Source organism: Nocardia nepalensis, assembly GCF_048910785.1.
GTDB lineage: Bacteria > Actinomycetota > Actinomycetes > Mycobacteriales > Mycobacteriaceae > Nocardia > Nocardia nepalensis.
In genome coordinates this window covers 338,358-394,084 of record NZ_JBKBET010000003.1, presented here as the reverse complement: position 1 = coordinate 394,084, position 55,727 = coordinate 338,358, and the positions used below count along the sequence as shown (strand labels likewise).

General features: G+C 66.8%; 56 protein-coding genes and 1 tRNA gene (1 of these 57 only partly in view). 23 read left to right on the top strand and 34 right to left on the bottom strand.

Features of this window, described 5'->3' with window-relative positions; all coding sequences use genetic code 11:
• A protein-coding gene (lysX, locus tag ACHQ4I_RS02370) for a bifunctional lysylphosphatidylglycerol synthetase/lysine--tRNA ligase LysX (protein ID WP_420769969.1) crosses the window boundary here: on the bottom strand, positions 1 to 3,060 show its 5' portion. 321 nt of this gene lie to the left of the window's left edge; only the first 3,060 of its 3,381 coding nucleotides appear in the window; the start codon lies at positions 3,058 to 3,060; its stop codon lies beyond the left edge, outside the window.
• Between the two features lie 144 nt (positions 3,061 to 3,204).
• On the opposite strand from lysX, the gene ACHQ4I_RS02365 reads away from it, so the two are divergent.
• Entirely contained in the window at positions 3,205 to 3,426 is a 222-nt protein-coding gene (locus tag ACHQ4I_RS02365; RefSeq protein WP_397040006.1) for an RNA-binding S4 domain-containing protein, read from the top strand.
• 13 nt (positions 3,427 to 3,439) lie between these two features.
• On the opposite strand, the gene rraA is transcribed toward ACHQ4I_RS02365, so the two are convergent.
• From rraA to ACHQ4I_RS02320, 9 genes are all read right to left on the bottom strand, one after another.
• Positions 3,440 to 3,928: a ribonuclease E activity regulator RraA gene (gene rraA, locus ACHQ4I_RS02360; protein WP_420769968.1), complete on the bottom strand. Its 489-nt coding sequence runs from the start codon at positions 3,926 to 3,928 to the stop codon at positions 3,440 to 3,442.
• Between the two features lie 102 nt (positions 3,929 to 4,030).
• Positions 4,031 to 4,396, bottom strand: a complete 366-nt coding sequence (locus ACHQ4I_RS02355; protein ID WP_420769967.1) for a DUF5313 family protein — start codon at positions 4,394 to 4,396, stop codon at positions 4,031 to 4,033.
• Between the two features lie 62 nt (positions 4,397 to 4,458).
• Complete coding sequence (locus ACHQ4I_RS02350; protein ID WP_420769966.1) at positions 4,459 to 4,839, bottom strand: DUF5313 family protein; 381 nt, start codon at positions 4,837 to 4,839, stop codon at positions 4,459 to 4,461.
• A gap of 44 nt (positions 4,840 to 4,883) precedes the next feature.
• Positions 4,884 to 5,342 (bottom strand): SRPBCC family protein, encoded by a 459-nt coding sequence (locus ACHQ4I_RS02345; protein WP_420769965.1) that lies wholly within the window; start codon positions 5,340 to 5,342, stop codon positions 4,884 to 4,886.
• A gap of 58 nt (positions 5,343 to 5,400) precedes the next feature.
• A complete protein-coding gene (locus ACHQ4I_RS02340) occupies positions 5,401 to 6,339 on the bottom strand; it encodes a copper resistance D family protein (RefSeq protein WP_420769964.1) in 939 nt (312 codons plus the stop codon).
• A 13-nt stretch (positions 6,340 to 6,352) separates the two neighbouring features.
• Positions 6,353 to 6,892, bottom strand: a complete 540-nt coding sequence (locus ACHQ4I_RS02335; protein WP_420770173.1) for a copper resistance CopC family protein — start codon at positions 6,890 to 6,892, stop codon at positions 6,353 to 6,355.
• A gap of 50 nt (positions 6,893 to 6,942) precedes the next feature.
• Complete coding sequence (locus ACHQ4I_RS02330; RefSeq protein ID WP_420769963.1) at positions 6,943 to 7,602, bottom strand: YcnI family copper-binding membrane protein; 660 nt, start codon at positions 7,600 to 7,602, stop codon at positions 6,943 to 6,945.
• Between the two features lie 41 nt (positions 7,603 to 7,643).
• On the bottom strand, positions 7,644 to 8,243 hold the full coding sequence (locus ACHQ4I_RS02325) for a hypothetical protein (protein ID WP_420769962.1): 600 nt from the start codon (positions 8,241 to 8,243) through the stop codon (positions 7,644 to 7,646).
• Positions 8,244 to 8,250: 7 nt separating this feature from the next.
• A complete protein-coding gene (locus ACHQ4I_RS02320) occupies positions 8,251 to 8,901 on the bottom strand; it encodes a DUF6474 family protein (RefSeq protein ID WP_420769961.1) in 651 nt (216 codons plus the stop codon).
• A 329-nt stretch (positions 8,902 to 9,230) separates the two neighbouring features.
• Here ACHQ4I_RS02320 and ACHQ4I_RS02315 point away from each other — a divergent pair, with 329 nt between their 5' ends.
• From ACHQ4I_RS02315 to ACHQ4I_RS02305, 3 genes are all read left to right on the top strand, one after another.
• A complete protein-coding gene (locus ACHQ4I_RS02315) occupies positions 9,231 to 10,910 on the top strand; it encodes a TM0106 family RecB-like putative nuclease (protein WP_420770172.1) in 1,680 nt (559 codons plus the stop codon).
• Positions 10,907 to 12,859, top strand: a complete 1,953-nt coding sequence (gene htpG / locus ACHQ4I_RS02310; RefSeq protein WP_420769960.1) for a molecular chaperone HtpG — start codon at positions 10,907 to 10,909, stop codon at positions 12,857 to 12,859. The genes ACHQ4I_RS02315 and htpG overlap by 4 nt, the downstream gene beginning before the upstream one ends.
• Positions 12,860 to 13,290: 431 nt before the next feature.
• Entirely contained in the window at positions 13,291 to 14,019 is a 729-nt protein-coding gene (locus ACHQ4I_RS02305) for a TMEM165/GDT1 family protein (protein WP_420769959.1), read from the top strand.
• A 185-nt stretch (positions 14,020 to 14,204) separates the two neighbouring features.
• Here ACHQ4I_RS02305 and ACHQ4I_RS02300 read toward each other — a convergent pair whose 3' ends face one another.
• On the bottom strand, positions 14,205 to 14,888 hold the full coding sequence (locus ACHQ4I_RS02300; RefSeq protein WP_420769958.1) for a TetR/AcrR family transcriptional regulator: 684 nt from the start codon (positions 14,886 to 14,888) through the stop codon (positions 14,205 to 14,207).
• A gap of 39 nt (positions 14,889 to 14,927) precedes the next feature.
• Positions 14,928 to 15,806 (bottom strand): SDR family NAD(P)-dependent oxidoreductase, encoded by an 879-nt coding sequence (locus ACHQ4I_RS02295; protein WP_420769957.1) that lies wholly within the window; start codon positions 15,804 to 15,806, stop codon positions 14,928 to 14,930.
• A 176-nt stretch (positions 15,807 to 15,982) separates the two neighbouring features.
• Between ACHQ4I_RS02295 and ACHQ4I_RS02290 the strand changes: the two genes are divergently transcribed.
• The gene (locus ACHQ4I_RS02290; protein ID WP_420770171.1) at positions 15,983 to 16,750 is read left to right on the top strand and encodes an SDR family NAD(P)-dependent oxidoreductase; all 768 of its coding nucleotides are present in this window, start codon (positions 15,983 to 15,985) and stop codon (positions 16,748 to 16,750) included.
• Positions 16,751 to 16,806: 56 nt separating this feature from the next.
• Here the strand turns inward: ACHQ4I_RS02290 and ACHQ4I_RS02285 are convergent, their stop codons facing one another.
• Positions 16,807 to 17,106 carry an ArsR/SmtB family transcription factor gene (locus tag ACHQ4I_RS02285; RefSeq protein WP_420769956.1) on the bottom strand — a complete coding sequence of 100 codons (300 nt, stop codon included), beginning with the start codon at positions 17,104 to 17,106 and terminating at the stop codon, positions 16,807 to 16,809.
• Between the two features lie 127 nt (positions 17,107 to 17,233).
• Between ACHQ4I_RS02285 and ACHQ4I_RS02280 the strand changes: the two genes are divergently transcribed.
• Positions 17,234 to 18,163 (top strand): alpha/beta fold hydrolase, encoded by a 930-nt coding sequence (locus ACHQ4I_RS02280; protein ID WP_420769955.1) that lies wholly within the window; start codon positions 17,234 to 17,236, stop codon positions 18,161 to 18,163.
• 2 nt (positions 18,164 to 18,165) lie between these two features.
• On the opposite strand, the gene ACHQ4I_RS02275 is transcribed toward ACHQ4I_RS02280, so the two are convergent.
• From ACHQ4I_RS02275 to ACHQ4I_RS02260, 4 genes are all read right to left on the bottom strand, one after another.
• Positions 18,166 to 18,930, bottom strand: coding sequence for a class I SAM-dependent methyltransferase (locus ACHQ4I_RS02275; protein WP_420769954.1), 765 nt, complete (start codon positions 18,928 to 18,930; stop codon positions 18,166 to 18,168).
• A 146-nt stretch (positions 18,931 to 19,076) separates the two neighbouring features.
• Positions 19,077 to 19,568: a GNAT family N-acetyltransferase gene (locus ACHQ4I_RS02270; RefSeq protein WP_420769953.1), complete on the bottom strand. Its 492-nt coding sequence runs from the start codon at positions 19,566 to 19,568 to the stop codon at positions 19,077 to 19,079.
• Between the two features lie 88 nt (positions 19,569 to 19,656).
• The gene (locus tag ACHQ4I_RS02265; protein WP_420769952.1) at positions 19,657 to 20,184 is read right to left on the bottom strand and encodes a peptidase; all 528 of its coding nucleotides are present in this window, start codon (positions 20,182 to 20,184) and stop codon (positions 19,657 to 19,659) included.
• Between the two features lie 187 nt (positions 20,185 to 20,371).
• Positions 20,372 to 20,995 carry a superoxide dismutase gene (locus ACHQ4I_RS02260; protein ID WP_040685719.1) on the bottom strand — a complete coding sequence of 208 codons (624 nt, stop codon included), beginning with the start codon at positions 20,993 to 20,995 and terminating at the stop codon, positions 20,372 to 20,374.
• A gap of 295 nt (positions 20,996 to 21,290) precedes the next feature.
• Between ACHQ4I_RS02260 and msrA the strand changes: the two genes are divergently transcribed.
• Entirely contained in the window at positions 21,291 to 21,998 is a 708-nt protein-coding gene (gene msrA / locus ACHQ4I_RS02255; protein ID WP_420769951.1) for a peptide-methionine (S)-S-oxide reductase MsrA, read from the top strand.
• Between the two features lie 53 nt (positions 21,999 to 22,051).
• Here the strand turns inward: msrA and ACHQ4I_RS02250 are convergent, their stop codons facing one another.
• A complete protein-coding gene (locus ACHQ4I_RS02250) occupies positions 22,052 to 22,663 on the bottom strand; it encodes a hypothetical protein (protein ID WP_420769950.1) in 612 nt (203 codons plus the stop codon).
• Between the two features lie 601 nt (positions 22,664 to 23,264).
• Between ACHQ4I_RS02250 and ACHQ4I_RS02245 the strand changes: the two genes are divergently transcribed.
• From ACHQ4I_RS02245 to ACHQ4I_RS02230, 4 genes are all read left to right on the top strand, one after another.
• A complete protein-coding gene (locus tag ACHQ4I_RS02245; RefSeq protein ID WP_420769949.1) occupies positions 23,265 to 23,636 on the top strand; it encodes a rhodanese-like domain-containing protein in 372 nt (123 codons plus the stop codon).
• Between the two features lie 19 nt (positions 23,637 to 23,655).
• Positions 23,656 to 24,696: a DUF4328 domain-containing protein gene (locus tag ACHQ4I_RS02240; RefSeq protein ID WP_420769948.1), complete on the top strand. Its 1,041-nt coding sequence runs from the start codon at positions 23,656 to 23,658 to the stop codon at positions 24,694 to 24,696.
• Entirely contained in the window at positions 24,693 to 25,460 is a 768-nt protein-coding gene (locus tag ACHQ4I_RS02235; protein ID WP_420769947.1) for a glycerophosphodiester phosphodiesterase, read from the top strand. Before ACHQ4I_RS02240 ends, ACHQ4I_RS02235 begins: the two co-directional genes overlap by 4 nt.
• A 95-nt stretch (positions 25,461 to 25,555) precedes the next feature.
• The gene (locus ACHQ4I_RS02230) at positions 25,556 to 26,479 is read left to right on the top strand and encodes a DUF5926 family protein (RefSeq protein WP_420769946.1); all 924 of its coding nucleotides are present in this window, start codon (positions 25,556 to 25,558) and stop codon (positions 26,477 to 26,479) included.
• 293 nt (positions 26,480 to 26,772) lie between these two features.
• Here ACHQ4I_RS02230 and ACHQ4I_RS02225 read toward each other — a convergent pair whose 3' ends face one another.
• From ACHQ4I_RS02225 to ACHQ4I_RS02205, 5 genes are all read right to left on the bottom strand, one after another.
• Entirely contained in the window at positions 26,773 to 27,321 is a 549-nt protein-coding gene (locus tag ACHQ4I_RS02225; RefSeq protein ID WP_420770170.1) for a ferritin, read from the bottom strand.
• A 71-nt stretch (positions 27,322 to 27,392) separates the two neighbouring features.
• On the bottom strand, positions 27,393 to 27,941 hold the full coding sequence (locus ACHQ4I_RS02220; protein ID WP_420769945.1) for a ferritin: 549 nt from the start codon (positions 27,939 to 27,941) through the stop codon (positions 27,393 to 27,395).
• A 10-nt stretch (positions 27,942 to 27,951) separates the two neighbouring features.
• Positions 27,952 to 29,358, bottom strand: coding sequence for an LCP family protein (locus ACHQ4I_RS02215; RefSeq protein WP_420769944.1), 1,407 nt, complete (start codon positions 29,356 to 29,358; stop codon positions 27,952 to 27,954).
• 106 nt (positions 29,359 to 29,464) lie between these two features.
• Positions 29,465 to 30,256, bottom strand: coding sequence for a CPBP family intramembrane glutamic endopeptidase (locus tag ACHQ4I_RS02210; protein WP_420769943.1), 792 nt, complete (start codon positions 30,254 to 30,256; stop codon positions 29,465 to 29,467).
• A gap of 405 nt (positions 30,257 to 30,661) precedes the next feature.
• Positions 30,662 to 31,423 (bottom strand): DUF2470 domain-containing protein, encoded by a 762-nt coding sequence (locus ACHQ4I_RS02205; protein ID WP_420769942.1) that lies wholly within the window; start codon positions 31,421 to 31,423, stop codon positions 30,662 to 30,664.
• A 276-nt stretch (positions 31,424 to 31,699) separates the two neighbouring features.
• On the opposite strand from ACHQ4I_RS02205, the gene ACHQ4I_RS02200 reads away from it, so the two are divergent.
• Genes ACHQ4I_RS02200 through ACHQ4I_RS02190 form a run of 3 tightly spaced genes read left to right on the top strand, consistent with a single transcriptional unit; the run spans position 31,700 to position 33,724 of the window.
• Positions 31,700 to 32,140, top strand: coding sequence for a hypothetical protein (locus tag ACHQ4I_RS02200; protein WP_420769941.1), 441 nt, complete (start codon positions 31,700 to 31,702; stop codon positions 32,138 to 32,140).
• Positions 32,141 to 32,150: 10 nt separating this feature from the next.
• Positions 32,151 to 33,065, top strand: coding sequence for a prephenate dehydratase (gene pheA / locus ACHQ4I_RS02195; RefSeq protein ID WP_420769940.1), 915 nt, complete (start codon positions 32,151 to 32,153; stop codon positions 33,063 to 33,065).
• A complete protein-coding gene (locus ACHQ4I_RS02190) occupies positions 33,062 to 33,724 on the top strand; it encodes a histidine phosphatase family protein (protein ID WP_420769939.1) in 663 nt (220 codons plus the stop codon). The genes pheA and ACHQ4I_RS02190 overlap by 4 nt, the downstream gene beginning before the upstream one ends.
• 40 nt (positions 33,725 to 33,764) lie before the next feature.
• On the opposite strand, the gene ACHQ4I_RS02185 is transcribed toward ACHQ4I_RS02190, so the two are convergent.
• From ACHQ4I_RS02185 to ACHQ4I_RS02160, 6 genes are all read right to left on the bottom strand, one after another.
• Positions 33,765 to 34,595, bottom strand: a complete 831-nt coding sequence (locus ACHQ4I_RS02185; protein WP_420769938.1) for an ESX secretion-associated protein EspG — start codon at positions 34,593 to 34,595, stop codon at positions 33,765 to 33,767.
• Positions 34,592 to 35,746, bottom strand: coding sequence for a PPE family protein (locus ACHQ4I_RS02180; RefSeq protein ID WP_420769937.1), 1,155 nt, complete (start codon positions 35,744 to 35,746; stop codon positions 34,592 to 34,594). Before ACHQ4I_RS02180 ends, ACHQ4I_RS02185 begins: the two co-directional genes overlap by 4 nt.
• Positions 35,747 to 35,797: 51 nt before the next feature.
• Positions 35,798 to 36,109, bottom strand: a complete 312-nt coding sequence (locus tag ACHQ4I_RS02175; RefSeq protein WP_420769936.1) for a PE family protein — start codon at positions 36,107 to 36,109, stop codon at positions 35,798 to 35,800.
• Positions 36,110 to 36,277: 168 nt separating this feature from the next.
• On the bottom strand, positions 36,278 to 36,628 hold the full coding sequence (locus ACHQ4I_RS02170) for a metallopeptidase family protein (RefSeq protein ID WP_420769935.1): 351 nt from the start codon (positions 36,626 to 36,628) through the stop codon (positions 36,278 to 36,280).
• Positions 36,628 to 37,767, bottom strand: coding sequence for a septum formation family protein (locus ACHQ4I_RS02165; protein ID WP_420769934.1), 1,140 nt, complete (start codon positions 37,765 to 37,767; stop codon positions 36,628 to 36,630). The genes ACHQ4I_RS02170 and ACHQ4I_RS02165 overlap by 1 nt, the downstream gene beginning before the upstream one ends.
• A gap of 88 nt (positions 37,768 to 37,855) precedes the next feature.
• Positions 37,856 to 39,547: an aldehyde dehydrogenase family protein gene (locus tag ACHQ4I_RS02160; protein ID WP_420769933.1), complete on the bottom strand. Its 1,692-nt coding sequence runs from the start codon at positions 39,545 to 39,547 to the stop codon at positions 37,856 to 37,858.
• Between the two features lie 92 nt (positions 39,548 to 39,639).
• On the opposite strand from ACHQ4I_RS02160, the gene serS reads away from it, so the two are divergent.
• The 3 genes from serS to ACHQ4I_RS02145 all read left to right on the top strand — a co-directional run bounded on the left by serS (position 39,640) and on the right by ACHQ4I_RS02145 (position 44,370).
• On the top strand, positions 39,640 to 40,902 hold the full coding sequence (gene serS, locus ACHQ4I_RS02155; protein ID WP_420769932.1) for a serine--tRNA ligase: 1,263 nt from the start codon (positions 39,640 to 39,642) through the stop codon (positions 40,900 to 40,902).
• 189 nt (positions 40,903 to 41,091) lie between these two features.
• Entirely contained in the window at positions 41,092 to 42,879 is a 1,788-nt protein-coding gene (locus tag ACHQ4I_RS02150; RefSeq protein WP_420769931.1) for a putative bifunctional diguanylate cyclase/phosphodiesterase, read from the top strand.
• 189 nt (positions 42,880 to 43,068) lie between these two features.
• A complete protein-coding gene (locus ACHQ4I_RS02145; RefSeq protein ID WP_420769930.1) occupies positions 43,069 to 44,370 on the top strand; it encodes an MFS transporter in 1,302 nt (433 codons plus the stop codon).
• A 210-nt stretch (positions 44,371 to 44,580) separates the two neighbouring features.
• Here ACHQ4I_RS02145 and ACHQ4I_RS02140 read toward each other — a convergent pair whose 3' ends face one another.
• Positions 44,581 to 45,225 (bottom strand): TetR/AcrR family transcriptional regulator, encoded by a 645-nt coding sequence (locus ACHQ4I_RS02140; protein WP_420769929.1) that lies wholly within the window; start codon positions 45,223 to 45,225, stop codon positions 44,581 to 44,583.
• A 109-nt stretch (positions 45,226 to 45,334) separates the two neighbouring features.
• Here ACHQ4I_RS02140 and ACHQ4I_RS02135 point away from each other — a divergent pair, with 109 nt between their 5' ends.
• Both ACHQ4I_RS02135 and ACHQ4I_RS02130 read left to right on the top strand, forming a co-directional pair.
• Positions 45,335 to 46,588, top strand: coding sequence for an oxygenase MpaB family protein (locus tag ACHQ4I_RS02135; protein ID WP_420769928.1), 1,254 nt, complete (start codon positions 45,335 to 45,337; stop codon positions 46,586 to 46,588).
• Positions 46,589 to 47,377: 789 nt separating this feature from the next.
• The gene (locus tag ACHQ4I_RS02130) at positions 47,378 to 48,334 is read left to right on the top strand and encodes a DMT family transporter (protein ID WP_420769927.1); all 957 of its coding nucleotides are present in this window, start codon (positions 47,378 to 47,380) and stop codon (positions 48,332 to 48,334) included.
• A gap of 560 nt (positions 48,335 to 48,894) precedes the next feature.
• On the opposite strand, the gene ACHQ4I_RS02125 is transcribed toward ACHQ4I_RS02130, so the two are convergent.
• From ACHQ4I_RS02125 to ACHQ4I_RS02115, 3 genes are all read right to left on the bottom strand, one after another.
• Positions 48,895 to 49,251: a hypothetical protein gene (locus tag ACHQ4I_RS02125; RefSeq protein ID WP_420769926.1), complete on the bottom strand. Its 357-nt coding sequence runs from the start codon at positions 49,249 to 49,251 to the stop codon at positions 48,895 to 48,897.
• Positions 49,252 to 49,433: 182 nt separating this feature from the next.
• Positions 49,434 to 50,972, bottom strand: a complete 1,539-nt coding sequence (locus tag ACHQ4I_RS02120; RefSeq protein ID WP_420770169.1) for a Rieske 2Fe-2S domain-containing protein — start codon at positions 50,970 to 50,972, stop codon at positions 49,434 to 49,436.
• 42 nt (positions 50,973 to 51,014) lie between these two features.
• Positions 51,015 to 51,923, bottom strand: coding sequence for a hypothetical protein (locus ACHQ4I_RS02115; protein ID WP_420769925.1), 909 nt, complete (start codon positions 51,921 to 51,923; stop codon positions 51,015 to 51,017).
• A gap of 111 nt (positions 51,924 to 52,034) precedes the next feature.
• Between ACHQ4I_RS02115 and ACHQ4I_RS02110 the strand changes: the two genes are divergently transcribed.
• Together ACHQ4I_RS02110 and ACHQ4I_RS02105 are read left to right on the top strand one after the other, a co-directional pair.
• Positions 52,035 to 52,787: a lysophospholipid acyltransferase family protein gene (locus ACHQ4I_RS02110; protein ID WP_420770168.1), complete on the top strand. Its 753-nt coding sequence runs from the start codon at positions 52,035 to 52,037 to the stop codon at positions 52,785 to 52,787.
• Positions 52,788 to 52,795: 8 nt separating this feature from the next.
• On the top strand, positions 52,796 to 53,548 hold the full coding sequence (locus ACHQ4I_RS02105) for a lysophospholipid acyltransferase family protein (RefSeq protein ID WP_420769924.1): 753 nt from the start codon (positions 52,796 to 52,798) through the stop codon (positions 53,546 to 53,548).
• Between the two features lie 13 nt (positions 53,549 to 53,561).
• Here ACHQ4I_RS02105 and ACHQ4I_RS02100 read toward each other — a convergent pair whose 3' ends face one another.
• Positions 53,562 to 54,356, bottom strand: a complete 795-nt coding sequence (locus tag ACHQ4I_RS02100; protein ID WP_420769923.1) for a helix-turn-helix domain-containing protein — start codon at positions 54,354 to 54,356, stop codon at positions 53,562 to 53,564.
• Positions 54,357 to 54,451: 95 nt separating this feature from the next.
• Between ACHQ4I_RS02100 and ACHQ4I_RS02095 the strand changes: the two genes are divergently transcribed.
• Together ACHQ4I_RS02095 and ACHQ4I_RS02090 are read left to right on the top strand one after the other, a co-directional pair.
• Positions 54,452 to 55,348 carry an NAD(P)H-binding protein gene (locus tag ACHQ4I_RS02095; RefSeq protein WP_420769922.1) on the top strand — a complete coding sequence of 299 codons (897 nt, stop codon included), beginning with the start codon at positions 54,452 to 54,454 and terminating at the stop codon, positions 55,346 to 55,348.
• A 105-nt stretch (positions 55,349 to 55,453) separates the two neighbouring features.
• Positions 55,454 to 55,529 (top strand) — tRNA-Gly (locus tag ACHQ4I_RS02090).
• Positions 55,530 to 55,727 lie beyond the last annotated feature (198 nt).

The window sequence follows — 55,727 nt, the reverse complement described above, 5'->3', positions numbered from 1 at the left end:
GACCGAGGTCGGGAAGTCGATGTAGAAAGTCGGCTCCTGCGTTTGGGATTCGACCAGATGCTCGTACATTTCCTGCACGACCTGTCCGGCGTCCCAGCCGTGCTGATAGGGCACCTGCGCCTTATCGCAGAGTTCGCGCAGCTCGTCGAGCGCGGTCTGCGGCGTGACATCGGTGCCCAGCGCCTCCGATACCGCCCCGTGCACGGTCTTCACCGCCCACTCACCGGAGATGTCCACCTGGTCGAACGAACCGTCCGAATTGGGTCGCAGCGCCACCATCGCACCATTGGCCGCCAGCGCGGCATTCTGAATGAGCTGGCGGGCCAGGTGCATCATCCGCTCGTAATCGGCATGCGCCTCATACGCTTCCAGGCTGGTGAACTCCGGATTGTGGCTGAAGTCCACGCCCTCGTTGCGGAAATTTCGGCCGATCTCGAACACCTTCTCCATGCCGCCGACGCACAGCCGCTTGAGATACAGCTCCGGCGCGATCCGCAGATACAGATCGAGGTCGTAGGCATTGATGTGGGTGTGGAACGGGGTCGCGTTGGCGCCACCGTGCACCTTCTGCAGGATCGGGGTCTCCACCTCGAGATATCCCCAGGCGTTCAACGAATCCCGCAGCGAGCGCACCACCGCGGTGCGCTTGGTCAGCAACTCGCGGACCTCCGGATTGATCGCCATATCGACGTAGCGCTGGCGCACCCTGGCCTCGGGATCGGATAGACCTTTCCACTTATCCGGCAGCGGGTGCAGGCACTTGCCGATCATCCGCCAGTCCGCGGCGAGCAGCGAGAGTTCGCCGCGGCGACTGCGCCCGATCTGGCCGCTGACCTCGATCAGATCACCGAGATCGAAGAATTCGCCGAATTCGGCACTGCGCTCGCTACCGACCCGATCGCGGTCGATGACCAGTTGGATATCGTCGGTCCAGTCCCGGACCACCGCGAAGATCACGCCACCGTAATCGCGAATGCGCAACAGCCGACCGCAGACCCGCACGGTGGTGCCGCGCGGTGAACGACGCGCTGCGGCAACGGTATGCGTCGGGGGATAGGCGACGGGATAGGCGTCGACACCGGCGGCGGTGAGCCGGGCCAGCTTGTCCATGCGCACCCGCACCTGCTCCGGGCGACGCGGAAGCTGTTCCACGCCAACGATATCCGGCAGATCGGGCGGGCTGCCGTCGGCGTGCAGTCCGGCGATGCCAGTGGGTACCGCGCTGTGCAGACCGGTGTGGGTGATGGTGTCGGGTTCCTTGCCGAAGCGCGGTAGGAAGCCCTCCGCGAGCGCACTGGCCATGGCGACCCGGGGTAGTTGTCTGCGCTCCTCGAATAGGAAGAACCGCGGCACCCAGAACGGCTGATATTTCACATTCGACCGATATAGCGCCTCCAGCTGCCACCAGCGCGAAAAGAACAGCAGCACACCGCGCCACAGGCGCAGCACCGGACCCGCGCCGATGCGCCCGCCCTCCTCGAAGACCGAGCGGAACACCGCGAAGTTCAGCGAAACCTTGGTGATGCCATGCTGTTCGGAGGTCAGCGCGAGCTGGGAGATCATCAGCTCCATTACGCCGTTGGGGCCGTGCGGATCTCGGCGCATCAGCTCGAGTGAGGCGCCGGTGCGGCCCCACGGCACCAGCGACAACATGCCGAGCACCCGCTCCTCGGGTTGCGATGGGCCAGCCGAAGGCCCTCCGCTGAGGGTGGTGGCGGGCAGGCGGGCGGGCTTGACCGCCTCCACCAACAGGCAGTCGCCGTCCAACGGATCGCCCAGCCGCCCGAGCGCCATCGAGAAGCCGCGTTCGGTCTCGGTATCGCGCCAGGCATCCGCGCGGGCGATCACCTGCCGGAATTCCTCGGCCGGGATATCGCGATGGCGGCGGATCCGCACGGTGATCCCGTGCTTGCGCAATCGGTTCGCGGCCTGACGAACCTGCTTCATCTCCGGGCCCGCCAGTGAGAAGGACCTGGTGTCCAGAATGGCCTCGTCACCGAGGCGCAGCGCCGAGAGCCCGGCCCGCCGGTACGCGGTCGCACCGAGTTCGCTGGCGCCCATGACCGCCGGCGCCCAGCCGAATTGGTCGGCCAGTCGCAGCCAGGCGTCGATGGCCTGCGGCCAGGCCTCGCGGATGCCGATCGGATCGCCGCTGGCAAGGCAGACTCCGAGTTCGACCCGGTAGGTGAGCGCCGCCTTGCCGCTCGGCGCGAAGACCACCGCCTTATCGCGCCGAGTCGCGAAATACCCCAGCGAATCCTCGACATCGGAGCGTTCCAGCAGACCGCGGATCGCGGATTCGTCGGTACCCGTCATCGCATTGCCCGCGCGCTGCGAGCGCAGCAGGATGACCACCGCGGCCAGCAATGCGATGGCGCCGAAGAGGCCGAGCAGGAAGTTGACGATCGGACGCGGGTGGCCGTCGAAGTGTTCGTTGTCCACCAGCACCGCCGCGGTCACCCGGTAGATCGACCACAGCGGCCGCTGCACGCCCCGGGGCAGCGAGCCTGGGAACAGCTCCACCAGGCCCCAGCCGAGCAGACAGCCGACCGCGAGGCCACCGGCCAGCACGCCCAATGCCTTCCAGCCCGCGCCCCGGCGCACCTTGGTGTAGAACTCCCGCCAGGATGCGAGCAGTACGCCGATCGCGGCGAGCTGTACGGCCGCGGCCACCAGCGCGTGCATATTGCCTTCGTCGGCGAATTCCAGCACGTTCGCCAGGGCGTAGAGCGCGATATAGCCGAGCAGCAACCACCAGGCGATCCGCTTGCGGCTGGCCGTGGCTCCCGCGAGCAGTCCGACCACCAGCGCCCACACCAGGCTGGTGTCCGGTGCGTCGAAGTAGTACAGGTCGACGTAGCGACGCGGCACATGCGTCAGGTAGCGCAGTCCGGGCGAGAGGCTCCACAGGAAGCAGAGCACGGCGAATACACCGAGGGTCAGACCCGCGATATGCGGGACCTCGCGCAGCCGTCCGTGTCCGCGATGCGGTACCGGTGGTGCCGGTCTGTCCGAGGGTGGTTCGGTGTCGATGTGTTGCCGGGCGTGCGTGGAAGTCACAGCACCAGTGTGTACGGTGCCGCCGTACTGGTGCTCGAAGACCTCCCGGGCATGTCGGTTATCGGCGCGTCGCTCATGTGTGTCGATCGTCAGGCCGGGGGTTGGCGTTTCGCCTTCCGCCCACACGGAGTAAGGATGTATCCCATGTCCGATGCAGTCGATGTGCCGATCGATGACGACGTCATTCGACTCGGTCAGTTCCTCAAGCTGGCCAATCTGATCGATTCCGGGTCCGAGGCCAAGACCGTGATCGCCGCCGGACTGGTCCGGGTGAACGAGGAGGTGGAACTACGTCGCGGACGGCAACTACATGTCGGCGACATTGTGGCGATCGCCGGTCACAAGGCCAGGGTGGCGGCGGTTTAGGTCGGTCCTCGGCTCAGTCTTCGGCGCGGACCACTATGCCGTCGTGGTCGCTGTAGAGCATGTCGCCGGGGACGAAGGTGACACCGCCGAATTCGACCGGGATATCGCGGTCGCCGGTGCCGGTCTGGGTGCTCTTGCGCGGGTTGGTGCCCAGCGCCTTGACGCCGATATCGAGCGTGCGCAGGATCGCCGAATCGCGCACCGCGCCGTTGACGATGACGCCGGACCAGCCATTGGCCACACCGCGTCCGGCGATGATGTCGCCGACCAATGCGGTGTGCACGCTCGCGCCGCCGTCCACCACGAGCACGCCGCCATTGCCCGGTTCACTCAGCGTTTGCTTGACCAGCAGGTTGTCCTGGAAGCAGCGGATCGTGGTGATGCGCCCGGAGAACGCCGCGCGCCCGCCGAACTGGATGAACTGCGTATCGCAGCTACGGATTTCGGGGCCGATCTCGTCGGCGAGGTCCGCGGTGGCAATGGTGTTCTGCGATTCGGTCACGGATGTCAGCTTAGAGTTCGGGTCCGAGTCGACTCCGAACGGACCACCTGGTCTGCCCGTGCCCTTGGTGCGACACCGTTATCTGGAGCGACCTGCTTGTCGCTAGCGGTGCCCGTAGTGCATCTGGTACTTGATTCGCTCGGTTTCGCGCATCTTGTTGTGGTTGATCCATTCCGGATCGAGGCCGTGCTGCCTCATCCGATAGCGGCGCCAGACGTAGCTGCGTGCCACGGTGAACACGATCAGCGGCACGGCCATCATGATGATCACGCCGATCTTCAACGCGATCGGCCCGGGGAACAGCAGCGGGACCAGCAAGAGCGGGATGAACGGAACAATGAACCGGACGAGATAGCGCAACTCGGCCCCGTGCCCGACGAGGTCGTGGATGACCCACTCGTGCAGCTCTTCGGGGAGCTCGCGGCCGAGATCGTATGAGATCCGCTGGCCTATCGTGGGGCGTTTCATATGTCCAGGCTATGCCTGTGAGATGCGTCACCGCCAGGTTCGGCAAATATTCGGCAGGGGGATCAGGCGCGACCGTGGCGACGTTCGTAGGCCAGACGCTCGGATTCCGCCCGCTTGCTGGCGGTGGAATCGGCCAGCGCCGGATCGAGGCCGTGCTTGACCAGACGCGACCTGCGGTAGACGTACATCAGTGCCGCGGTGAAGTAGATCAGCGGCAGGTACAGCAGGGCCATCATCGCCAAGCCCATCCATTTCGGCCCCGGTACCAGCAGAAACAGGCTCAGCACCGGAATCATCGGAATGAGGAAGCGCATCAGGTAGCGCCGCGCCGCACCCGGTCCGGTCAGGTCGTCGAGCACCCACGCCGACATCGACGGCGGCAGCGTGCGCCCGCAGATGTAGCCGATGCGCTGGGGCAGCGTCGGCGTCGTGCGTTCAGCCATGCTGCCCAGCATCCTCCGTTCGGGCGCATCCGGACAAGTTCGGGTCAGCTCTGCCTGCTGGCGTGGAATTCGGCGATCTGGGTGGTCAGGTTGTGTGTGGAGTGCTTGACCGCGATCTTCACGAACGGCTCGATGGTCTTGCCGAGCACCTTTCCGGCGATGCCGCCGGGCACGCGGTAGTCGACGATCGCGTCGACGGTGCAGAGGTCGGCGCCTTTGTCGTGGAACAGGAAGGTCGACTCGATCTCGAAACCCTTGATCGACTTCACCGCGATCGCGTAGTTCTGCTCCCAGCGCACCACCTCGAGCCGCGAATGCAGCGAGGCGGGACCGAGTTTGATGGTGCCGTCGAAGGTCGCGCCGACGCCCTCCACCTGCTCGGTGCGCGGGGTGAAGTCCTGGATCTCGGTGATGAAACGCGACAGATTCCGGTAATCGTTGACATACGCGAACGCGGTTTCGGCCGACGCCGCACAGTCCTCGACGATCTTCACTTCGGTCATGGCCCCAACTGTAACGGGTTACCATTTGCCCAGCAGCTCGCGCTTGCATTTGCAAGCGTCAGCCGGTGACCGCCAGCGTTGCCGCCAAACCGAAGGCCACCGACATCACCGCGACCTCGATCACCGCCCGCCGCAGTGAGGATTCGGCCTGCATCCGGTGACTGGTCGCGAGCGGTACCCACTTGCGCCGCCACCACCAGCCCAGCGCCAGCAGACCGACCAGCACGAAGGTCTTCGCGAGCAGAATGCGTCCGTAGCCGGTCGTGACGAACGGGGTGATCCCGCCGACCCGCACCAGTCCGTTGACGATGCCGGTCACCGCAACGACGCCGACCAGCGGTAGCGCCACCGCCGAATACCGGGGCAGCGTCACCGCCCATTCACCGCGAGTGCGCACCACCAGTGCCAGCGCGACCAATAGCCCGAACCAGGCCGCCGCCGCCAGCGCGTGCACCGCCGCGAGCACCGAACCGAACGGCTGCTGCGACATATGTCCGATGATCGGCCGCAGCGCCAGCGCCACCGCGGCAAAGACCAGCGCCAGATCGGCCGACGCGGTGTCGGGTCGCCGGAACGCCAGCGCCGAGTAGCAGGCGACCGCACCGCTGCCTACCAGCACGGCGATGCCGACCTGACCGCCGCTGATCTCGACCAGGAAGTTCCCGAACTGCCTGCCGCTGAGCTTGCCGACCGGCACGTCGACGACCGCGGCCGCCTCGAAGACCAGCACCGCGAATTCGGTGACACACCAGATCCCGGCCAGTACCGCGAGCGTGCGCCACGGCGGCCGCAGCCGATCGTGCAGCCGCGGCAGCGCGGCCAGCCCGAGCACGGTCGCCCCGGCACAGTCCGCGATCACCCGGACGATGCCCTGGGACTGGGCGGGGGCCGGAATGGCCAGGATCAGCGCGAGCGCCACCCCGAGTAACCCGGCCGGGACGGCCAGCAGCAGCGCTTGCGCATTTCCGCCGCCGGTCGTCCCGTGCGCCTTGTTCATCCGTGTGCTCTTCTCACCGCTGCGGTTTCCGGCCCCTACCGCCGAACAGCGCGAAGGCGAGGCCACCGCCGAACAGCACGACAGCGCCGACGATGAAGACCCACAACGGGACGCCACCGGAGTCGTCCTTGCCGCCGGAATTGTTCTGGCTGTTGGCCTTCGGGCCCGGCGTGCCATTGCCCGCCTTGGTGAGGGTGAAGGTCAGCTCGCCCTTGACCGGATGCCCGTCGGCGGAGGTGACCCGGTACCCGATCTTGTAGACCCCGGTCGGGCCGAGTTCGCCGACCGCGACGCTGACCGTCGGGCCGTCCACCGTCGGATCGCCCTTGGACCACAGGTTGCCGTCCGGGCCGACCACGGTCAGTGCCGGAAAGCTCGTCTGCAGCGGTTCGTTGAAGGTGATGCTCACCCGCTCCGGACCGGTTTCGACGCTCGCCCCATCGGCGGGCACGCTGCTGACCGGTGCCGAATGCGCCGCGGCGGGTCCGGCGGCGAGCGCGCCCACGCTCAGCAACAGCAGCCCCGTGACGAGCCCGGCGACCAGGCGGCGCATGGTCGCGGACGGACCCGTCGATCTCGCGGTCATGCCCGCCGACCGGCCGCTCATGCCCGTCGTCCGCGAATCACATTGCCGAGACCGAGCGCGACGCCGAGCAGGCCGAGGGCGAGGCCGATGCCGCCGAGCCAGCGCGCGGTGTCGTCGGTGTCGTTCGACTTCTCGGCCGCGGACTCGGTGTCGACGTGGTGGTCGTCAGCGCCGTCGCCGCCCTTGGCCGCCGCGAGGGTGAGCATCGGCGCCGGGTGCTCGGGCTCGGAGCCGTCCGCGCCCATGGGCTGATCCCACTTGACGACCTTGCCGTCGCTGTAGGTCTGGGTGGCCGGGAAGCTGATCTCGGCCTGGGTCGGCAGCGGGCCGACCGAGAGTACGAAGCGCTGGAACTGACCGGGGCGCACGCCCGGCGCGCCGGGGTCGGCGGTCCAGGTGACCGTGGTGGCCTCGGCCTTGTCATTGCGGTCGACCTTGGAGCTCCAGCCGGGGATGGGTTCGGTGCGGGCGCTCTTGAGGTTGGGCAGGGTGATGGTGAGTTCGGTGGTGTTCGCGGTCTCCGATTCGGTCGGGACCTTGAAGGTGATCACCGCATATTTGCCCTGCGTCGCGCCGGGTGCGTCGGCGCTGACGTGTGCGGAGGCGGTGCCACCGGCGAGGAGAACCAGGCCTGCGGCGGTCGCGGCCGTGCAGGCGCGCGAGATCTGCGTGCGCATAGGTGAAGTGCTTTCTATCCGAAGGGGTTTGGTGTGGCGGGTCAGGCCGACACCGGTGGCGCGCGCGGACCGATCGCGCCGTTCGGATGAAAGCTGTAGAGCCGGGGAATCGGATTCGACCAGCGGATCGGACCGGTGGCCTCGGGCGGTGATCCGGCGGCCGTCACCGCGTGAATGACGCTGGAGGCCACCGCGTAGAGCCGCTCGGCCAGCAGGATCAGAGCGGCACAGCCGAGTGCCGCGACGAGGTGCGCCACCAGCATCCAGCCGGTGGGCAGATACGTCTGGGGCAGATCGAACTGTGGAACGGTCGAGCCCGGATGGTGAGTGTGGGAATGGCCGATCAGCCCCGATAACGCCGCATGCCCAGCGAGCTGTCCGATCGCGAGCGAACCCAGTAAACCCGCTCGACCGGATCCGGTGACCGCCCACGCGCGATTGCCTCGTCGCGGTGCGCGAAGCCGAACCACACCGCGACCAGCGGCCCAGCCGATCAGCGCCGAAACAACCAGCAGCAGTGCCGACTCGGCCGAATCCGGAAATCCACCGCCCGCCACACCGTGCGCGGCGACGGCGAGCGCCCCGGCCATGCCGCCGACCGCACAGCCACGCAGGCTGCCGGTGGACGGGCCGGGACGCATCGCTGACTCAGTTGACGCCGAGGCGCGCCAGCACGTCGGCCTCGATACCGGACAGCTCGCTCGAGATCGACGCGTGCACGGCGCGGCGACGCGGCGCGGGCATCTGCTCGGCGGTCCGAATCGCGGCGGTCAGGCTGCCGAGCCGATCCTGGGTGGCGGCGACGAACTTCTGCGTCTCACCCTTGTTCGACTTGTCGCCGGACTGCGCGCCGACCTTGTCAAGGGCGGCTTCGGTATTGGTGATCCTGGCCTGCAGGCGACCGCCGTGGCCGCTGAAATCACCGAGCTGTTCGACGCCGATGCCGAGCTGATGCGCCCGACGGGTATCGAGCTGGCCGCGGATGAAGGTCGCGGCGCGGTAGGCCAGCGGCGCGAGCACGGGCACGAGGACGCGGGCGACACCGAGGTATTTGCGGACCTGGCTCGCGCTGAACGGATCCCGCTCGGCCTTGGCGGCCACCTTCAGTGCGGCCTTCTCCTCCGCCTGCAGTGTGGCGATCTGGGCCTTGGCGACCTTGCGTTGGGTGCGGGCCTCCGCGCGCCGGGCCTTGCGGTCGTTCCTGGCGCTGAGTTTCGCTTCCATGGCGGCCTTGTGCTTGAGTGCTTTCGCCTCGGCCCTGCGGCTCGGCCGCCGCTTGCGCTTCGTGAACAACCCCATCGAAGGCCCTCCGTCATGCTGGGTTCGCCATGGCAGTACAACGTCGGGGAACGTTCGTCCGCCCCATGTCACACGTGTCGCAGTTACCCTAGCCTGTGTCATTTTGCCGCGCTGTATCGGATTGCGGCCGCTAAGACTCGCTCCCGAGGGTCGAGTCGGCAGGAAATCAATCGTTGCTCGACTGCTGATACACGGGTGGAGCATGCGCCGTCGGGTCATGCGGTGACCGACTTGTCAGGGGTCTGGACCATACTGCGTATGTGTATTCGGGCATCGGTGACCGCGACGGTCGCAATCACGAAGGCGTAGCCGACGAGCGGCAGGCCGAGGTGAATGCGGTGCCCACGCCCGGTGAGCCGACCGCATTCGTCGATGCCAGGGCGTTGATCGGCTGCCGGCACCGATTGCATTTGAACGCGACCCATCCCGAGTTGCTGACCGGGGTGACCGAGGATGCCGGGGTGCGTCAGCGTCGGGAGGCCGCGACCGCACACCGCACCCGGGTGCGCGAGGCGCTGATCGCCGCGGATCCGGACAACTGGGTGGTGATCGATCCGGCGCTGCGCGCGGGCGAGCGGGCCGCGGCCACGATGCGCGCGTGTGCCGAAGGCGCACAACACATCTGGGGCGGACTGCTGCCGCAGGAAGGCGATACCGGGCGACGCGGCGGCTCGGAGATCTTGCTGCGCGATCTCGATCGCGGCGGCTATATCCCGGTGATCGTGGTCAACCACAAGGTGACCGATCCGCGCCAGCCCGAACCGGCCGACTTCCATCCGACCACCTCGGACCTGTATCACTGGGATCCACAACCGGATCCGCATCGCAAACTGCGCCAGCAGCCCCGCGACCAGCAGCGGCTCGCGCATCTGTACCGCATGCTGCAGCGGCACGGCCTGGCCAGCCCGGCGCTGGTCGGCGGCGTGATCGGCTACCACTTCGACCGCATCCTGGTGCACGATCTCGGCCCGCTGCTCGACGATTACGACCGCCGCTACGCCGATCGAATCGCGGTGGTGCGCGGGGAATTGCCGACCGTTCCGTCGAAGGTGCCCGAATGCCGCCAGTGCCCGTGGTGGACGCGTCGGGCGCCCGACGATGAGGCGCAGGTCGCGGGACAGAGCTGCGAGGGCTGGCTGGCCGAACATCGGGACGTGAGCCTGGTCGCGCCCGGCTCGCGCGCGGAGGTGCTGCGCGGACACGGGGTGGAGACCATCGACGATCTGGCCGCCTGGGTCGGCGACGATCCGGAGGATTGGCAGCACGGCCCGTTCGACGAGGCGGTCGTCACGGCGCGGGCCTGGTTGGCGGGTGCGCCGCTGGTCCGCCGGGTCGAGCGGGTCTGGGTGCGCCGCGCCGATGTCGAGGTGGATGTCGACCTGGAGAGCTTCCAGGAATACGGCGCGTATCTGTGGGGCACGCTGCTCGACGGCGTGTACCGCCCGTTCGTCACCTGGGATCCGCTGCCCACCGACGACGAGGGCCGCTCCTTCGGCGAATTCTGGACCTGGTTGATGACGGTGCGTGCCGAGGCCGTCGCGGCCGGGAAAACCTTTGCCGCCTACTGCTATTCGCGCACCGCCGAGGATAAGTGGCTCTACGAATCGGCGCGCCGGTTCGCGGGTCGGCCGGGGGTGCCGACGGTCGATCAGGTGCGCGCGTTCGTCGACGGACCGCAGTGGGTCGATATGTTCCAGGCCGTCTCCGACCAGTTCATCTGCCCGAATGGCAAGGGGCTCAAGAAGATCGCGCCGGTGGCCGGATTCTCCTGGCGCGATCCCGAGGCCGGCGGCGAGGCGTCGATGAGCTGGTATCGGCTGGCCGTCGGTTACGACGGTGAACCCGATCCGAGCCAGCGCACCCGGCTGCTCGAGTACAACGAGGACGATGTGCGCGCCACCATGGTGCTGCGCGAGTGGATGAAGCCGCGCGAGCCGGCATCGCCACGCCGCGCCGATCTCGAGGTTCCTGGCCTGGCCGATTTCAAGAGTCGTAGTATCGCGACGTGACAGAGCACGTCGAACAACTCGAGTTCCAGGCAGAAACCCATCAGCTGCTCGAGCTGATGATCCACTCGGTCTACTCCAATAAGGACACGTTCCTGCGGGAGCTGATCTCGAACGCTTCCGACGCGCTGGACAAGCTGCGGCTGGAGTCCTTCCGCGATAAGGATCTGCACGTCGACACCTCCGATCTGCATATCGAGCTGGAGGTCGACAAGGACAACCGGATCCTGACGATCCGGGATAACGGCATCGGCATGTCCCGCGCCGAGGTGGTCGATCTGATCGGCACACTCGCCAAATCCGGCACCGCGGAGCTGCGCAAGAAGTTGAACGAGGCCAAGTCCGAGGCGGCCGCCGAGGAACTGATCGGCCAGTTCGGTATCGGCTTCTACTCGACCTTCATGGTCGCCGACAAGGTCACGCTGACCACCCGCAAGGCGGGCGAGACCGAGGGCACCCGCTGGGAGTCCGAGGGCCAGTCGACCTACACCATCGAAACCCTCGACGACGCCCCGCAGGGCACCGCGGTGTCGCTGCACCTCAAGCCCGCCGACGAGGACGATCACCTCTTCGATTACACGCTGGAGTGGAAGCTCCGCGAGATCGTGAAGAAGTACTCGGACTTCATCGCGTGGCCGATCCGCATGCAGGTCGAGCGGACCGTCACCGAGGGGGAGGGCGAGGAGAAGACCGAGAAGACGATCCTCGAGGAGCAGACCCTCAACTCCATGAAGGCGCTGTGGACCCGCCCCAAGAGCGAGGTCAGCGATGAGGAGTACAAGGAGTTCTACAAGCACGTCAGCCACGGCTGGGACGATCCGCTGGAGATCATCCCGATGAAGGCCGAGGGCACCTTCGAATATCAAGCGCTGCTGTTCATTCCGTCGCACGCGCCGTTCGATCTGTTCACCCGCGAGCACAAGCGCGGTGTGCAGCTCTACGTCAAGCGGGTGTTCATCATGGACAACTGCGAGGAGCTGATGCCGGAGTACCTGCGCTTCGTCAAGGGTGTGGTGGACGCGCAGGACCTCTCGCTCAATGTCTCTCGGGAAATCCTGCAGCAGGACCGACAGATCCAGATGATCCGCAAGCGCCTGGTGAAGAAGGTGCTGTCCACGGTCAAGGATCTGCAGGGTGCCCAGGATCAGGAGAAGTACCAGACGTTCTGGAAGGAGTTCGGCCGCGTCCTCAAGGAGGGACTGCTCTCGGACTTCGACAATCGCGAGACGCTGCTGCAGGTTTCGTCGTTCGCCTCCACCAACTCCGAAGAGGAGTCGACGACGCTCGCGCAGTACGTCGAGCGCATGCAGGACGGCCAGGACGCCATCTACTACATGACCGGCGAGACCCGTCAGCAGATCGAAAGCTCCCCGCATATGGAGGCCTTCAAGGCCAAGGGCCGCGAGGTGCTGATCCTGACCGATCCGGTCGATGAAATGTGGGTCGGCTCGGTCACCGAATTCGACGGTAAGCCGTTCCAGTCCATCGCCAAGGGCGAGGTCGACCTGGAGACCGAGGAGGAGAAGAAGGCCACCGAGTCGCTGCGCGAACAGCAGGACAAGGATTTCGCCGAACTGCTCAGCTGGCTCGGCAAGACCCTGGACAACGTCAAGGAGGTGCGCCTGACCAACCGGCTCACCACCTCGCCCGCCTGCCTCGTCGGTGACGTCTTCGACTTCACCCCGATGCTGGAGCGCATGTACCGCGCCTCCGGTCAGCTGGTGCCCGAGACCAAGCGGATCCTCGAGCTCAACCCGACCCATCCGCTGGTCACCGGCCTGCGCGACGCGTACGACACCCGCAAGGACGACGCCGACAGCGGCAAGGTGCCCGAACTCACCGAAACCGCCGAATTGCTGTACGGCACGGCGGTTCTCGCCGAGGGCGGGGAACTGAAGGATCCGGCGCGGTTCGCCCAGATCCTCACCGAGCGGCTCACCCGCACGCTCTGACGAGTTTCATCGCTGTACATCGAATGGCCGCCGCACACCCTGTGTGCGGCGGCCATTTGGTATGTGAAAGCAGGCCGACGTGATTGCCAAGGGCTAGCTCACATTCGGATCAGCCCTTCCTGCCGGACCAATAAGGGCACCCGAAACTCGACCGTGGGATCGCCAAACTTATTGTGCGCATTGCGATTTCGATAACATCGGTTTGGCGTGGGCCGGGCTGCGCGGGTACAGTCGGTGGTAGCGAAGGGGAGTAGCCCGCAATCGCGCTGTCGACATACTGGTCCGCCGCCTCACGAGGGCGCGGATCCGGCCGCGTGAACCGGTGTGGATCCGGTGGGCGAGACCTTCGGCCGAGACAACCATTTCGTTGTCGGCCGGAGGCGTACCCGATCTCCCGGCCGACAGGCCGGAGACCCGGGAGTGCACACCACATGATCACCACGATCCTGCTGAGCGTCGGAATCGTCTTTCTCGCCGAGCTGGGCGATAAGTCCCAGCTCATGGCGTTGACGTTCGCGCTGCGCTACCGCTGGTGGGTGGTGCTCGGCGGCATTGCGTCCGCGACCGCGGCGGTACACCTGATCTCGGTCGGCGTCGGCTATTTCCTCGGCGCCGCGCTGCCGACCCGGGCCATCGCACTGGTCGCCGCTGTCACCTTCCTGGTCGTGGGCCTGTGGTCCTTGCGCGAGCATTTCGGCAGCGATGACGCGCAGGACGCGGAGCCGAAGCCGCCGCGCGCGAATACCGCGCCGTACTTCGTGGTGCTCTCCGCCTTCCTGCTCGCCGAACTCGGCGACCGGACCATGTTCGCCACCGCCGCCCTGGCCACCGACAACAGCTGGGTCGACGTGTGGATCGGCTCCACCATCGGCATGGTCGCCGCGGACGCCCTCGCCATCGCCGTCGGCATCCTGGTCGGCAAACATCTTCCGGAACATGTCATCGGCATCGGCTCCGGCCTGCTGTTCCTCTACTTCGGCACCGCGAGCCTGTTCGCCGCCGCCATCCCCGGCCTCGGCCTGCTCACCGGCGGCGCCGTGGCCCTGCTCGCCCCGGCCGCCGCGGGCATTGCCCTGCTGATTCGAGCACGGCTCGCGCGCCGCGATGCGGAACTCGTCCCGGACCAGCCGGCAGCCGAGCCCGCCGAAGAGATGCGCTGACCGGTCGTCACCCGCATTCCGCCGCCGGCCATCGACGCAGCTCCACCACTAGCCGTCGACTCGAACGCGGTCGGCCGCTGTCCGGCAGTCTGCTGACTCATCGATACGCTGCGCGCACTCGCCTGAGACATGCACGTCGGATCGCGCTTCCAGTGACCAGCGGATACGCAGGGCGCCCACAAGTTTCAGGCGCGCACTCCGGACTGCCGCAACATCGCCTCGCCATATAGATCACCACTGCGGCGCAAAAGATCCAGCAGCGGTTCCCGCAGGGCCCGCACGCCGGCCAGGTCGTCGACGGCGATGCGTGCGGTGACCATCGCGCTGACGCCGGCGGCCAGGGTCTGGCAGGCGAAGCGCTGCTGGTCGGTGCGGGCGTCGAGGACCTCGGCCATCATCGCGACGAAGGATTCCTGCAGTTGGGTGCGCCGGGCGATCGCCTTCGAGCCCACCGCGTAGACCTCGACGAGATAGAGCCGGGCGTAGGCGGGTTCGGCGATCAGCCCGTCGAAGTAGGCCTCGAGAATCCGGCCCAGACGATCGGGATCGGCCGGGTCGGCGACATTCCCCGCATCGGATTCCGGTCCGCCGATGGCATCCGCGATATTGGCGATCAGCAGCTCGACAGCCCGCTCATAGGCGGCCTCGAAACAGTCCTCCTTGGAACGGAACTGCTCGTAGAAGGTCTCCCGCGACACCCCGGCCCGCTTCAGGATGGCCGCCACGGAGGTTCCGACATAACCGTTCTCGACCATGGCCTCGGCCATCGCACTCATGATCCGCTCGCGCTGCGAGGCGATCACCTCCTCCCTCGGCAGGCCGTGTCTGCCCCGGGGGAGTTGGCGGGCGCTGCTGGCGGAATCGGTCATACGGTGGCTCCGATAGTCGGTCGTGCGGTCCGGCTGCGACTACGCCGGTCGCTCCATTTTGCTGGGTCGGGCCGGTTGGTCGGTGGTGAAGGGCGCCTCCTCGGTGCGCGCGATCTCCAATGCCCGCGCCACCCCGCGGCGCAGTGCGATATCGATCACGCGCTGCGCGATCGGCCGGAAGGGCAGCGCCACCGCCACCCACCACGGCGAAACGACCTGACGTTTGCGCCGCGCGATGGCGCGCTCGACCGCATCGATCGCCGGACCGAGCGGTGCGACCCCCGACACCGTCGACCGGCCCAGGATGGCCCGCGCGGCGGCGGTGCCGAAACCGCGCGAGGTCATATCGGTATCGAGTTCGGCGAAGTACGCGACCCCGACCCTGGCGCCGGTATGCCTGACCTCGTGACGCAACGTATTGCCGAGCGCCTCCACCCCGGCCTTCGATGCGCTGTACGCCCCGACCAGCGGCAGATTCACCGCGGCCGCCAGTGACGAGACGACCAGCGCATACCCGTTCGGATGGCAGATGTGCGGTCCCGCGGCGCGCAGCGTGTAGTAGACGCCGAGCACATTGACCGCAAGCGTCTGCTCCATGACCGCCGGATCCCCGCCGAGCAGCGCCAATTGCTTCGCGACGCCGGCATTGGCCACCACCACATCGAGTCCGCCGAGCTCACTGACCAGCGTGTTCACCACCCGCTCCACCTGCAGGTGATCGGCGACATCGCAATAGCGCCATGGCGCGTCCCCGCATTCGCGCGCCACCTCCGCGAGCAGATCCGCCTCCAGCCCGAGCAGCGCGACCTTCGCCCCTTTCGCGTGCAGCTGCCGCGCCAATGCGGCGCCGATGCCTCGGGCCGCGCCGGTGACGAGGATCCGGCGCCCGTCCACGGACGCGGCGGAAAACAGGTTCATACCAGCGACGATACCAGCGGTGAACACATATGTTCGCAAATAAGTTTCCCGCTATCGGGAAGTGCGGCGCGCGGCCGGTCCCGGATGTCAGGGAGCCGTGATGGGGCTCTCACATAGGACCCGTTAGGGTGCAATTGACGAAGGGCCAACTGGCTGTCACGAACGAGAGGACCATCGTGGAGATTTCGGGTTCCGCCGCCATCATCACCGGAGGCGCATCCGGCCTCGGCGCCGCCACTGCCAAGCGTTTCGCCGATCTGGGCGCAACCGTCTTCGGACTCGACGTACCCCAATCCATCGAGCGCGCCGGGGATAACGTGCCCGACGGCGTCACCCTGATCCCCGCCGACGTCACCAGCAACGACGAGGTTTCCGCCGCGATCGCGAAGGTCGTCGAATCCGGTGTGCCGCTGCGCATCGTGGTGAACTGCGCCGGTGTCGGCTGGGCCGGCCGCATCCTGTCCAAGAACGGCCCGCACGATCTGGAGCTGTTCCGCACCGTCATCACCGTCAACCTGCTCGGCACCTTCAACGTCATGCGCCTGGCCGCCGACGCGATCGCCAAGACCGACACCGTCGATGAGTACGGCCAGCGCGGCGTCATCATCAACACCGCATCGGTCGCCGCGTTCGAGGGCCAGATCGGCCAGATCGCGTACTCGGCCTCCAAGGGCGGCGTGCACGGTATGACCGTCCCGGCCGCGCGCGACCTGGCGCAGTTCGGCATTCGCGTGAACACCATCGCCCCCGGCATCATCGACACCCCGATGCTCGCCGGTGTCACCGACGAGTACCGCAAGGGCCTCGAGGCCGGTGTGCCCTTCCCGTCCCGCCTCGGCCGCCCCGACGAGTACGCGCAGCTGTCGCAGTACATCGTCGAGCACGACTACCTGAACGGCGAGACCATCCGCATGGACGGCGCCCTGCGCATGGCCCCGCGCTAAGAGCCTGCGCCGCAAGGCGACCGCGCCCCGTCATCCGCTGGATGGCGGGGCGTTTGTCATGACTGGGTGAGCACCAGATCCAGCAGGCCGGGAAAGCGCGCATCCAGCTCGGCGCGGCGCAGCGTCAGGTAGTACTTGCGCCCGTCCTTGCGCTGGTGCAGGACGCCGCTCTCGCGTAGCGCCCGCCAATGGTGCGTCATGCTCGATTTGGGGATATCCGGCAGGATCTCGCCGCAGAATCGCTCCTCGCCGGAGGCCAGCGCCTGCGCGATCGCCAATCGCACCGGATGCCCGAGCGCGGCCAGCACATCGACGAGCTCGATGTCGGCGGCGGCGGGATGGTGCAGGGCGGCCACCTGCTCACTGTACGCGGATTTCGGACTAATCGACTCGGGTGGGTTGATCTCGCTCCTCTGATCATACGAAGATCTCGTACATTCAAAGTACGAAATTCCCGTACTATCGTACAAACGATGAGGAGTCATGGGCACCAACACGATTGACCGGCTTTCCGATGCGGAACTCGCCAGCTCACTGGACGGTGATTTCACCAGTCGCCATGCCGAGGTCAACGGAATCCGCCTGCACTACGTCAGCGGCGGCAGCGGTGCGCCCCTGCTGCTGCTCGGCGGCTGGCCGCAGACCTGGTGGGAGTGGCACAAGGTGTTGCCCGCACTGGCGCGGCGCTATCGGGTGATCGCCGTCGACATTCGCGGCATGGGCGGATCGGACAAGCCCGCCGACGGATACGACAAGAAGACCATGGCCGGTGATATCCGCGCCCTCGTGGAACATCTCGATCTGGGCCCGGTCCATATTGCCGGGCACGATATCGGCGCCATGGTCGCCTACGCCTACGCGGTCAACCATCCCGAGGCGACCGCCTCGATCGCATTGCTCGATGTGCCGCACCCCAATTCGGGCTGGGCCGACTTCGGTCTGCTGCCCGCACCCGACCAGCACGTCGACACCGTCATCGAGGCCGGCGACCGTTCTTATCTGTGGTGGTTCGCCTTCAACCAGGTCCGTGAGCTACCGGAACTGCTGCTGGACGGACGGATTCGGCTGCTCATCGATTGGCTGTTCCAGCGCCAGGCCGTGGATCCGGCCGATATCGATGAGCATTCGCGTCAGGTCTACGCCCGGGCCTACGGCACCGCCGACGCGATCCGCGCGGGCAACGCCTGGTATCAGGCGTTCACCCGCGATATCGCCGATGAACAGACCTATGCTCCGGTTGCCGTGCCGATGCTGGCCCTCGGCGGCAGCGCGAGCAACTACGGCTATCTGCGAGATCTCCTGCCCGCCAAGGGGACCGACGTACGGGTGCGCGAGATCGCGAACTGCGGCCACTACCTGCCCGAAGAGCAGCCGCAGGCCGTCGTCGACGCGCTCACCGAATTCCTCGGCTGAGCTCAGGGAGCCGGTTTGTGGCCGATGCCGAGGAAGGCCGTCGTGGACAGTGGCTTGTTCGGACGGTAGTTCGCGGCGAGGTACGCGCGCATCAACGCGACCCGCTCGGCCCACACCTGCTCGCCGACGGTGCGCCGCATCAGCAGCAGCGGGGCGCTGCTGCGCGCCATGGTCTCCCACAGCTCGTCGGAGCTGGCGAAAGTGAGTGTGCTGGTGTGGCGTTGGATGCTGACCCCCGCGAAGCCCGCCTCGCGCATCTCGGTCGCGAAGACATCGGGGTTCTCCAGGTTGAGGAAGTTGGGTTGGGGTTCCTGAATGGTCGGGTCGGCGGCGGCGAACGCCCCGAACATCGTTCGCATGAGCGACGACTCGGCCACCGGGGCCCAACTCGACACCACGGCGGTCGCGCCGGGGCGCAGCACCCGGAACAACTCGGCGAAACCCTTGGCCCGATCCGGGAAGAACATCAGCCCGAACATCGAGAAGCCCGCGTCGAATCGATCGTCGTCGAAGGGCAGCGCCTGCCCGTCCCCAACGCTCGCCTGGATATTGGTCAGCCCCGCCGTCCGCGCGTCATCGGAGAGTCGCTCGATCATCGGCTCCGAGAAGTCGATGGCGTATACCTGCGCCACCCGTTCGGCGGCGGGCAGGCTCAGCGTCCCCGGCCCCGCCGCGACATCCACCACCTGCGAGTCCGCCGAAAGTCCAGCGAGTTCGAGTGCGTGATCGGAGAAGGGCGCCATGATCGCGGGGCCCGAATTCGGCATACCCGTCGGCGACGAGATCCCACGGTTCGGCGACGGCAAGCGGGTTTCCAGTCATCTTCTGACGATCCTTTCGACCGTCCAAGGCTAACCGCGCCGCACCCCGCGGACCTACAAACTCCGGCCGATTTCGCTGTGCCCGAAGTGGATCAGATCTTGCGTTCGAAGGTGATCATGTGATGGCCCGGCCCGTTGTAGTCGCGCACCGTCCCGGAGACCGTGAAGCCCAGGTGCCGGTGGAAGCCGATCGACGCGTCATTCCCCGGCGAGGTTATGGCCTTGACGATGTGCCGATCGTTCGCCCGGGCGATCGCGAAGAACCGCTCGTACAACTCGCGCGCCAGGCCGCCCTTGCGTGACTGCGGGTCCACCCCGACGAAATGTATGTAGGCCTCGTCGGATTCGGACGGTGACAGGAAGCCGATCAGGAATCCGGCCAGCCCGTCGGCCGGTTCCCGCGGCCGGGTGACCGGAACCTCGGCGACCAGGCTGGTTCGATGGAAATGATCGAGATACAACCTCGGCAGGTGCGATAACACCGAGCGCCCCCACCAGTCATCGATAACGGTGGCGATGGCGTCGTAGTCATCGGCACGCGCGGCCCGGATCACCGGTCCGTTCACATTCGACACATCATTCATTGTCCTCACTGCATCGCGTTGCGCGGTGTTGGCCTGATCACGCCCGACCCCGCGAATCCAGCCATCCCCGACGCGCTTTCGCCGCCGCTTACGCGGCGAGCAGCATGGCCAGGACCGCGGTGTCGGGATCGCTGATCGGGTCCAGTCCGACCCGGCTGACCAAAGACGTGACGGTGCCGTCGGATTCGGCCTCGGCCCACGCCGCGCGATGCTCCAGCCCGAGGTGCGGGACGCCGGGCAGCAGTACGCAGCCCGACGCCGCGCCCGCGCATTCCGGCAGCGACGGCCGGGTCTCCGAGGGCGGATGCAGCATCAGCAGGGCCGCTGGCACATGGTCGGCGAAACTGCCGGGTGCGAGTGCCTGCTCACCGAGTACCGGTCCCTCGGCGAGCACCAGGCCGACGGTGCCCGGCGCCGGATCATCGGGTAGCTCCTCGCGCACGCCGAAGACGGTCGAGGTGGTCAGCAATCCGGGAAACGACGCCACCCGCACGGCGAGCACCAGCACCTGCGCCCATTCCTTGGTGGTATCGGGCCAGCGACCGGAGATGACGAACCCCCGCAGTGATCCGCGGGCATGGAACGGCGTGATGCCGATGGGGCCATTCGTATGCATGGATGCCTCCCGTCATGGAACCGGGGGCGGCTTTGCCCGTCCTCGAACTGTGGATTCGGAGAGAATGCGCCAATACTCACCTGGCACACAAGTACCAAAGAGTGCTAAACGGACAGCCCAACGCAACGGGCCCGCGAACCGTCGCCGCATCTCGCGGCAGGTTCGCGGGCCCGAAGGCGGGAATTACTCAGCCGAAAATGAGGCCCTTGGCCTGGCCGACGGCGCGGGCGAAGCGCTCCTGCACGTCTTCCCAGTTGACAACGTTCCAGAAGGCGGTGACGTAGTCCGCCTTGACGTTCTTGTACTGCAGGTAGAAGGCGTGCTCCCACATGTCGACCTGCAGCAGCGGGATGATGCCCAGCGGCACGTTGGCCTGCTGGTCGTAGAGCTGGAAGGTGAGCAGCTTCTGGCCGAGGGTGTCGTAGCCGAGCACCGCCCAGCCCGAGCCCTGCAGGCCGTTGGCCGCGGCGGTGAACTGCGCGCGGAACTTGTCGAACGAACCGAACTGGTCGTCGATCGCGGCGGCCAGCTCGCCGACCGGCTTGTCGCCACCGTTGGGGGAGAGGTTCTTCCACCAGATCGAGTGGTTGACGTGGCCGCCCAGGTGGAACGCCAGGTTCTTCTCGTTCAGGAAGATGGCGCCGTGGTCGCCCGCCTCGCGCGCGGCCTCGAGCTTCTCCAGTGCCGTGTTGACGCCCGCGACGTAGGCAGCGTGGTGCTTGGAATGATGAATCTCGTTGATCTGCCCGGAGATATGGGGCTCCAGGGCGCTGTAGTCGTAATCCAGATCTGGCAACGTGTACTCAGCCACGATGTCCCTTCCTAGTGTCGGGCTGGGTGCGCCCTCCGTCTCGGGCACACACAACCATCATTCGTACACCCGCTCGTTTGCAACCGCGCCCCGTGCCCCCACATTCCGTCCGCAACATTCCACCATAGGGGTGCGTGCAATGGGTGCATGACGGTATTTACTGATTTCGTGAGTACATGGGTAACTCACCGGGTACGCCCAAAAGCCAACCGAACACTGAACGCAGGACCTGAGACCAGGCTATGCGACTGCGGAACTCGTATGGCCCGAATACGCGGAGAGGCGGATCAGCACCATGTCGTGGTACGACGAACTAGTCGGACGGGTCCGTCTTCCCGAGCCGGTGCCGGTGACACGCGAACAAGCGCTGCCCGGTCGTCCCGACCCCATACCGGTCCCGAACACCCATTATCTGAACGGTCACCCGATCCGTCCGCCGTTTCCGGAAGGACTGCAGGTCGCGGTGGTGGCGATGGGCTGTTTCTGGGGTGCGGAGAAGGAATTCTGGCAACTCGACGGCGTGTACACGACCGCGGTCGGCTATGTCGGCGGGTACACGCCGAACCCCACCTACGAAGAGGTGTGCAGCGGGCGCACCGGCCATACCGAATCGGTGCTGATCGTCTTCGATCCGGCCGTCATCGACTATGCCGCCGTGCTGCGGCATTTCTGGGAGAACCACGATCCGACCCAGGGCATGCGGCAGGGCAACGACCGCGGCACCCAGTACCGCTCCGCGATCTTCACCGTCGATCCGGCGCAGGCGCGGCTCGCGCATACCACCGCGCAGACATACGGTGCGCGGCTGGCGGCGGCGGGCTACGGCGAAATCACCACGGAGATCACCGATCTGGCGGGGCAGGGCGCGACGGATCCGCTGCATGCGCTGCCCGGGTTCTACTACGCCGAGAGCTACCACCAGCAGTACCTCGCCAAGAATCCCGGCGGCTATTGCCCGGTGCATGCCACCGGAGTCAGCTGCCCGGTCGATTCCGGCACCTGATACACGACCGCACACCCGGTGATCGGGTGTGCGGTAGGCGATTTCGGAGATGCTTACAGCGGCGGCATGATTCCGGGGCGCATGGCCCGCGGATCGCCCGCGTCATGCGCCTTCCACCAGCGCACCCCGCCCTCGATGAATTGCGCTATCGGGATCTCGGCGCCGTCCGGGCCGTGAATCGTCATGCCGTCGAACCACACCCGCACGTCGAGTTCGCGCGGATCGATGCCCTCTTCCTGGGAGAATTCCAGCACATGCGCGGAGACGTGCGGGTCGATCTGAGTGTCGAAGCTGAGCAGTTCACTCCAGTGCACCCAGCCGCTCTCGTCCACATCGATGAATTCCCAGCCGTGCAGGCGTCCGCCGCCGAAGCTGCGGATGGCCTGGTCCAGCCCGTCCAGTTGTAGCGGCAGCACTTTCGGCGCCACATCGTCCCACTGCTGCAGACGCAGCGAGGCCGCGACCCGGCTGACACCGGTGAACCTCAGCGTCACGCGGTAGTCCTGGGGTGCGGGTCCTTCGACCGGTAGCGTCAAAACCTCCAGATTCAGACTCAGCTCTGCGTTCGCGGCATCGACCTCCAGGCCAAGGCATATGGCCTCGGAGAGCGCGGTGTTGAGTGCGGCCGTGTCGATTCCGTCGAGTAACCCCCTGCTCACGTTCATGCACCCAGGCTACCGACAGCACCTGCGGGAACCCGGTATTTCAGTTTTTCGCTGAGTGTTCTCGTTTTTTATGGAACCGATCGGTGATCGGCGGCGTCCAATAGATATCGGAACCTGCACAGCCTCAGGTCCCGAAGCCGCGGCGAATGACCGCTCCGGGATGGCAAGGAGGGGAGTCCCGGATCGGTCGTTCGTACCGCCAACGGGCCGCCTCCAGGGCGCTCGGGGTGGCGACTGTTGCCAGCAACCGGCGCGGATGGCGCCATCGATCCGAGATCTATCGCATCAGCCGCTGTCTCGAATTCCCCAAGCATTTGCTTGATAGCCGAATCCTGTGAGTCATGTGCTGTTCGATAGCTGAGCCCTGTGGATCAAGTTGTGGAATATGTGGATAACTTTTGACCGAGATATGCACAAGCGGCCCGGGAGCAGGCATCGGTCATGATCCGGAAGCACAGAACATACCCGAGGTAACGTGCGGATGTCGAGGCCGTGAAGTGCCGGAGACCATAGCGACTGCTTGCAGGTTGCTCGCCAGGATCAGCCCTCGCGACGGGCCCGGAACTCCCCCGCAGTGCGCCACCCATGGCAGGATCGAAGCGTGACGAGCCCCGAAGTGTCGTCGGTGCCGGTGGAAGCCGTCCCGGCCGAATTCGATGAGACCGAGCGTGTCGCCGCGGACGCGCCGCAGGCGATCCTGCTCGATGTGCGCGAGGACGACGAATGGGATCTCGGGCACGCGCCGGGGGCGATCCATATCCCGATGGTCGACGTGCCCGCGCGCGTGGACGAGCTGGATTACGACGCGCAGCTGTATGTGGTCTGCCGACAAGGCGGGCGGTCCGTCGAGGTGGTCAAGTACTTGACATATATCGGATACGAGGCGGTCAACGTCAGCGGTGGCATGGTGGCCTGGCAGCGGGCGGGTCGTCCGCTGGTCGCCGACGGCGATCACCAGGCGAAGATTTACTGAGGCAAGAGAGAGGGGCGCCGTGAGTACGGTGGTACAACCTTGTGCGCGCTGCGGCGCGCGCTGGGCCGTGCAGACGACCCCGATGCACTGGTGCCCGCGCTGCCGTGGCGTGCTGTTGTCACCGGCGCCCATCGATGCCCCCGCCGAGCGGCGCAATTACCGGTGGGTGGCGCGCCGTCCCGATCAGCGCACCCGCAGGCCGGTCGCGAGCAGGCCGCGGCCGCCGCTGGAAACGCCGCGCTATCAGCAGATTCCGCGCTGGGGTCTACTGGATCCGCCGGTCGCGCCCGCCGCCGAAGTCCGGCGGCCGTTGGATCGGCTGACGAACCGGGCCGGTGCGCTACTCAGCGCGACCGCGGGAGTATTCGCGGTCGCCGCCTGCGCCGAACTCGGGCGCTATCTGATTCTGCTGCGTAACCGCACCCGGTTGATCCCGTCGCTGCTGCTGCACTTCTCCGATGTCATGGTGTGGCTTTCCGCGTTGGTCGGCCTGGTAATCGGGTTGGTCTGCGCCCTCGCGATGCTCGGCTGGTTGATCGAGACGCGTCGCACCGCCTTCGCCGCGGCCGGACGGCGTGATCCGCGATCGGTCCGGATGCTGGCGCTCGGTTGTCTGATTCCGGTGGTGAATCTGTTGTGGCCCGGCGTCTTTCTCACCGAACTGGTCGCCTTGCGCGCCGATCCGCGGGCGCTGCGGGCCGTGCGCATCTGGTGGCTGGGCTGGGTGCTCGGGGCGGTGTGTACCGTGGCGGCGCTGCTGTGGCATACCGCGGATTCCTTGCAGGCCAAGGCGGATGGTGTGCTGTTCACCGCATTCACCGATCTGGTCGCCGCCGGGGTCGCGGTGCTGACTCTCTGGGTGCAGCGCTCGATCACCGGTCGTGATCTGTTCGGCCGCGCCAGGATCGCGCGCCGGTGGGTGATCGCGGTCGATCCGGCGGCGCCGGTCATCGAACCGGTGCAGCCGCGCGGCGCCGCGAAGCAGCCGGCCGCCGAGCGGGTGGACGCGTCCGAGACAACTACACACCACCGTGAGCACGAGGAGGTTTTGGCCAAGTGAGCCAGGGCAGTCGCGCACCGTTTGTCGTCGCGCACCGGGGAGCCTCGGCGGCGCGCCCGGAACACACGCTCGCCGCTTACGAGTTGGCGCTACAGGAGGGCGCCGATGGCGTGGAGTGTGATGTCCGGTTGACCAGGGATGGGCACCTGGTCTGTGTGCACGACCGCACCGTCGACCGGACCTCATCGGGCACCGGACTGGTCAGCGAGCTGACCCTGGACGAACTCAAGGACCTCGACTTCGGCGCCGACGGCGCACCGGCTTCGGTGCTGACCCTCAGCGAGTTGATCGAGCTGGTCCTCGACTGGCGCAGCAGGCCGACCAAGCTGTTCATCGAGACCAAACATCCGGTGCGCTACGGCGCGCTGGTGGAGAACAAGCTGCTCGCCGAACTCCAGCGCTTCGGCATCGCCACCCCCGCCTCCGCCGACCACTCCCGCGCGGTGGTCATGTCCTTCGCGGCGACCGCGGTCTGGCGGATCCGCCGTTCCGCGCCGCTGCTGCCGACGGTGCTGCTCGGCGAATCCTCGCGCTACCTGGGCGGCGGCGCCGCGACCACGGTCGGCGCCACCGCGGTGGGCCCCTCGGTGAAAACCCTGCGCGAGCACCCGGACCTCGTCGACAAGGCCGCCGCCGCCGGTCGCGCCACCTACTGCTGGACGGTCGACGACCCCGACGACGTGCGCCTGTGCGCCGACCTCGGCGTCAGCTGGGTCGCCACCAACCACCCGGCCCGCACCAAGGCGCTGCTGGCCGCCGCCTGAATCTTCTCGGGCGCATAGCGTTCCATCACCTGAGCTGCGCAGCACTGCCGTGGCGCGCGGCACATTCCGAACTCCACCCTGTAGTTTGACCTGCCGTGGGTAAAAGCAAGCGCAATAGTCCGAAGCCCGGAGGGAACCGGGCCCAGCGTCTCGCCGAGCGGCGGGCGGCTCTGGAATCGCAGGCGGCGCAGTCCGTGACGCGCCCGTTCCAGGGGTTGGCCGCGGAATGCGATCTCGTGGCGCTGCGCGAGTTCGTGCCGTCGGCCACCGCGACGCTGACGCTGTCGCCCGATATCGCGGCACAGCGTTCCGTCGTAATGGCCACGGTGCTGCCGGGCGCGGTCGCCGCCTTGGTGCGGGCGGGCGAGCCGCCGACCGGGTACGTCGCCACGCAGGTGCAGTTCCAGGGCCCGGATCCGGCCGCCGATATCGCCGCGGCCATCCTGTGGACACAGTCCGCCGAACCCGGCGAATCGCTGACCGCGGCCGAAAGTGTCGCGGGCGGACCGCGATTGGCCGATGTGATCGACGCGGGCGCGGCACTGGAGCTGACCGTGCACCAGGACTTCGACTGGTGGGTACCCGAGGGCGTGCAGCCCGATCCGCAGGTCGCCGCGACCATCGAACAGGCCAAGCAGGCGATCATGCCCTCGGCGCGCCTGGATCTCGGCCCCGATTCGATCGGTGCCCCCTGGTGGGTCGACGCGGGTGACAAGGCGCATGTGCGCTGGGTTCGTCCGGAGGACGAGGACGATCTGATGCTGGCGCTGGCCCGGCTGCATGCCGCGGGCGGGCTGCATCTCGGCGAGGGGTCGCGTTTCGCTGGCTCGTTCCGCACGCACGGCCTGCTGGTGCCGGTCTTCGACCTGGACCCGGAGTCGCATGCCAGCGAATGGACCAAACCGGCCATCGAGTTCGGTGAGCGACTTGCGGCGGCGCTGGCCGACGACGCGCCGCTCTCGGCGGAGCAGCGTCGTTCCCGCGACGGACTGCGGTCTCGTCAGGTCACTCTGCGGTGATTCAAAAAAAATCACAGAGAATTTTGTGAAACACCCTCCTTTCTAATCATTGCTCGGTTAGGTTCACTGCATCACCGAAGCCTGGTGGTGGTGAGGGACATCTCACCGATAGATGAGGAAAGTAGGGAACATCATGGACGCCATTCTGACGCTGCTCAAGTCGCTGCTCAGCACCATGAGTGCCAAGTAAGCCGTTTTGCCGATAGCGGGGTTGCGGCCCCGACTCGAATAACAGCGACAGGGTCGGCTCGTCGCGACGAGCCGACCCTGATTTAGCTGTCGGAAATCCCGGACTAGATACTGCCGCCGGCGGCGGACGGAGCACCGGAAGTATCGCTCGGAGCACTCATTTCCCGGGCGATGAATTCCTCCAGGTCGAACAGGTTCGACCCGGCGCGATCTGCGATGGTGAGCAGGGTCGTCATATTGGCGACCTCCTCCACCTGCTCCTTCAGGAACCATTGCATGAACTGTTCACCGAGGTAATCGCCCTCTTCGCGGGCCGTGCTCGCCAATTGGATGATCTGGTCGGTGACGTTCTTTTCCTGTGCGAGGGCGAGTGCGATCGGTTCGCGTGCATTCTCGAAATGTGATTTCGCGGCGTCGATACCGGAAAGTTCGACGCTGATATCCCGATCGAGGAAGTACCGCACGATCATCATTGCGTGATTGCGCTCTTCGACCGCCTGTGCGTAGAAACGTTTGGCCAGCTGCGGCAGGTCCGCATTGTCGAACCACACCGCGATCGCGATGTATTGATGCTCGGCATTGAATTCATGCCGGATCTGATCGTGGAGCAGGCCGTGGAATTTGCTGCGTGGGGACTCCGGATGGCTGGACATAAGTGCGAGATTAGCGCTGGTCAGGTCCCGTGTCATCCAAGTGCAACCTTATTGAGGCTAGTATTGCCTAATCAATTCTGCACCGCGCCGGCCATTCTGGGCGCCGTCAGGTCGGCGCGCGGTGTGGTGCGCAGCTCGCGCGAGATGAAGTCCTCGACGTCGAACAGATCGCCCGCGGCCCGGTCGATAACCGTCAGCAGTGTGGTCATCCCGGCGACATCTTCCACCTGTTCCTTGAGGAACCATTGGATGAACTGCTCGCCGAGATAGTCGCCCGCGGCGCGGGCGGTCCGGGCCAGTTCGGTGATCTGCGCATTGCGGGCGCGCTCGGATTCCAAGAGGAACACAACGGCGCCGCGCGGCGATTCGAACGTCGGTTGCACGGCGTCCAGGCCACCGACCTGCACCTCCAGATCGCGGTCCAGGAGATACTGCACCATGCGCAGGGCATGCGAGCGGTGCTCGGCGGACTTGCCGTAGCTGTGCCTGGCCAGCTGCGGCAGGCGATTCGAATCGAAGTAGACGGCCGCGGCCAGATATTGCTGCGCGGCGGTGAAGCCACGACGGATCTGGTCCCGTAGCAGGGCGGGGAAGGGCTGGTCAGCATCGATGTCGGGCATAGGCCCGACGCTACCTCGTCAGAAGATCGTCCGGGATCGGTTGGTCCTTGGCGAGGTCGTCGAAGAATTGACCTGCTCGCTGCTTATCCCACAGCAGCACATTTCCGCTGTCGGTATCGGTGAACCCGCCGATCGGGACGGTGGTCGCCACCGTATCGCCGCGCATCGCCCAGCCGAGTTGGCCCAGGTTCCAGATGTGATCGCCCTTATCGACCTTCAGCGATTTCGCGGTGTCGCGGGCCAGCGGCCACAGCGTGAACGGGTTGGCGAGTGTGCCCGCGCTGGTCGCCTTCTTCAGCAGGGCGGCCATGAACAGGCGCTGATGGTTCATCCGGTCGATATCCGCGAGAGCGGTCGCGCGGCTGCGCACGAAACCCAGCGCCTGCGGGCCGTCCAGCGTCTGGCAGCCCGCCTGCAGATTGATGCCGGCGAGCGGATCGTCGATGGCCTTGGGCACGCAGATATCGATGCCGCCGAGGGTATCGACGATGCCCGCGAAACCGCCGAAGCCGATCTGCGCGTAGTGATCGATGTGCACGCCGGTGGCGGTCTCGACGGTCTGCACCAGCAGCGGCGCGCCGCCGAAGGCGAAGGCGGCGTTGAGCTTGTCCTTGCCGTGGCCGGGAATGCTCACATAGGAGTCGCGCGGCAGGCTGACCAGCGTGGTCGCACCCGATTTCGGGATGTGCACCAGCATGATCGTGTCGGTGCGCTCGGGTCCGACCTCACCGCCGGTGGCGAGTTCCTGTTCCTGTTCGGAGGTCAGCCCGGCCCGGCCGTCGGAGCCGACGAGCAGCCAGTTGGTGCCGGGGGTGTCGCCGACGCGGCCGGAGTAACCGGCCAGTGCGTCGATCCGATTGAGCGAACCGTCGAGTTTGATGACGGCGCCGACTACCGCGAGGACGAGCACCACCAGCAGCACCAGGAACCAGCGGAACAGATGCAGTTTGCGGCGACGGCGCGGCGGTCGGGGTTCGCGCTCCCGGCGCGACGGCGGCATCGCGGGCGGTGGCGGGGGGACGTCGCGGCGTGGGCGCAGGTTCTGCGGATCCTGATACGGGACCGGCTGCTGAGGTGGCGCATAGCCGGGAACGCCGCGGGCTTGGGGATCGCGGTACGGCTGTGGCTGCTGGGTCGGCGCGTGGGACGGTCTCGGTTTGCGGGGTGGCATATGCGTTCCCGCGGGCTCCGGCGGCACTTGTGAATACGCCAAGGGCGGCGCGTGGTTGGACCCGTCGCGCCGGATCACCTTGGTTGGTTCGATGCGCTGACCAGGATGTGCCGGTCCATGTGGTTCGCGACGGCCCGGGTTGTGCGGTTCGCGTCGCTGCGGCGGCATGGACGGCGTGCTCGGATTTTCGAAGGGTTGCCGCATTCGGCGCGTCCGCTCGTAGTGCTGGGGGTCGTCGCCGTTCATCACACAGACTTTACTGATCGCGGGCCGTCGGGGGGCTTGACGAGCGGCCGGAAGTTCGTTCGCTCACATGAGCGCTGCTGGATAATTCGCCGTCCGGACCCGCGCGTTACGGCAACCAGGAAACGTGACCGCGCAGAAATGTATAGCCGATATAGGCGACCGCATCGATCGTCGCGTGCGCGAGCACCAGCGGCCACAGCCGGTTGGTGCGCTGCCAGAACCGGCCGAAGATCACACCCATCACCAGATTGCCGAGTCCGCCGCCCAATCCCTGATACAGGTGATAACTGCCACGCAATAGCGCCGAGGCAGCCAGCGACCGGTTCTCCGACCATCCGAGCCTGCGCAGGCGGGTGATGAGAAAGGCCACCACCAGAATTTCCTCGGCCGCCGCATTCGCACAGGCGGCCACAATGAGCGCGGGCAGGCGCCACCAGTGGTCACCGAGCGAACTCGGCACGATCCTCACGCTGAACCCCAGCGCATGCGCGGCCAAATACAGCCCGAGGCCGGGCAGCCCGATGACCGCCGCGAGGACCAGGCCCGGCACCACGTCGGAACGCCAACGGATCCGGGCCAATCCGATCAACCGCGGCCCGATCCCGCTGCGCCACAACAGATACAACCCCAATGCGCCCCACCCGGCCAGGCGCAACGCACTGAGCAACTGGAACAGCAGATCAATCGTGGATTGCGCCGCCCGAGTCGGATTGAGTGCGACCGTTCGACCGGCCACCCCGCCCGGCGCCAACGCGCTGTCGAGCAACGACAGCGCCGCATTCAACCCGCTCAACCCGAACGTCACGACCAGCACGACCAGAATCTCGAGCCGAATCCCGAACCGCTCCCGATCGGTCGACTCCGGCTCGTCCCACCCAGGACCGGTCTCAGCACGCATGCGTCCGAATGTATTGCCCCGACCGACCCAGCGGGCGCTGTGTGCGTCGCGATTGAGCGTTCGCTCCTGGCGATGTCGTGTGTGCGAAGGGGCGAGATCGGCGTCGGATCGATGCCCGGCATCGCCAACACCGCCTGCTCCGCATGGGCACACGCACTCCGAACCTGCTCAGCGGTAGACGGTGCAACGGTCGGTTTCGGCAAAGCAGAATCACTGATCGTGGTCGGCAGCGACGCGCACATCAACCAAGCCAGTGCAAGCCGACCCCGCGGCCAGAGCGACAAGGTCCACTATGCAGTCGGCACCGCCATCGCGGCACCGGTCGGCCGCAGGCTGCGGCGGCGCTGCGTGTGCGAACCACACGGGTCGGGGCAGCGCGCGGGTTGGGCGGCAGGTCGGGGCGGGTCAGATGCGGCGGAGGCCGTTCAGGAAGGGGCAGCCGGCGAGGGTGCGGACGGCTCGGCTGAGGGATTCGGTGTCGTCGGCGGGGGAGTTGAAGGGGAGGCGGAAGTCGTGGTCGCCGTCGTGGCCTTCGACGCGCAGGGTCAGGCCGTAGCGGTCGATGGCCAGTGGGTGCACGGTGCCGCGCTGCAGGCGGGGCGGGAGGTGGCGGGCGAGTTGGGCCACGATATCGGCGTGGTCGGCGTCCATATGCTGCAACCAGGCGGATTCCAGGGCACAGAACGGATCCGGTTGGGCCAGCCGGAGTTCATCGACGCAGACGGATTCGGCGCCGGTGGAATCGGCCACCACCGCGGAGTTGATCACCACGCGCAGCAGGGTCGAGGTGTACCCGACATCGAGCAGGTCGGGATGCGGATGTTCCTTGGCGACTTCGGTGGCCAGCGGCCGTTGCGCCTGCGTGGGCACCGCCCGCACCCAGCCGCGAAGCCAAACTAATGCACGGACGGGCTCCCGCAACGGCAGCGGCGCGTGATCGGTGAGCTCCAGCACCGCGGCCGAGCCGCCCTCGCCCGAACTCCCGGCCAGCACCGCCGCCATGGACGCGGTCGGCACCGCGATCACCGCATCCCCGCACTGCCGCACGTGATGCACCGAGATCGGCGTCGGATCGATGCCCGGCATCGCCAACACCGCCTGCTCCGCATGGGCACACGCACTCCGAACCCGCTCAGCGGTAGACGGTGCGACGGTCGATTTCGGCATGCAAACCTCCAGTGGAATTAGGTTACCCTAAGCTAAGTGACGCCCCTGCTTTCCGCAACTGTTCCCGTCACCCGGATCCTGAGAGTCCCCGCAGTTTTCGCCCACGTCCTCAGCGCCGCATCACTACGCACGGCACCGCCGCTGCCGCTGCCGCTGCCGCTGCGAGTGTTAGCCAGTGGCTACTGAGGTCGATGGTGAGCGCGGCTGGGTTGCGGGGCGGATGCGTGATCGATGGGTGCGGGTGGTGGGGTGGGCGGGCGTCGCTACGGTGGGGGTATGGCGGATGGAGTGCGGGCGGCGCATGGGGTGGCGGGGGAGCCGGTGCTGCTTTCGTTGGCGGCGCCGACGGCGGCGCGGCGCAGTCTGGACGATGGGTTGGTGCGGGCGGTCGGGACCGGGGAGGCGGGCGTTCGGATTCTCGACGCGGACGCGCCCGATGCCGAGATCGCCGATTTTCTGGCCGAAATCGCGCACTCCGATGGCGGGTTCATCGCGCGGACCTCCGATGGTGAGCGGGCGCTGGCTATCGTCGCGGGAACGGTTGCCGCCCTGTGCGGTGAGGATATTCGGGCGGCGCTGGCCGGGCCGGATATCGCCTTCCTGACCTCGTTGAAGCCGCCCGCGGTCGAGGCAGCGCGCAGCGTATTGCTGGCGATCGAAACCGATGCGCCCGACGATCTAGCAGGAACTCTGAGCATCCTCAGCGCACGCAAGTAATCTCGTAACCGTGCCGCGCATCGCGTACTTCGGGCCGTCCGGAACCTTCACCGAGATGGCCCTCGCCAAGCTCGAGTCCTCGCAAGCCTTCGACGGACCGGTCGAGCGGGTTGCCGCGCCCAGCCAAGGGGCGGCGCTCGACCTGATCCGGTCCGGCGATGTCGAGGGGGCCGTCGTGCCGATCGAGAGTTCGGTCGAGGGGTCCATCTCGGCGACGCTGGATTCGCTGGCCATCGGCTCGCGGCTACAGATCGTCGCCGAAACCGAGCTCGAGGTGAGTTTCGCGATCTTGGCCAGGTCGGAGACGACGTTCGCGGACGTTCGCACTCTGGCCGCCTATCCGGTGGCCGCGGCGCAGGTGCGGTTGTGGGTGTCGCGAACGCTGCCGGATGTCGAGATGTACACCTCGGCGTCGAATGCGGCCGCCGCCGAGGACGTCGCGGCCGGTCGTGCCGATGCCGCGGTCTCCACCGCGCTGGCCGGTGAGCGCCTGGGCCTGACGGCATTGGCGTCGGGTGTCGCCGACAACGAGCACGCGATCACCCGTTTCGTGCTGGTCACCCGACCCAAGGTCGCGCCGCCCGCGACCGGCGCCGACCGCACGTCGATCGTGCTCGAACTGCCCAACAAGCCGGGCTCACTGATGCGGGCGTTCGCCGAATTCGCCACCCGCGGGATCGATCTGACCAGAATCGAATCCCGGCCCACCCGAACGGGTATGGGCACCTACCGCTTCTATCTCGACTGTGTCGGGCATATCGACGACACCGCGGTGGCCGAGGCGCTCAAGGCACTGCACCGCACGGCGCGGATCCGGTTCCTCGGCTCCTGGCCCGCGACCTCGGCGACCGGCACCCCGCCGCCCTCCGACGAGCCCGCCGCGGAGTGGCTGACCCAGCTGCGCAAGGGGGTGGCCGACCTATGACAGGCAAGCTGATTCTCGTTCGCCACGGCGAAACCGAAGGCAATGTCGCGAAACTCTTGGACACCCGGATACCCGGCCTGCCGCTGACCGAACGTGGTGCGGCCCAAGCGAAGACATTCGGCGCGAGTCTGTTGAGACCGCCCAAGGCACTGTTCTGCTCGGCCGCGTTGCGCGCCAGACAGACCGCCGGATACATCGAGGCCGCGACCGGTGTACCGGTTGAAGTGCTCGACAATATCCACGAAGTCCAGGTCGGCGAACTGGAAGGTCTGCACAACGAGGAAGCGCACGCATGCTTCCAACGGATCTACCGCGCTTGGCACGAAGGCGATCTGGCCGAACGCGTGCCCGGCGGCGAGTCCGGATACGACGTCCTCGCCCGCTTCCTCCCGATCATCGAGGACCTGCGCACCAAATACCTGACCGACGGCAGCGACGGCGACATCCTGCTGGTCAACCATGGCGCCGCCATGCGCCTGGTCTCCCGCACCCTCAGCGGCATAGCACCGCCCTTCACCACGAACAACCACCTCGACAACACCGAAACCATCGAACTGGTTCCCCGCGCCATTGGCGGCTGGGAATGCATTCGCTGGGGCCGCTTCACCCCACCCTTCGGCTACGAAGTGGCCCCCACCGCCGACGACCCCATGGGCTGAAATCCCCAGGGGCACAGTGCCCCTGGGCTCCGCTCGGCCCTCAGGCCAACTTTGGATTCCTCGGAAACTCTTCCCGCTCCGGCAGGGAATGGATCAGATCCTCCACGGCCGCGCGCAGGCGGGCGGGAGTACCGCTGGCCAGCGACGACCACTTGGTGCCGTCGTCGGCCACGCTCGCCGTCGAGATGAATCGCCCGTTGCGGGTGTTGAACACGGCGATGTGTTTGTCGACGATATCGCGGGTGCCGTCCCCGTACAGCACGGCGGTTATCTGCGCATGCGAATGGATTTCGACTGCGGCCGAGGCGATGGCTTGCGCGTCCTGCGCGGGTTTGCCTACCTTTGCGAGTCGTTCGGCGGTGGCAGTGGCATCGCCGATGTCCTCGAAGATCGTGGCAAGCTCCTCGGTCGGTGCGTTCATGCCGTAGAGCTCGAGTGGCTGGGCCGTGCCGAGCGCCGCTATCACGGTGCCGGCCAAGTCGATTCCCACTTCGTCGATCACATACGAGTCCTGCCCGCGAAGGGCGACGACGGAAAGGTCGTCGCCCTTCGCCAGACAGAAACGACTCACGTACCCGTCGACGATCAGCCGCATGGCGATGATCCAGTGCGGCCGGTTCAGCACCCGCAGTCGGTCCTCCAAGTCGGGCTGAACCGCGTCGTCGATCAGCAGGTCCCGTTGTTCGAGCGACTCGGCCGCGCGGGCCATTGCCGCCCGATGCGTGGGCACGCTGTCGAAGCGGGCGTACGCGTTCAGCACAACCGGAAGGTCAGCGAGATCCAGCTTCTCGCGGAGAAACTGGATCTCGTCGGGCGAGAGCACGACCGCCTCGAGTGCGGACGGCCCACCACTGGTACCGAGGACGGTCACCCAACCGTCCCGGCGTTGGCGCCGATCACCCCGTCGGCGGCGAAGCGGCCGTCGGTGAAGTGATCGGACCGCAGGTCGACCTTGCTGTCGTGCTCGGACTCGTCGTCCTCGCCGTCACGCACCTGGTTGCCCAGCAGCGGGTTGCCCGCGCTGTTGTTGTTGTTCGACCGGGCCGGTGTGGCTTCGACAGATGCGACTGTCTCGGGTGCCGCCGTCGCGGTGTTGCCGCCGATCACGCTGCCCGTACCCCAGCCTTCCGGCAGCTTGAGCTGGGTGCTGCCCGCACCGGCCGAGGTTCCGGAGAACGAGACAGCACGGGTCGCGGCCGCACTGCCCGCAGTGGCCATCGCGCCACCCATCGCCATCGGGGCCATGGTGGACATCGCCGACGTGCTCGTCGCCGCGGTGACCGCATTGCTCGCCACACTGCCGACCGTTGTCACACCGGTGCTGACCACCGATCCGACTGCCTGCGCGGCCTGCGTGGCGGCACCGGCCACACCCGGGTTGGATACGAACGCCTGCACGGCGGCGACCGCTGTCGAGATCGGGTCGGTGGGCGCTTCGAATGCGGCGTCGGTGGTCCCGCTGGGATTGGCCTGGCCCGCGCCCGCGGCGATCGGCGGCGGCATCAGGAACTCGGCGGGTGTCGCCACCATCGCCGAGGTCGCCGCCTCATAGGTTTCCATCACCAGCGCCGCGCGGATATCCATGGCGTTCCTGGCGATCTCGGCGGCCTCCATGGCGCCGCTGACGGCGCCGGCCGGGTTGGTCGAAGCGGCCAACGCGGCATTGACGGCCGCGATTTCGGGCGGGCTCGGCATCGCGAGCGCGGCAACACCGTAAGCGATGACGTTCGCCGCGGCCTTGCCGCCCATCGCGGCGGCCTGCACACTCTGCTGTTCGGACCAGCCGAGGAAGCCGGTCAGCTTGCTGAGCGCGGCGATACCGTTGACGCCCTGCATGCCGACGCCGAGCTCGGCCATGACGCGGGCAACGGTGGTCGTCGCATCGACCCAGGCGGCGGTGAGCCCGCCCCACGCGGTAGCGGCGGCCGAAATCGGGACCGCGTGTGCGCCCGCGTGAAGGGTGGCCGAGTTGACTTCGGATGGCCGGGCGATCCACACGACCCCGGTAACTCCTGCAACCATGCTTGTAACTCCCCTGAATGTCTGAATGGTGGTTGAGGACAGCGGTGCGGGCTAGACCTGAATAGCGTTGGTTCCGGCGGCGCGCACGACGTCGCCGGCGATATGCTGCGCCAGCTGCATTCGCAGTGTCTGGGCGGCATGGTGCAGTTCGAGAATGCCCTGGGCGACGGAATGATCGTGGGTCACCGCGCCCTGGTTGAAGTGGCTGGCGGCGACGAGCGAAACCTCTTCGGTGCCAGACGGAATCACGTGCGTCGCCGGTGCGGTGATCATGGACGCTGCGGAAAGCCGCTCGGCGACCAGATCGAGTTCGGCCGCGGCGGCGAGAATGGCCTCGGGCGAGATCAGTACATGTCCAACCATGACTCGACTCCTTCTAGTGGCTATGGGGCGGAACCACGAGAATTCCCCCTTCGAGTGATAGGACGCGACAGCAACGCGATCGGTTCCATCGAATCCCCAAGTTTCTTTCTGGTCATCCGTGCTGGTTTCGCGCTCGTCGAGCCGAGCCCGAGTACAGCTTGGATAAGACTAGCCCCATCCCAGCTCATGCAACCGGTCTTCGTCAATGCCGAAATAGTGTGCAATCTCATGGATCACAGTGATCGCGACCTCCTCGACGACCTCGCGCTCATCGCCGCAGATGGCCAGAATCGCCTCGCGATAGATGGTTACGGTGTCGGGCAGCGCCCCGCCGTAGTGACTGTCCCGCTCCGTCAACGCGATTCCGTGATACAGGCCGAGCAGATGTGGATCCTCCGGATTGCGCGGTTCGATCAGCACGACCACATTGTCGATGGCACGGGTCAGTTCCGGCGGGATGAGATCGAGCGCATCGCCGACCAGTTCCTCGAACCGGTCCGCGGACATGGTCACCGACATCAGCGGGGTTGTGGCTGCGGTGGCAGCGGTGCGGCGCCGGGAAGCGGTGCGGGCGTTGAGCGTCCGGAGTTCGGCGGCGGCACCGGCGCCTGGCCGTTGATCAGGATCTCGCCCTTCGCCGAGCCGGTGATCGGCGCGAAGCCCTCCCGGTCGGTGCCCTTGCCGATCATGCAGTCCAGCTTGCGGCTGCCCGCCAGCCAGCTGCGGGCGTCGAGGTAGTCGAAGAACAGTGTCAGCGTCTTATTGCGCACCGCGTCGGGTGAGCCGAGGTAGTCGTTTGCCGCGCGTGCGCACTCGTCCTCCATGAACTTGTCCTGCTCCTCCTTGGCGGGCGGGCCGCCGGAAAAGCGCTGGGCGAGGTCGACGGTGGAGACGATTTCGACGGCGTGCGCCTGCGCGCAGTCCACCGGATCGGTGGGCAGATTCTGGTTGATGCCGAGGCAGGTGCCGGGTTCGAAGACCTTCGACTGATCGTGTTCGGCGGCGCTGCCGTTGGTCGGCAGCGGGGTGCCGGTGCTGCCGGAGAACTGGAGTCCGCAGCGAAGCGTCCGGTCGCCGTGCTTCCAGCCGTCCGGGCTGGGGTACATCAGGCCGACCACATAGCGACCGCGCGGATCGAACTTGCCGTTCAGATACTGCTCCACCGCGGGAGTGCAGTGCTCTTCCTTGAGTTCGGTCAGCCGCAGCGAGTCCGGGAAGCGTGAGCCGGGACCGAATTCCACGCCAGGGTATTTGGCCATATCGACATCGGCCGCGACCTCGAACAGGTGCTTGTTCGAGCACGCGACCTTCACCAGATCGCCACGGTCCTGTTTGCTCCAGCTGAGGCAATCGCCCTTGGCCGCGGTGCCGAACTCCCTGTCCAGCGCGGTCTGGCCGGGCGAACCCGGATTGTGCGCCTCCAGACGTTTGTCGTTGTCGTAGCCGGTGATGAACAGCCCGACCAGCGAGATGATCACGGCGCCCGCCGCGGCGGCGAGCAGGACCCAGCGCAGTTTCGGCGCGGACAGATGCAGTTTGCCGTCGGCGACGGCGTCGCGGTCGATGATCACCGACTGCGGGAACGATTCCGCGCGCGACGACTCGCCCGAGAACGGCTCGGATTCCTGCGGGTCATTGGTCACATCATCAGCAGACATCGCGGTCCATCATGTCAGCGTCTGATCGCTGGTGCCACGACCTGGTCGAATCGATCCGTAGCGCGCCGGTGGTGCCTATGCGAGGAGCTCAGCCGCGGAACGCGGACAGGAACAGGCCCGGCAATCGCGCTGGATTGGCGGTCGCGTAGAACTCCGTCAGCTTGCGTCCAGTCGCGGCCGCGGTGGCATTGGACACGAACCACGGCGGCTTCGGCGAGAGCGCCATCTCCCCGCGCAGCAGCGAACGCGGCGACGGCCGGAAGGGCCCGCTCACCACCGTGCGCTCCACATCGTCGAGCAGGAAAGCGTTGTGCACCACGCCGATTCCGCTCTGCACGTCATCGAGCGTGTGGCCCGGATAGGCGCCCCAGGATGCGCGCGGGGCCAAGAAGGCCAGTGCGGTCCAGGCATTCACGGCGATGGCCCCGTAGCGCAGCCGCTCGATGGCGCGGTCGAAGGCGATGCCGAGCCGCTTGATGGTGTTCGGGTGCGCGATCACGTTGGCGCCGAGTGTCCCGATCACCTCGTCGTTCGCGAAATCGACCGCGTGCTGTAGGAATTCGCCGCCGGTGTGCGGCAGTTCGACCACACCGAGCACCGGCGAGAAGTATTCCGTGCGCAGCAGCGGCGTTTCGGTCGGCGGCAGATGCTCGACGAGGACGCGCCCGCGATCTGGGCCGAGCCGCTCGGCGTCCGGATACGAATCCAGCGCCGCGGCGACCCGATCGTCGCTGCCCGGGTAATACGCCCGGCGCTGCGGCGCCCGCTCGATCGCGTCCCGCAACTCCGCCAGGAACCGCTCCTTCTGCGGCCAATCCGAGCTGACCACTACCGCCTGAGTGGCCACGCAGTTGTAGCCGCCGTTGTGCAGCCGTTGGGTCGCGACGTGTTCGGCCTGGAAGCGCAGGTCGGCGTCGTCCCATTCGCCCGGTACCACGATCGTCGGCGAGACGCCGCCGAGTTCGCTGGTGATCGGCTTGTCCAGCAGCGGCCGCCCCTCGGCTTTCCCGTCCGGGCCCCAGACGATCGCGTCGTGGGTGCGCATACTGCCGGTCATATGGACGTGCGCGATATCGGCGTGGTGCACCAGGTACCCGCCCGCCTCGGCCGCACCGGTCAGAATGCGCAGCACACCGAGCTCGATCAGCGGCGCGAAGACCATCTCGTACACCGTGTACAGCGGATCGGTGATCGGATTCAGCTTGAGCGCCACCACCCGGTTGTGGGCGTAGAGCTCGTACAGCACGTCCAGCGGCGGAATGGAGGTGATATTGCCCGCGCCGAGGACCGCGCCGACGCCACCGGTCGCGGTCGGATCGAGCTGGGCCAGCCCGGCGCGCCTGCGCGCGGTATCGGCGTCGACGCCGGGACGCAACCACACTTCGCCGTGAAAGCCGCTGAGCAGTAATCGGTCGTAGAGATCCAACGGCAGAATCGGCACCGCGACCCGCTCGCCGGGCGCCTCGGCCAACTCGACCCCGTCGAGCGGACTGCGCCCCTGCTCCAGCGCCGAGAGCGTGGCCGAGAGCGTGGCGGTGGCCTGCAGCAGCGTCATCGGACCCGACATCCACTCCTCGCCGACCAGCGGCGAGTCCGGATCCAGCCCCTTGATGGTGCGCGCGGCCCGCACCCACTCGTGTGAGAAGCGGCCGGTGCGGGTGTGGATATCGTCGAGAAGTTCGCGGCGACGCCGCAGCGGGGTGTGCGCCCATGTTTTCTCACCCGCGACCAGATCGGCCACTGCGTTATCAATAGCGGTTTCGTCGAAAGTTGTGCCCACAAGCCAACTATGCGCGCGTCCAGCCCCGCACGGTCCGCATCCTGGGATATCGGCGTGAAACAGCAATATCGCGACCATTAGGCTGGTCACCCATGATCGACCTCCGATTCCTGCGGGACAACCCCGACGCGGTCCGCGCCTCGCAGCGCGCCCGCGGCGAAGACCCCGCCCTCGTCGACGCCCTGCTCGAGGCGGACGCGGCCCGCCGTGCGGCGGTGGCCACCGCCGATAACCTGCGCGCAGAGCACAAGGCGATGGGCAAGTTGATCGGCAAGGCGACGCCGGAGGAACGGTCCGTCCTGCTGGAACAGGCGCAGGAGATGTCGGCGAAGGTCAAGGAGGCCGAGGTCGCGCAGCACGCCGCCGACGCCGATATGGACGCCGCGCACCGGGCCATCTCGAATGTGGTCCAGGAGGGTGCGCCCGCGGGCGGCGAGGACGATTACATCGTGCTCGAGACCGTCGGCACGCCACGGGAATTCGACTTCGAACCCAAGGACCATGTGGAGCTCGGCGAATCGCTGGGTCTGTTCGACATGGAACGCGGCGCGAAGGTTTCGGGCGCGCGCTTCTACTTCATGACCGGTTACGGCGCGCTGCTGCAGCTGGGTCTGCTGCAACTCGCCGCCCAGAAGGCGGTGGCCAACGGGTTCACCATGATGATTCCGCCGGTGCTGGTGCGCCCGGAGATCATGGCGGGTACCGGATTCCTCGGCCAGCATTCGGCGGAGGTCTATCACCTCGAGGAGGACGAGCTGTACCTGGTCGGCACCTCGGAGGTGCCGCTGGCGGGCTACCACTCGGACGAGATCCTGGACCTGAGCAATGGTCCCAAGCGCTATGCGGGCTGGTCGTCGTGTTTCCGGCGCGAGGCGGGCAGCTACGGCAAGGACACCCGCGGCATCATCCGGGTGCATCAATTCGACAAGGTCGAAATGTTCGTGTTCACCACGCCCGAGGAGGCCGCGGCCGAACACAAGCGCCTGCTCGCCTGGGAGCAGGACATGCTCGCCGCCGTCGAGGTGCCTTATCGAATCATCGATGTCGCCGCGGGCGATCTCGGCAGCTCGGCCGCGCGCAAATTCGACTGCGAGGGTTGGGTGCCGACCCAGCAGACCTACCGCGAGCTCACCTCGACCTCGAACTGCACCACCTTCCAGGCTCGCCGCCTGGCCGTGCGCTATCGCGACGAGAACGGAAAGCCACAGATCGCAGCCACTTTGAACGGGACGCTCGCGACCACCCGCTGGATCGTGGCGATCCTGGAGAACCATCAGCAGGCCGACGGTTCGGTGCGGGTGCCCGCCGCGCTGGTGCCCTTCGTCGGCACCGAGGTGCTGACACCACCGCGGTAGATACGCCGAAAATGCCCATCCCACATTGCCTGCGGGCAAATAGCCAGGGTTTCGCCATGCCGGATTCGCGGGATGTGGCAACCGGCGGTAATTGTTATGTCTAGGCTATTGTCCGTGCGAGGAATCGGGTCTCGCGGCGATACCCGAACCCGGGTGCGGGCCGCGTCTGCGCTGGCGACGGCTATGGTCATGTCCCGGACCACCGGGGCCTTCTATGTCATGGGGGGTGCGCTCGGCCTGCTGATCACGGGGATCGCCCCTGGCAGCGAGGGCAATCGAGTGCTGGTCGGTACCGCCGCCGCAGTGGCGCTGCTACTCGGACTCAGCCTGCTCGGCTGGGGTCCGCGGTTGCCGCACGGGATTCACCATGGCTATGTCGCCATTGCGACGGTATTGGTGACGATCGCGGTTTACGCATTCCCGAATACCGTCGGCGCGATCAGTCTCGCGTCGTTCTATGTATTCGTGGCCTGTGATGCCGCATTGTTCTTCGCATGGCCGCAGGCGTTCGCGCACATAGCCTTCGCGATGGTCCTGTGCCTGTGGGTGATGCCGACGCGGCCGGTACATCCCGCATTGCCCTGGTGGTCGGGATTGATTCCGGCGGGGGTGACCTTCGGGGTCGGCGTGGTGGTCGGCATCCTGACCCGAATGGCATCCGAGGCCGATATCGATGTGCTCACCGGACTGCTCAACCGTCGCGGATTCGACCGGGCGCTGAACGGCGCGATCGAAACCGCCACCAGAACCGGTCAGGGACTGGCGCTGGTGCTCGTCGACCTCGACCGCTTCCAGAAGATCAACGATCACCTCGGCCACCGCGCGGGCGATGCGGTGCTGCAGCGGGTCGCCGATACCTGGTCGAAATTGCTCGCGCCGGATCAGCGACTGGCTCGCTATGGTGGCGATGCCTTCGCACTGCTGCTGCCGAATACCACCGAGCAGGCGGCGATTCTGCTGACCGAACAGTTGCGTGCGTCGGTGACCACCGGATGTTCGGCCGGTGTCACCTCGTGGCAGCCGGGGGAGTCCGGATCGCTGCTGGTCAGTCGCGCGGATGTCGGTCTGTATCGGGCAAAGCAGGCGGGGCGCAATCGGACGGTGCTGGAGTCGTCGCGGCAGCTGCCGTTGGCGGTCGAGCTGCGCGAGGCGATCGACCGCGGCGCGCTCGACGTGCACTATCAGCCGATCGTCAGCCTCACCGAGGGCGGCGGCAAGGCGGTCGGTGTGGAGGCGCTGCTGCGCTGGTCGTCGAGTGCGCAGCCGGATGTCACCACCGAGGGGTTGATCCGGGTCGCCGAGGAGTACGACCTCATTTCCGATCTGGACGAGTTGGTGTTGCGCCGGGCGTGTGCGGACGCGGCCCGGTTGCAGGAGACCTTCGCGCAGCTCGACCTGACGCTGAACGTGAACGTCAGCGGCCTGGAACTGGCCGAGACCGGTTATGCGGATCGCGTCGCCGATATCCTGGCCAGCACCGGCTGGCCCGCCGACCAACTGGTGCTCGAGGTGACCGAGAGCGAGCTGGCGGCCGAATCCCAGACCGCCATCACCAATCTGCACATCCTGCGCGAGCGCGGTGTGCGCATCGCCATCGACGACTTCGGCACCGGCTACTCGTCGCTGAGCCGCCTGGCCACCCTGCCCAGCGACATCCTCAAGGTCGACCAGTCCTTCGTCGCCGCCATCCGCTCGGATTCGCCCGCGCCCCCGCTGCTCGGCGTGATCGCCGCCCTGAGCAGCGCATTGGACCTGCAGGTGATCGCCGAGGGCGTGGAGACCGAATACCAGGCCGCCGTGCTGACCGAACTAGGTTTCGCCCTGGCCCAGGGGTACCACTACAGCGATTCGCATCCGGTCTCGGAGCTGATCACCGACCTGAATGAGAATCAGGGCCGAGTCGGGCCCGGGGTCACCGATCGCGAACTCGGGGACGACGATTTGCATGCCGCCAACGGGTGGCTGCCACTCGGCTGAGCGCCGTGTCTTTCTCGGTGCGCATGAGGGCTGACAAACGGGTGCGTTAGTCGTGCGGGAGGCGGAAAATCGCTTGACGTGCTGGGGGCGGGTGGTCAGGCTGTCGGTATGCGTCTGCTCATCTACGGCTGTTGATTCAATAGGTCGCTGACCGGCGACATCGGACTTCGTGCGCTCACCGTGCGGGCGGTGCTGTTCAAAGGCATCGGTGAGCTGATCCCGCTGTATGCGCTGTACGCGGTGTTGTTCGCCGATCACGGACTCGGTACCGGGCAGATCTCGTCGCTGCTGGCGATCTGGTCGGCGACCGCATTCCTGCTCGAGGTGCCATCGGGTGCCTGGGCCGACACGGTGTCGCGGCGTGTGCTGCTGGTATTGAGCGGCGTGCTGCTGACCGCCGGTTTCGCATTGTGGACCGCACTGCCGACCTATTCGGGCTTCGCGGTCGGCTTCGTTCTGTGGGGTACTTCGGGAGCGCTTGTTTCGGGAACGTTCGAGGCATTGCTCTACGACGAGCTGGTTGCCCGGAATGCGCAGCCGGCGTACCCGCGCATCGTCGGATACGCCAGGGCGGCCTCGGAAGCCGCGGTTGTGGTGGCCATCTTTGTGGCGACCCCGTTGTACATCTGGGGCGGCTATCCATTGCTCGGCTGGTGCAGCGTGGCGATCGCGGCGGTGCACACCCTGATCGGTCTTACCTTGCCGAGCGCGCCGAAGGCGGTATCGGCCGCGGCCGTCGAAGACCTGGAAGACGATGTCGCCGAGGATGATTCGGCCAGCTCATCCGCAATGGCAGCCCGGTCGGCGACAGGCCGGGCGGTCATGGCCGCCGCGCTGCCGACGCAATCGCGGCCCTTCGCGACGTACCTGAACATGCTGCGAACCGGTGTGGGGGAGGCGATTCGGGTTCGTGCCGTACGGAACGGCGTCGCACTGGGGGCGCTGCTGTCCGGGATCACGGCCTTCGACGAGTACTTCGCGTTGCTCGCCGAGGAGGTCGGTGTGGCGACGGCGGTGGTGCCGCTGCTGGTCGGTGTCACGGTGATCGGCTCGCTGGTGGGGTCGATGCTGGCCGGGCGCACCGAGGGAGCATCGGCGCGCACCATTGCGATCGCGCTCGGGTTCGGTGGTGTGCTGTTCGTCGGCGGCGCGCTGGTCGCCGGACTTGCCGTCCGCTGGCCGGGTGCGGTGTATGTGCTTGCCGGTCTGGGCTTTACCGCGATCGGGGCGTCCTACGGCATCGTCTACAACGCCGGCGTAGTGGCGGGCGCGCGACTGCAGGACGCGATCGAAGGCCCCGCGCGAGCTACGGTCACTTCGGTATCCGGCCTTGCCGCGGAGGTGGTGGCCCTGGCCGTATTCGGTTTCGCCGCAATGGCGACGATGTGGTTGTCGATGTCGACCACCCTCGCGTTGCTCGGCGCCTCGATGCTGCTGATCGCGATGGTGACGCCCGGATGGCTGCCCCGCCGGGCGGCCGAATCCGGCTGAGTTGCGCTCTCGCGCAATACCGCTTGCTGATCGCGCTCGATTCGGCGAGCGGAGACGTGGGAGATGGTCTGCACGTCGCTGCGGGCCGGACGGTGCGCGGCCAGGACGTCGCAGTGCGGGCAGATATCCGGTGAGATCGCCTGCAGCCCTGCAATCCGGCATGCCTCGGACATGAGTGCGGGCGCATGTCGACGTGTGCCGCGACCATGTTCAGTCGAGGGACGTGCCGATGAGATGGCTTGCGGTGAGCAGGAATTGGTCGGTGGAGCGGTCGACGAGGGTGTCGCGGGTGATCGGGAGGGTGCCTGCCAGCCAGCTGTTGGTGGTCTCCCACAGACCGCCGAGTAGGTGGGTGGCGGCGAATTCGGCTCGCTCGCCCACGTTTTCGACAATGTCCGCGCCGATCTCGTCGGCGCAGACGGCCATCATGATGCCCGCGAACGAGCGCATCACCTCGGCGCGGCGCATGAGCAGGGCCGGATTCAGCTGGGCCTCGACGGTGACGATGCGGGCCTTGCGCGGATCGTCGGCGATCAGGTCGACGGCCGCGGCGATGGCGGCTCGGGTCTTGGCGCGGATATCGCTCGCGGAGGTCGTGAACGCGGTGACCACGGCCTGGCCGATTTCGTCGACGATGCGGTCGAACAACTCGCTGAACACGGTGCCGAGGTCGCTGAAGCTCTCGTAGTAGTACCGCTCGGACAGCTTGGCCTGGGTGCACAGGCCGGAGACGGTCAGTTTGGCGAATCCCGTGGTGCCGATGATCTCCAGCGCGGCGTCCAGCAGTGCGGCGCGGCGGCGGGCGCGGCGCTGCTCGATCGGTATGCCGCCGTAGGACCGCGAGGTAGTAGTCATCGCGCTCCATTCTGGCATAGAACCTTGCCAGATATTCGAATTTGTGAGACGGTCTTGTCAGAATGTGCTCGACGTCGGGCGCGAACCTCTTTCCGATGGGTGCGATGCAATGACGCATGACAACCAGCTACTGCCCACTCCGCCGCTGTTCACGGAGTTCCCGTTCCGGTACGCCGTGCCGCTGATGGCGCCGGGCGACCTGCGCTGCACGGCGGCGCAGCGGGATTCGTTCCGCCGGTTCACGCAGGTCGGGGATCTGCTGGCGGACGATGTGGTCGCGATGTTCAAGCGGCTGCCGGTCGGCGAGGGGCGCCGGATGTTCGAGATGGCCGTGGAGCGCGGTATCGACGCGGTGCCGGATGCGCCCGCCGAGTTGGTCGCATTGTTCCGACAGGTCGAGGCGGATCCGTATTGGCTGGACCGCACCAAGATCGACCGCGGTGCCCGGGTCGTGGAACGCACCGGCGTGTGGGGCGGAATCGCGATGGGCATGTTCGCGCTGATGGGCGGGTATCTGGCCTCCCGCGCGGATAAGACCCTGGTCGGGACCGGCGACCTCGATGCCATGGCGCCGCGTCGGCTGGCCGAAACCACCCAGTGGTGGCTGGATGTCACGACTCCCGGTGGGCTGCGACGCAATCAGGTCGGCTACAAGAGTGTGCTGCGGGTGCGGCTGATGCACGCGCTGGTTCGCGCGGGCATGAATCGCCGCCCCGATTGGGACTACCAGGCTTGGGACCATCCGGTGAACCAAGTGCTCACCGTCGGCACGCTGGGTCTTTTCTCGATGGCGAATCTGGTCGGCGCACAGGCGCTCGGCCTGCGCTTCTCGGCCGAGGAGAAGGACGCCGTCTTCCAGCTCTGGCGCTATGTCGGCTTCCTGCTCGGCATCGACGCCGAAATCCTGCCGACCAACGAAACCGATACCTGGCGTGCCTTCTGGATCCTCGCCGATACCGAATTCATCCCCGACGAGGACTCCCGCCGACTGGCCCAGGCCCTGGTCCCTGCAGCGGGCGGCCTCTTCATCGGCACCGATACCGCAGCTCAGCGCCTTATCCGTCGGCTGATCACCAGTTACATGGTCGCCTACAGCCGAATCGTCCTCGGCCCGACCAACTCCGATTTCCTCGGCCTGGAGAACAGCAAATTCTTCCAGAGCGCCGTCATGGCCACCGCCGTGGTCAACGGTGCCATGGAAGTTCCCCGCCAACTCATCCCGGGCGCCACCCGCCTCCACGAACGACTCGGCGCCCGCCTCCGCGCCCGCCTGGTCCGCGGCTCCATCGCCCGAAACGGCGGCGACCGCACCTACGCCCGTCACGACACCTACGCCGCCCGCAAAACCCTGCGCGCCGGATAGTTTTCCGCGCTGCCCTGCGCGCCGCCCGGTCACCCGCCAGCGGCCCGTGCCGCGATTGCATCACCGCGAGCTCTCGCGATGACGTTCGGCGGATGGCTCGGCCACGGCCGACCGGACCAGATGCGCGGCCCCGCCGAACAGGACCGGCTGCTGTCAGTGCTTCGCCACGAGTCGACCCTGAAAGTGGCGGCCTTATCGGCGCGCTCGAAGCGCCCCGCACACGGCGGTGCCGCTGAATGATGGTGTCGCATATTGGGTGATCGCCTCGCATAGGTTGCGACCTATGCGACGGCATCACTGGGTGTGCGACAGGTCGGAGTTGTCGTGAACCCGATCTGCCGCAGGGCGGTGGGCGGCGGCCCGGTTTGTTGGCGCGGCGTGGTGCAGTCGGTGTCGGATCCGGATCATGCGGGCTCGCGGGCGGAGTGCTCGCATTGCCGCTCGGCTGGTTGGGGGAGCGGGTCTGTTGGTGGTTGTCGCTGGTCGGCTCGGTCGATGGCGCAGCCGCTAGAAGCACATCGGACGAACAGCTTCGGCCAACTCGCATCGAGGGTGACCGGCCATTCTGGGGCGAATTCGGCGCTGCGATGGGGCGCGCTGGTGGCATTCGGCGCCGCAAGATGCTCATCAGGTGTTGTGTTGGGGAGGTTCGTCGGCGAGGCGGTCGGGGCGTCGTGAGTTGTCGATCGCCAGTTCTGACTCCAGCGATGGGTGTCTGATTCAGCCGGTGCTCGGGGCACTGCGTTGTGGCTCGGTCGAGGATTGCGGGGGTGGCGGTACGGTGCGGGGATGGTGGCGCGGGCGAAGGTGGGGTTGGCCTTCGGGTTCTGCATCGGGGTCGGCGTGGCGGTGCAGGGCCGGATCAATGGGGCGCTGGGGGTGCGGTTGCAGGATGGGATCGCGGCTGCCTGTATCAGTTTCGGCCTTGGACTGTTGGTATTGGTGCTCGCGTTCGCGGTCAGTCGGCGGTTGCGGGACGGGCTGGTGCGGGTGCGGCGGGCGGTGGCAAGTCGTCAGTTGCGGCCGGTGCAGTTGTTCGGTGGGCTCTGTGGTGCGTTCTTCGTTGCGTGCCAAGGACTTACCGTCGTGGCGATCGGCGTCACCGCCTTCACCGTCGCCACGGTCGGCGGCCAATTGTTGAGCAGTCTGGTGGTGGACCGGCTCGGGTTGGCGCCACATGGCCGCACCCCGGTCACGGTCTCGCGCGTCGGCGGAGCGGCGCTGGCCATGGTCGCGGTGGTTCTCGCCGCGGCGGGAAGGTCCGGTGCGCCGGTCGGCTCCGCCGCGGTGCCCGAGTGGTTGCGCACCGGCCCCACCGCGGCGCTGATCCTCTTGCCCGCGCTCGCCGGAATCGGACTGGCCTGGCAGCAGGCGGTCAACGGTCGCATCGGCGCGATCGGCGGTCCGTTCGCAGCCACCTTGGTGAACTTCGGCGTCGGCACCGCTGCCTTGTTCGCCATCGAGGCGTCCATCTTGGTCGGCACCGGCTGGCCGACCGAATTCCCCAGTGAGCCATGGCTCTATCTGGGCGGACTCATCGGCGTCGCCTTCATCGCCCTTGCCGCCATCACCGTGCGCTGGATCGGCGTCCTACTTCTCGGCCTGACCTCGGTAGCAGGCCAACTCCTTGCCTCGATCACCCTGGACCTGCTCACCCCAACCGGCGCCGCCCTCACCCCGACCGCCGTAATCGGCTGCGCCCTCACCTTCATCGCCGTCGTCGTAGCCACCCGCTCCCGAATCTGACCCAGCATCCGCGCTCCTGCCTGCAGCTCCGATGATCGAGGCGTCGACGTGTCGATGTGCAAGCCAGGACAAAGCGCTCGCCAGGCCGATCCGAGTGCCTTCCGACAGGCTCAGTCGCTGACGCGTGTGGCCGAGCTCGCGGGGCCGATGCCAGTGTCTGGCCCTGCAATCCGACAGGCTCAGTCGTCGACGGGCCGGTATGCGCGCATTACCGAGCGCGCGGTGCTGGTCTCAGTGTCCGCGCTCCGGCATGTCCCGCGTTGCCCGCTATCGACGCGCCGAAAGGTGGGCTGCCGCCAGGGCTCGCGAGGCCGCCCGGAATGTCCGGCAGGCCCGGGGCATCGGCTTGTCGATAGCTATATCGAGCGGCTTGCGAGGCCGATCCGTGCATCGTGACGGCCGAGCGCCGGTCTCTCGGCACAGGGTCGGTTCGGTTGTCGCACTTGCGCGTTCGCGCCGGGCTCAGCCCGAGGGCATGCGCCGGGACAGCGGTCACCCGGCGACATGACCGAAATGGTCGACATCGCCGGATCTATCTCGCGGCGCTCGGATTCGTTCGGTTAGCTGCTGCCGAACCAGCCCGGGGGGAAGAACCAGCCCGGGGGGAAGAACCACTGGTTGCCGTAGCCGCACCCCTCGTTGCCGTAGCCGTTCCAAGGGTTGCCGTGCCACTGGTTGCCATGGCCGTTCCACCCGTTGCCGGGGCCGTTCCACCCGCCGCCGTGGCCGCCGTTCCATGGCTTGCCGCTGTCGAAGTCCCAGTCGCAATCAGTCTGTACTACACCGGGTGCAGGTGTCGGCATTGCCATGGCGGGAGCCGCCACCGCCGTCATCGGAACCGCCAACGCCGCTCCAATTAGTGCGATCTTCGCGAGTTGTCGGCGCGTGCCTTTACCGCGCGCCTTGTTGGTGATCATGGTGCCTTCTTCCGGCGAGCCGTCGCGCGGACCTGACTCACCGACTGTAGAGATCGCTGACATTCCCCAACGCCCCTGATTGTAGGAGCGCACAGTAGTCGTCACCAGCAGGTGAACGGCCCGATTACCCCGAATTTCAGAACCGACCGACAGTCGGCAAAAGGCACCCGGGATAGCAGGGGTCAGGTGAGCTTGCGCGAGCGCAGCTCATGCCCCTTGGAGGTTTTACACCGGCCGGATTCCAGGTCCCACTGCCACCCGTGCAGATTGCAGGTGAGGGTATTTCCCTCGACCACGCCGAATTTCGACAGATCCGCCTTCAGGTGTGGGCAGCGGCGCTGGACTTCCCAGCCGGCCAACTCCGTTGAGGCGGAATCGTCGTGCGCCTCGGCGAACCAGCCGTCCGCATAGGCGATCCGCTCATCGGTGAGGCATTTGAAGAAGGTGTACAGGAATTCGTTGTAGCCGCCGATACGCCAGGCCTGGAATCGAGTGGACAGAAAGATGGTGTTCACCCAGTCCGGCTCATTGTCGCGCAGCACGGTGCGCACGAGCTCGGGCGCGATCCGGAAGCCGTAACGGTACTTTCCCTCACCCTCGATCGGCTCGCGCACCACCCGCTCGGGGAAGTCCAGCACCACGGTTTCGGCACCGATGACCAGGCCGACCGGATAGCCGATGCCGTCGCAGATCAGATCGCTCTGTTTCATGATCGGCTCGAACAGCGCCCGCAGCGGTTCCAGCAGCGGCTCGTCACCCGTCGCCCATGCGGCCTTCTCGGCCGCCAGCACCGGCGCGAGGCGCTGCGCCATCAGCTCGATGTATTCGGCCTTGTTGTCGTAGATCAGGCCCGGCTCGAACGGATGGGTCAGCGACAGTTCCGCACCGCGCACGTCGGCGACCGAACCCGGAATCATCAGGATCCCGCCCTCGTTGCCGTGCAGCTTCATCTGCTCCAGGAACACCATCTGATCCGGGAAGATATTGCCCTCGTCGCCGCGATCGTCATTGAGGTAGCGCAGCTCGTCGTCGAGGAAGACCGGCGGACCGGCCGACGGCACGACCCAGGTGGCACCGACCTGTTCGATATAGCTGCGTGCCCGGTCCATTCCGCGCTGACGCTTCTGCTTGCCGAAGTTCGACTTGGTGCGGCTCGGAATGTCGTAGACCATCGGGTACCAGATCGCGCCCGAGTACTGCAGCAGATGGATATCGACGTGCCCGAATGCTTCGTGCAGCACGTCCATATCCACCGGCCGGGCATCGTTCATGTTGAAACAGGTCGTCTCACCATCGGAGACGACCAGCCCGGAGTCACCGATCGGACCATCGGCGGGCGCGCGCAACGCGATGATCATGATGTCGATCTCGCCGCCGGGACCGCTCACCCGATGCTTGACCGAATCCTCGGTCTCGAAGAACTTGTGGAAGCCCAGCTGCTCGAGTTCACGCTTCAGGTCCGGCACCGGATAGTCCGGGAGCAGGACCGTCGCGTCCTTGTTGACGTGCTTCGCCAGGTTCGCCGCGTCGAAGTGGTCGCGGTGCAGATGCGAGACGTACAGGAAATCGCAATTGCCCAGCTCGTCCCAGTCCAACTGGGTGTTGTCCGGAAACGGGAACCACGAACCGAAGTACGCGGGGTTGACCCAGGGATCGCAAAGGATCGACCCGGCCGCGGTGCGGATGTGGAATCCGGCGTGTCCGACGCTGGTGATCTGCACGAGCTGCTCCTCCTGACCGTTACCAGCCATCCAGGGTAGTGGTTAGGGCGAAACGTCGCCGATGCAGTAGCCCGCGGGACCTCCGGTGAGGGTGAAGGTGCGGGTCTGCGTCACACCGGAGGAGTTGGTGACCGGAACCTCGACCGCGAGGTAATCCGCGCGCAGCCGCTCCGAGCGGATCTCCTGATCGGCGAATTTCGTCGCTCCGGTCAGCCTGCCCGGGTTGTTGGCCAGCGGCGGGGACGTCGGGCTGCCGGTTCCGTTGGGATCCCAATTCGCCGGGCTCGCCTTGCAAACCAGTGGGTAGGTGCCCTCCTTATCGGAGGGATCGAGCGGGGTGCCGACGAAACGGGCCAGGTAGCGGCGCACGGTATGCCTGGCATCGGCCTCGTTGGGTCCGGGCTCGGCGCCGTCCTGCGCCAGCCACGGGCAGACGGTCTGGCTCGAATTCTTGATGCCCGACTCGATCGCGCTGCGGTCGAAGGTCACCGTGGTGCCCGCGTTCTGCCAGGTGACGGTGCTCTGCGTGGTGGTCGCCCGCTGTGCGATGGCGGTCAGAATCGCCTTCTTGTCGGCGGACATGTCGGTCACATTGCCCGGAGCCATCATCCAGCACTTGGACTGCAATTCCGCGGTCGTGGACCGCTCCAGAACCGCGCCGAAGCGCGACACGACCTCCGCCGCGCCGGGCAGGCCGGGGACCTCGCCGACCGGCACCGCGAGCGCCTGCGCCAGCACTCGCGTGGTCGTGGTCGGAATCGCGGCGGATGGCGTGGTGGTGTGCGCCGATGTTCGGGTCGGCTCGTCGCCGGGAATGCCGGAAACCGAATCACAGCCGGTGAGCAGGACAGCGCTGGTCAGTGCCAGTCCAGCCGTGATGGCGAGCAGCGCCCTTCGTGCCCGCGGATCCTTCCAGTCGTGTTCACGCGGTATCGGGCGGGCGCGTTCCACTTCGGTGGTCCTCTTTCGTAGGCGTTCAGCGGTGTGAGCGACGGGTTCGGCGCGCGCGTAGACGCGACGGCGCTGCCGGATGGGACAGTCAGCGACTACGCTAGCGGAATTGTGGAACCCGTCTACCGGACGATCGTCGGGCTCGCCCGTACCGTCTTCTTCGTCGAAGGTCTGAAGTTCACCGTCAAGGGCGCTGAACGTATCCCCGCGCGCGGTGGTGCCGTCATCGCGGTCAACCACACCGGCTACATGGACTTCACCTACGCGGGCCTGCCAGTGCGCACCCCCAAGCGGTACATCCGCTTCATGGCCAAGAAGGAAGTGTTCGACAACAGCATCTCCGGCCCGATCATGCGGGCGCTCAAGCACATTCCGGTGGACCGGTCCGCAGGCGCCGACTCGTACAAGGCGGCGGTCGAATACCTGCGCAAGGGCGAGTTGGTCGGCGTCTACCCGGAGGCGACGATCAGCCGCAGCTTCGAGATCAAGGACTTCAAGTCCGGCGCCGCGCGCATGGCGATCGAGGCGGAGGTGCCGATCATCCCGATCGTCATCTGGGGCGCCCAGCGGGTGTGGACCAAGGGCTTCCCGAAGCGTCTGGGCCGCACCAATACGCCGATCTCCATCGCCGTCGGCGAACCGATCCAGCCCTATGAGCCCGCCGCCGACCTGACCGCCCAACTCCGCACCACCATGCAGGCGATGCTGCTGGAGCTGCAGCAGGGCTATGTGCACGAACCCGGCGCCTATTGGGTGCCGGCACGTTTGGGCGGCAGTGCGCCCACCCTCGAACAAGCCGATGCCATGGATGCCGCCGAAGCCGAGGAGAAGGCGGCGCGCCGGGCGGCCAAGGGTTCGTCGTAGGGGGAGCCATGTCGCGGGAACCGGTCTATGACATTCTCACCGGTCTGGTCCGCACCGTCTTCGCGGTGCAGGGGCTGCGCGTGAATATCACCGGACAGGACCGGATCCCGCGCACCGGCGGCGCCGTGCTCGCCGTGAATCACACCTCCTACGTGGACTTCATGGAGGTCGGGCTGGTCGGGCGCAACTCGCGGCGCAATGTCCGCTTCATGATGAAGGCCGAACTCGAACACGGCATCGTCGGTTTTCTCATGAAGCACTGCAAGGCGATAGGCGTCGATCGCCACGCGGGCGCCGCCTCCTACCGGCGCGCGCTCGAGGCGCTGCGTAACGGTGAACTGGTCGTGGTCTACCCCGAAGCGACGATCAGCCGCAGCTTCGAACTCAAGGAATTCAAGTCCGGTGCGACCCGCATGGCGATCGACGCCGGTGTCCCGATCATCCCCATCGTCATCTGGGGCGCCCACCGCATCTGGACCAAGGGTTTCCCGAAACAACTGGGCCGCCATCGTTTTCCGATCAATATCCGCATCGGAGAGCCGATCCCGGCCGCCGAACCGGGCGACGCGCTGACCGCCGAACTTCGCACGCGAATGAACGAATTGCTCGGCGAAGCTCAGAAGGGCTACCCGATGCCCGAAGGCGCACCTTGGGTTCCGGCCCGACTCGGCGGCACCGCTCCCACCCCCGCCGAAGCCGCGGTTCTCGAGCGGGAGGAAATGGCCCGCCGCGCCCGTGCGGCGGGGCGGCAGACCCGCTGAGCGCCAGGCTCTCTCATAAACTGCGGCACGGGGTGGGTGCGGGCACATGTCCCCGGAAGAACTTCGCTGGCGGAACACCCATCAGAGCTTTGAAGTCCGCCGACATATGCGATTGGTCGTAGTAGCCATGTGTGGCCGCAACCTGGGCCAACGAACTCGGTGACCCGGCCCGATGGGTATCGCTCGTGTCGGCAAGGATCTGGCGGATGCGCCCGATGCGGGCGAAATGCTTTGGGGATACGCCGATTCCGGTGGTGAACAGGTTGCGCAGCTGGCGTTCGCTGACGGCGAGGTCGGTGGCGAGTTCGTGGACCGATGTGGTCGTGGGTATGGCGGCGACGGCGTCGCGGAGTAGTTCGCGGTGCGCGCGCTGGGTCGGATCATCGGAGATGCGTTGCGGAAGAAGCTCTTCCAGGAGGGGTAGGACATCCGCCGTTGGCAGCGCGGCGAGTTCGTGCGCCAGATCAGCGGCTACGCCGGGTAGGTCGGCAAGGCGGACGACGCGATCGGCGAGGTCGGCGGCGGGGACACCGAGCAACTGGCGGGTGGTGCCGGGGGCGAGGCGCAGGCGGGTGCATCCGGCGGGCTTGTCCGCGGCCGAGTACGAGGCGCGGGTCTGCGGGCCGACGACGAGTGCGTCGCGGCGGTCGTCGCGGGTGCGCAACACGATGGTCGTCCCGGCGTGCGGTACATGCGTGAACGGTACGGACATATCCGTGGCGGTCGGGATGCTGCCGAACTCGGTGATCCACGGACGCAGCGATTCGGGCGCGGGCGACTCGACGAGATCGGCGGTCAGGATGCTCACTCGACCCACTGTAAGCAGCTCACAACGGGATACAGCGCCCGAAGCTGTGCCGAAATTTCCTATAGACCCGGGTGGCCCGGCGACAGGCTTTTCGCATGATCGTTATCACCGGTGCGACCGGCACCATCGGCAGTGAAATCGTCCGTCAGCTGGCCGCGCGCGGCGAGCAGGTCCGTGCGGTGACCCGGAATCCGGAGCGAGCGCAGTTGCCCGCCGGGGTGGAGGTGGTCCGGGGCAACTACCACGACCTCGACTCGATGGCCGTCGCCATGTCCGGCGCCGAGGCGGCCTTCATCGTCGGTGTCCTCGGCCCTGAATACGCCGAGGCCGACCGCGCACTGGTCGGCGTGGCCCGCGAGGCGGGCGTCCGGCGCATCGTGAAGTTGTCCGCCATCGGCACCGGCGAACCGGGACTCGGCCGGGTCGGCACGTGGCATGTTCCCGGCGAGGAGGCGGCCAGGGGGAGCGGTCTCGACTGGACCATTCTGCGGCCGTCCAGCTTTGCCTCCAACACGTTGAGCTGGGCCGATGCCGTCCGCTCCGGCCAGCCCGTGCCGAATCTGACCGGCACCGGCCGCCAGGGTGTCATCGACCCGCGTGATGTCGCCGCGGTGGCCGTCGAGGCCCTGACGACCTCCGGCCACGCGGGCCGCGTCTACACGCTCACCGGCCCTGAACTGGTCACCGTTGCGGACCAGGCCGCCGCATTGGCAGCCGTCCTCGGCCATCCGCTCGACGTGGTCGACGTGCCGGAAGACATTGCGCGCGAACACATGATCGCGGCAGGCATGTCCTCGGAGTACGTCGACGGCGCATTGGCGGGCCAGGCCTACGTCCGCGATGGCGGCAACACCGTCCGCACCGACGACGTCCGCCAAGTCCTCGGCCGCGCACCCCGCACCTACGCCGAATGGGTCGCCGACCACGCCACCGCCTTCACCGCGCCGACCAGCGCATTCACTGACCGACCACGTCCTCATCGCGGCAAGTAAGGCGCCTGCCGGGAATGTCCGATTTTCATTTGTGCATGGTGTCGGACTACAGTTTTGGACGCACACCGATGCGTCCCAACTTCCGGACCACACATCGGAGCGCACGCGGATGTAGCGCAGCTGGTAGCGCATCACCTTGCCAAGGTGAGGGTCGCGGGTTCGAATCCCGTCATCCGCTCCACGAAAACGCCAGGTCAGTAGCGTGAGCGTCACTACGCCACCATTTGCGGTCTCAACGGGCTTCCCAGGGCAACTTCCGGCTCTGGAGGTTTCATGCTCACACCCCGCCCGCGACCCTTGTAGCAACGGGTCGATCGCCTAGTAGGTTCCGTTCCATTACTACGACGAGACCGGGCGTCGACGGTCGACGTCGGAGACC

Bases quoted from the DNA above. Each gene is read 5' to 3' on its own strand.
- ACHQ4I_RS02325 (WP_420769962.1), bottom strand. From the start codon at position 8,243: ATGCGTCCCGGCCCGTCCACCGGCAGCCTGCGTGGCTGTGCGGTCGGC.
- msrA (WP_420769951.1), top strand. From the start codon at position 21,291: ATGTCGTGGTACGACGAACTAGTCGGACGGGTCCGTCTTCCCGAGCCG.
- ACHQ4I_RS02335 (WP_420770173.1), bottom strand. From the start codon at position 6,892: ATGCGCCGCCTGGTCGCCGGGCTCGTCACGGGGCTGCTGTTGCTGAGC.
- ACHQ4I_RS02350 (WP_420769966.1), bottom strand. From the start codon at position 4,839: ATGGCTGAACGCACGACGCCGACGCTGCCCCAGCGCATCGGCTACATC.
- ACHQ4I_RS02135 (WP_420769928.1), top strand. From the start codon at position 45,335: ATGACGCATGACAACCAGCTACTGCCCACTCCGCCGCTGTTCACGGAG.
- ACHQ4I_RS02265 (WP_420769952.1), bottom strand. From the start codon at position 20,184: ATGCATACGAATGGCCCCATCGGCATCACGCCGTTCCATGCCCGCGGA.
- ACHQ4I_RS02345 (WP_420769965.1), bottom strand. From the start codon at position 5,342: ATGACCGAAGTGAAGATCGTCGAGGACTGTGCGGCGTCGGCCGAAACC.
- ACHQ4I_RS02200 (WP_420769941.1), top strand. From the start codon at position 31,700: ATGGCGGATGGAGTGCGGGCGGCGCATGGGGTGGCGGGGGAGCCGGTG.
- ACHQ4I_RS02205 (WP_420769942.1), bottom strand. From the start codon at position 31,423: ATGCCGAAATCGACCGTCGCACCGTCTACCGCTGAGCGGGTTCGGAGT.
- ACHQ4I_RS02125 (WP_420769926.1), bottom strand. From the start codon at position 49,251: ATGATCACCAACAAGGCGCGCGGTAAAGGCACGCGCCGACAACTCGCG.
- ACHQ4I_RS02215 (WP_420769944.1), bottom strand. From the start codon at position 29,358: ATGAACGGCGACGACCCCCAGCACTACGAGCGGACGCGCCGAATGCGG.
- ACHQ4I_RS02275 (WP_420769954.1), bottom strand. From the start codon at position 18,930: ATGCCGAATTCGGGCCCCGCGATCATGGCGCCCTTCTCCGATCACGCA.
- ACHQ4I_RS02150 (WP_420769931.1), top strand. From the start codon at position 41,092: ATGTCCCGGACCACCGGGGCCTTCTATGTCATGGGGGGTGCGCTCGGC.
- ACHQ4I_RS02365 (WP_397040006.1), top strand. From the start codon at position 3,205: ATGTCCGATGCAGTCGATGTGCCGATCGATGACGACGTCATTCGACTC.
- ACHQ4I_RS02270 (WP_420769953.1), bottom strand. From the start codon at position 19,568: ATGAATGATGTGTCGAATGTGAACGGACCGGTGATCCGGGCCGCGCGT.
- ACHQ4I_RS02355 (WP_420769967.1), bottom strand. From the start codon at position 4,396: ATGAAACGCCCCACGATAGGCCAGCGGATCTCATACGATCTCGGCCGC.
- ACHQ4I_RS02140 (WP_420769929.1), bottom strand. From the start codon at position 45,225: ATGACTACTACCTCGCGGTCCTACGGCGGCATACCGATCGAGCAGCGC.
- ACHQ4I_RS02130 (WP_420769927.1), top strand. From the start codon at position 47,378: ATGGTGGCGCGGGCGAAGGTGGGGTTGGCCTTCGGGTTCTGCATCGGG.
- ACHQ4I_RS02095 (WP_420769922.1), top strand. From the start codon at position 54,452: ATGATCGTTATCACCGGTGCGACCGGCACCATCGGCAGTGAAATCGTC.
- ACHQ4I_RS02250 (WP_420769950.1), bottom strand. From the start codon at position 22,663: ATGAACGTGAGCAGGGGGTTACTCGACGGAATCGACACGGCCGCACTC.
- serS (WP_420769932.1), top strand. From the start codon at position 39,640: ATGATCGACCTCCGATTCCTGCGGGACAACCCCGACGCGGTCCGCGCC.
- ACHQ4I_RS02105 (WP_420769924.1), top strand. From the start codon at position 52,796: ATGTCGCGGGAACCGGTCTATGACATTCTCACCGGTCTGGTCCGCACC.
- ACHQ4I_RS02165 (WP_420769934.1), bottom strand. From the start codon at position 37,767: ATGTCTGCTGATGATGTGACCAATGACCCGCAGGAATCCGAGCCGTTC.
- ACHQ4I_RS02170 (WP_420769935.1), bottom strand. From the start codon at position 36,628: ATGTCGGTGACCATGTCCGCGGACCGGTTCGAGGAACTGGTCGGCGAT.
- ACHQ4I_RS02175 (WP_420769936.1), bottom strand. From the start codon at position 36,109: ATGGTTGGACATGTACTGATCTCGCCCGAGGCCATTCTCGCCGCCGCG.
- ACHQ4I_RS02295 (WP_420769957.1), bottom strand. From the start codon at position 15,806: ATGAACCTGTTTTCCGCCGCGTCCGTGGACGGGCGCCGGATCCTCGTC.
- ACHQ4I_RS02300 (WP_420769958.1), bottom strand. From the start codon at position 14,888: ATGACCGATTCCGCCAGCAGCGCCCGCCAACTCCCCCGGGGCAGACAC.
- ACHQ4I_RS02305 (WP_420769959.1), top strand. From the start codon at position 13,291: ATGATCACCACGATCCTGCTGAGCGTCGGAATCGTCTTTCTCGCCGAG.
- ACHQ4I_RS02180 (WP_420769937.1), bottom strand. From the start codon at position 35,746: ATGGTTGCAGGAGTTACCGGGGTCGTGTGGATCGCCCGGCCATCCGAA.
- ACHQ4I_RS02320 (WP_420769961.1), bottom strand. From the start codon at position 8,901: ATGGGGTTGTTCACGAAGCGCAAGCGGCGGCCGAGCCGCAGGGCCGAG.
- ACHQ4I_RS02280 (WP_420769955.1), top strand. From the start codon at position 17,234: ATGGGCACCAACACGATTGACCGGCTTTCCGATGCGGAACTCGCCAGC.
- ACHQ4I_RS02210 (WP_420769943.1), bottom strand. From the start codon at position 30,256: ATGCGTGCTGAGACCGGTCCTGGGTGGGACGAGCCGGAGTCGACCGAT.
- ACHQ4I_RS02340 (WP_420769964.1), bottom strand. From the start codon at position 6,339: ATGAACAAGGCGCACGGGACGACCGGCGGCGGAAATGCGCAAGCGCTG.
- ACHQ4I_RS02330 (WP_420769963.1), bottom strand. From the start codon at position 7,602: ATGCGCACGCAGATCTCGCGCGCCTGCACGGCCGCGACCGCCGCAGGC.
- ACHQ4I_RS02220 (WP_420769945.1), bottom strand. From the start codon at position 27,941: ATGCCCGACATCGATGCTGACCAGCCCTTCCCCGCCCTGCTACGGGAC.
- ACHQ4I_RS02225 (WP_420770170.1), bottom strand. From the start codon at position 27,321: ATGTCCAGCCATCCGGAGTCCCCACGCAGCAAATTCCACGGCCTGCTC.
- ACHQ4I_RS02190 (WP_420769939.1), top strand. From the start codon at position 33,062: ATGACAGGCAAGCTGATTCTCGTTCGCCACGGCGAAACCGAAGGCAAT.